This is a genomic window from Paenibacillus sp. 2RAB27, assembly GCF_052115445.1.
Taxonomy (GTDB): Bacteria; Bacillota; Bacilli; order Paenibacillales; family NBRC-103111; genus Paenibacillus_E.
On record NZ_JBFRGR010000001.1, the window covers coordinates 519,043 to 576,713 of the forward strand.

At 44.6% G+C, this 57,671-nt stretch carries 40 protein-coding genes and 2 pseudogenes (2 of these 42 only partly in view); 2 read left to right on the plus strand and 40 right to left on the minus strand.

Annotation, left to right across the window (positions count from 1 at the left end):
* The 3 genes from AB4114_RS02510 to AB4114_RS02520 all read right to left on the minus strand — a co-directional run.
* Positions 1 to 732, minus strand: partial view of a hypothetical protein gene (locus AB4114_RS02510; RefSeq protein ID WP_441986960.1) — the 5' portion only. 621 nt of this gene lie to the left of the window's left edge; the window shows 732 of its 1,353 coding nt (coding positions 1–732); it begins with the start codon at positions 730 to 732; the stop codon falls past the left edge of the window.
* 657 nt (positions 733 to 1,389) lie between these two features.
* Complete coding sequence (rbsK, locus tag AB4114_RS02515; protein ID WP_441986961.1) at positions 1,390 to 2,289, minus strand: ribokinase; 900 nt, start codon at positions 2,287 to 2,289, stop codon at positions 1,390 to 1,392.
* 131 nt (positions 2,290 to 2,420) lie between these two features.
* Complete coding sequence (locus AB4114_RS02520) at positions 2,421 to 3,338, minus strand: nucleoside hydrolase (RefSeq protein WP_441986962.1); 918 nt, start codon at positions 3,336 to 3,338, stop codon at positions 2,421 to 2,423.
* 169 nt (positions 3,339 to 3,507) lie between these two features.
* Between AB4114_RS02520 and AB4114_RS02525 the strand changes: the two genes are divergently transcribed.
* Both AB4114_RS02525 and AB4114_RS02530 read left to right on the plus strand, forming a co-directional pair.
* Positions 3,508 to 4,254 carry an AraC family transcriptional regulator gene (locus AB4114_RS02525; RefSeq protein WP_441986963.1) on the plus strand — a complete coding sequence of 249 codons (747 nt, stop codon included), beginning with the start codon at positions 3,508 to 3,510 and terminating at the stop codon, positions 4,252 to 4,254.
* 25 nt (positions 4,255 to 4,279) lie between these two features.
* Positions 4,280 to 4,528: a helix-turn-helix domain-containing protein gene (locus tag AB4114_RS02530; protein ID WP_441986964.1), complete on the plus strand. Its 249-nt coding sequence runs from the start codon at positions 4,280 to 4,282 to the stop codon at positions 4,526 to 4,528.
* Positions 4,529 to 5,034: 506 nt separating this feature from the next.
* On the opposite strand, the gene AB4114_RS02535 is transcribed toward AB4114_RS02530, so the two are convergent.
* The 37 genes and pseudogenes from AB4114_RS02535 to AB4114_RS02715 form a co-directional block, all read right to left on the minus strand.
* Positions 5,035 to 5,943 carry a fumarylacetoacetate hydrolase family protein gene (locus tag AB4114_RS02535; RefSeq protein WP_441986965.1) on the minus strand — a complete coding sequence of 303 codons (909 nt, stop codon included), beginning with the start codon at positions 5,941 to 5,943 and terminating at the stop codon, positions 5,035 to 5,037.
* A gap of 45 nt (positions 5,944 to 5,988) precedes the next feature.
* A complete protein-coding gene (locus AB4114_RS02540; protein ID WP_171629571.1) occupies positions 5,989 to 6,762 on the minus strand; it encodes an SDR family NAD(P)-dependent oxidoreductase in 774 nt (257 codons plus the stop codon).
* 156 nt (positions 6,763 to 6,918) lie between these two features.
* Entirely contained in the window at positions 6,919 to 7,674 is a 756-nt protein-coding gene (locus AB4114_RS02545) for an IclR family transcriptional regulator (RefSeq protein WP_441986966.1), read from the minus strand.
* A 53-nt stretch (positions 7,675 to 7,727) separates the two neighbouring features.
* A complete protein-coding gene (locus AB4114_RS02550; RefSeq protein ID WP_441986967.1) occupies positions 7,728 to 8,492 on the minus strand; it encodes an MOSC domain-containing protein in 765 nt (254 codons plus the stop codon).
* A gap of 136 nt (positions 8,493 to 8,628) precedes the next feature.
* A complete protein-coding gene (locus AB4114_RS02555) occupies positions 8,629 to 8,943 on the minus strand; it encodes a VOC family protein (protein WP_441986968.1) in 315 nt (104 codons plus the stop codon).
* A gap of 206 nt (positions 8,944 to 9,149) precedes the next feature.
* Complete coding sequence (locus tag AB4114_RS02560) at positions 9,150 to 10,919, minus strand: MerR family transcriptional regulator (RefSeq protein WP_441986969.1); 1,770 nt, start codon at positions 10,917 to 10,919, stop codon at positions 9,150 to 9,152.
* A 160-nt stretch (positions 10,920 to 11,079) separates the two neighbouring features.
* Positions 11,080 to 12,294 (minus strand): formaldehyde dehydrogenase, glutathione-independent, encoded by a 1,215-nt coding sequence (gene fdhA / locus AB4114_RS02565; protein ID WP_171629576.1) that lies wholly within the window; start codon positions 12,292 to 12,294, stop codon positions 11,080 to 11,082.
* 224 nt (positions 12,295 to 12,518) lie between these two features.
* Positions 12,519 to 14,807, minus strand: a complete 2,289-nt coding sequence (locus AB4114_RS02570; RefSeq protein ID WP_441986970.1) for a chondroitinase-B domain-containing protein — start codon at positions 14,805 to 14,807, stop codon at positions 12,519 to 12,521.
* A 260-nt stretch (positions 14,808 to 15,067) separates the two neighbouring features.
* Positions 15,068 to 16,128, minus strand: a pseudogene (gene bglB, locus AB4114_RS02575) (beta-galactosidase BglB).
* A 15-nt stretch (positions 16,129 to 16,143) separates the two neighbouring features.
* Entirely contained in the window at positions 16,144 to 18,744 is a 2,601-nt protein-coding gene (locus tag AB4114_RS02580; RefSeq protein ID WP_441986971.1) for a discoidin domain-containing protein, read from the minus strand.
* Between the two features lie 27 nt (positions 18,745 to 18,771).
* The gene (locus AB4114_RS02585; RefSeq protein ID WP_441986972.1) at positions 18,772 to 19,782 is read right to left on the minus strand and encodes a glycoside hydrolase family protein; all 1,011 of its coding nucleotides are present in this window, start codon (positions 19,780 to 19,782) and stop codon (positions 18,772 to 18,774) included.
* Positions 19,783 to 19,812: 30 nt separating this feature from the next.
* Positions 19,813 to 21,612, minus strand: coding sequence for an alpha-L-fucosidase (locus AB4114_RS02590; protein ID WP_441986973.1), 1,800 nt, complete (start codon positions 21,610 to 21,612; stop codon positions 19,813 to 19,815).
* Between the two features lie 24 nt (positions 21,613 to 21,636).
* Complete coding sequence (locus AB4114_RS02595; RefSeq protein WP_441986974.1) at positions 21,637 to 22,587, minus strand: aldo/keto reductase family protein; 951 nt, start codon at positions 22,585 to 22,587, stop codon at positions 21,637 to 21,639.
* 199 nt (positions 22,588 to 22,786) lie between these two features.
* The gene (locus tag AB4114_RS02600) at positions 22,787 to 25,915 is read right to left on the minus strand and encodes an OmpL47-type beta-barrel domain-containing protein (RefSeq protein WP_441986975.1); all 3,129 of its coding nucleotides are present in this window, start codon (positions 25,913 to 25,915) and stop codon (positions 22,787 to 22,789) included.
* Between the two features lie 189 nt (positions 25,916 to 26,104).
* Positions 26,105 to 27,430 (minus strand): discoidin domain-containing protein, encoded by a 1,326-nt coding sequence (locus tag AB4114_RS02605; RefSeq protein ID WP_441987053.1) that lies wholly within the window; start codon positions 27,428 to 27,430, stop codon positions 26,105 to 26,107.
* A gap of 45 nt (positions 27,431 to 27,475) precedes the next feature.
* Positions 27,476 to 28,633, minus strand: a pseudogene (locus AB4114_RS02610) (glycosyl hydrolase family 8); the annotation flags it as partial.
* A gap of 177 nt (positions 28,634 to 28,810) precedes the next feature.
* Positions 28,811 to 32,134 (minus strand): discoidin domain-containing protein, encoded by a 3,324-nt coding sequence (locus tag AB4114_RS02615; RefSeq protein WP_441986976.1) that lies wholly within the window; start codon positions 32,132 to 32,134, stop codon positions 28,811 to 28,813.
* A gap of 314 nt (positions 32,135 to 32,448) precedes the next feature.
* The gene (locus AB4114_RS02620; RefSeq protein ID WP_441986977.1) at positions 32,449 to 33,825 is read right to left on the minus strand and encodes a sensor histidine kinase; all 1,377 of its coding nucleotides are present in this window, start codon (positions 33,823 to 33,825) and stop codon (positions 32,449 to 32,451) included.
* Positions 33,822 to 34,520 (minus strand): response regulator transcription factor, encoded by a 699-nt coding sequence (locus AB4114_RS02625; RefSeq protein ID WP_441986978.1) that lies wholly within the window; start codon positions 34,518 to 34,520, stop codon positions 33,822 to 33,824. The genes AB4114_RS02620 and AB4114_RS02625 overlap by 4 nt, the downstream gene beginning before the upstream one ends.
* A gap of 86 nt (positions 34,521 to 34,606) precedes the next feature.
* The gene (locus AB4114_RS02630; RefSeq protein ID WP_441986979.1) at positions 34,607 to 35,575 is read right to left on the minus strand and encodes a carbohydrate ABC transporter permease; all 969 of its coding nucleotides are present in this window, start codon (positions 35,573 to 35,575) and stop codon (positions 34,607 to 34,609) included.
* Positions 35,576 to 35,589: 14 nt separating this feature from the next.
* Positions 35,590 to 36,459, minus strand: a complete 870-nt coding sequence (locus tag AB4114_RS02635) for a carbohydrate ABC transporter permease (protein WP_441986980.1) — start codon at positions 36,457 to 36,459, stop codon at positions 35,590 to 35,592.
* Positions 36,456 to 38,723, minus strand: coding sequence for a DUF5696 domain-containing protein (locus AB4114_RS02640; protein ID WP_441986981.1), 2,268 nt, complete (start codon positions 38,721 to 38,723; stop codon positions 36,456 to 36,458). Before AB4114_RS02640 ends, AB4114_RS02635 begins: the two co-directional genes overlap by 4 nt.
* Complete coding sequence (locus AB4114_RS02645; protein WP_441986982.1) at positions 38,720 to 40,888, minus strand: YIP1 family protein; 2,169 nt, start codon at positions 40,886 to 40,888, stop codon at positions 38,720 to 38,722. Before AB4114_RS02645 ends, AB4114_RS02640 begins: the two co-directional genes overlap by 4 nt.
* Positions 40,889 to 40,913: 25 nt before the next feature.
* Complete coding sequence (locus AB4114_RS02650; RefSeq protein ID WP_441986983.1) at positions 40,914 to 41,819, minus strand: carbohydrate ABC transporter permease; 906 nt, start codon at positions 41,817 to 41,819, stop codon at positions 40,914 to 40,916.
* Positions 41,816 to 42,793, minus strand: a complete 978-nt coding sequence (locus AB4114_RS02655) for a carbohydrate ABC transporter permease (protein WP_441986984.1) — start codon at positions 42,791 to 42,793, stop codon at positions 41,816 to 41,818. Before AB4114_RS02655 ends, AB4114_RS02650 begins: the two co-directional genes overlap by 4 nt.
* Positions 42,780 to 45,755, minus strand: a complete 2,976-nt coding sequence (locus tag AB4114_RS02660) for an extracellular solute-binding protein (RefSeq protein WP_441986985.1) — start codon at positions 45,753 to 45,755, stop codon at positions 42,780 to 42,782. Before AB4114_RS02660 ends, AB4114_RS02655 begins: the two co-directional genes overlap by 14 nt.
* A 20-nt stretch (positions 45,756 to 45,775) precedes the next feature.
* Positions 45,776 to 46,894: an ABC transporter ATP-binding protein gene (locus tag AB4114_RS02665; protein ID WP_441986986.1), complete on the minus strand. Its 1,119-nt coding sequence runs from the start codon at positions 46,892 to 46,894 to the stop codon at positions 45,776 to 45,778.
* Positions 46,895 to 47,105: 211 nt separating this feature from the next.
* A complete protein-coding gene (locus tag AB4114_RS02670; protein ID WP_441986987.1) occupies positions 47,106 to 48,443 on the minus strand; it encodes an ABC transporter substrate-binding protein in 1,338 nt (445 codons plus the stop codon).
* A 350-nt stretch (positions 48,444 to 48,793) separates the two neighbouring features.
* On the minus strand, positions 48,794 to 49,267 hold the full coding sequence (locus AB4114_RS02675; protein WP_441986988.1) for a helix-turn-helix domain-containing protein: 474 nt from the start codon (positions 49,265 to 49,267) through the stop codon (positions 48,794 to 48,796).
* Positions 49,268 to 49,274: 7 nt separating this feature from the next.
* On the minus strand, positions 49,275 to 49,625 hold the full coding sequence (locus AB4114_RS02680; protein WP_441986989.1) for a hypothetical protein: 351 nt from the start codon (positions 49,623 to 49,625) through the stop codon (positions 49,275 to 49,277).
* A gap of 123 nt (positions 49,626 to 49,748) precedes the next feature.
* Positions 49,749 to 51,398, minus strand: a complete 1,650-nt coding sequence (locus AB4114_RS02685; RefSeq protein WP_441986990.1) for an ABC transporter substrate-binding protein — start codon at positions 51,396 to 51,398, stop codon at positions 49,749 to 49,751.
* Positions 51,399 to 51,432: 34 nt separating this feature from the next.
* A complete protein-coding gene (locus AB4114_RS02690; protein WP_441987054.1) occupies positions 51,433 to 52,329 on the minus strand; it encodes a carbohydrate ABC transporter permease in 897 nt (298 codons plus the stop codon).
* A 20-nt stretch (positions 52,330 to 52,349) separates the two neighbouring features.
* Positions 52,350 to 53,315 carry an ABC transporter permease gene (locus AB4114_RS02695; RefSeq protein WP_441986991.1) on the minus strand — a complete coding sequence of 322 codons (966 nt, stop codon included), beginning with the start codon at positions 53,313 to 53,315 and terminating at the stop codon, positions 52,350 to 52,352.
* Between the two features lie 184 nt (positions 53,316 to 53,499).
* Positions 53,500 to 55,308, minus strand: coding sequence for a cache domain-containing sensor histidine kinase (locus tag AB4114_RS02700; RefSeq protein WP_441986992.1), 1,809 nt, complete (start codon positions 55,306 to 55,308; stop codon positions 53,500 to 53,502).
* Entirely contained in the window at positions 55,308 to 56,333 is a 1,026-nt protein-coding gene (locus AB4114_RS02705) for a response regulator transcription factor (RefSeq protein WP_441986993.1), read from the minus strand. The genes AB4114_RS02700 and AB4114_RS02705 overlap by 1 nt, the downstream gene beginning before the upstream one ends.
* A 174-nt stretch (positions 56,334 to 56,507) precedes the next feature.
* Positions 56,508 to 57,335, minus strand: a complete 828-nt coding sequence (locus AB4114_RS02710; RefSeq protein WP_441987055.1) for a carbohydrate ABC transporter permease — start codon at positions 57,333 to 57,335, stop codon at positions 56,508 to 56,510.
* 67 nt (positions 57,336 to 57,402) lie between these two features.
* Positions 57,403 to 57,671, minus strand: partial view of an ABC transporter permease gene (locus tag AB4114_RS02715; RefSeq protein ID WP_441986994.1) — the end only. 688 nt of this gene lie beyond the right edge of the window; only the last 269 of its 957 coding nucleotides appear in the window; its start codon lies off the right edge, out of view; the stop codon is at positions 57,403 to 57,405.

The window sequence follows — 57,671 nt, forward strand, 5'->3', positions numbered from 1 at the left end:
TCTGTGCACTTCCAGCTTGAAGCGCTGAATATCATGCTCTGTACTTTGCTGCTGCAGCTTTTTGCCGAATTCATCCACATTGATCATGCCAACTAGGATCTGTGCTTCTTTGCTGCGCCGTGTTTCCGTCGAGAGGAGTGCACGTTCCAATGCCACTATAATGTTCTGATCGGTCGGTGTAATCCACTCACACGGAATCCCCTGCTTGTTCAGCGCGTCAGCGACCTGAATATCTGTGGTTAGCGCCGCTTTCGTTGCTCCCCTGAAGAAGGCCTCCTCATGAAATTGCGTCATTATCTCCACTTGCGGGTACGGTACGCCATCATAGATTAGAAAGCTAGCAGGTGTTTCACCGATTTCTTTGACATGCCTACTTAGCATTGAGGATGTAAAAGAATCAATACTAAAAATCGCATCCACCTCATGAAGCTGCGACTTACTGCGTAGCCGATACAACGCACTAAATAGCCCGGTGTCCGTCAACGGGATCATATGTACAGGCAAATGCGTAAGTACATTCTCTTTTACTCGTCGATAGAGTGTCGGACCTGTAACTATCAGCACTTCAACTTCTAACAGCAGCTGCTCGGCCATCTCTGATGCCGTTTCAGCCGAACATGCGCGAGGGATAGGCTCGAAGGATGGGAACGACGTCGCGATCACACTCAGTACTTTATTCACCAGAGCCTCTGGCCCTAATATCCCAATGGCAATTCGATTCGGAATATCCATCTGTGACGGCTCCTTTGCATCATCAATATGATCAAGTATACCCCTGTTCATGAATAAAAGACAAATCGTTATTGTGTCTTTAAATCCAAATCATGACATATGCAAGACGATTTCAGTGCGGAATACTCCCCCCGCAGCCATTAGTCCGAAATTACCGAACTAAACTCTCAGTCCGCATCATGAAATCAACTTTAGTCCTAAATAACCCAACTAATTCGCTACGAAAACCCCTTTCACATGGAAAAAAGAGAAATAGTTCGGCAGAATCGGACTATTACTCCTTTTGGGAGAGGAATCCTCCGAATAATTCGGAGAAATCGGACTAAAGTGGCGTTTAGTGCGCATTAGTGGCGCGTGACGGCGTGAGAGGTGTAAAGAAGCAAGTGAAGCAACCTATGCCCGTACTAGGAGCGGGATATCTCTGCATCGCGCCAAAGTTATGGAACTTGGTTCCACTATTGGGTCGATTATAACCTTATTTCACTTAAAACCAAGAGATTAGTGGAACCACGTTCCGTTAGCTAATCCGATTACCTTTATATCGTGAAATATCGGAATGACGTTCCCTTTCGCAGCACCTATGCCCCCTTCTGATACGTTCACCTTACTAAAACAAAAAGCCCGGCCGTGAGAATCACGTGCCGAGCCTCCTATTGTCTAGCTTAATTCCGCAAGCAGCGGCATCCCAGCCTGTGCACCAAAGCGCGTCACCGACAACGAAGCCGCCTTAACAGCAATCGTCGCTGCTTCAAGCACCTCTTTGCCTTGAGCAAGAGCGACGGTGAAAGCTGCGTTACACGCATCCCCTGCACCCGTCGTATCCACAACTTGGACGCGTGGTGCTGGAATCGTGGTCAGGTTCCCCGCTACCAGCATAGCTACGCCTTTCTCACCTCGTGTGAGCAACAACCGAGGTCCCGTCGTTTCCCATTGCTGCATGCCAGCCAGCAGCTCAAGTTCGTTCGCATAAGCAGCTCCGCTGAGCAGCTCAAATTCTGTTTCATTCGGTGTGATGAAATCAACGAGCTGCAGCAACTCAGCTGGCAGTTCAACCGCTGGCGCAGGATTGAGTACGGTGCGAACGCCGGCTCCTCGCGCAATCTCAAGCGCCGACTGCACGGCAGGCAGCGGAATCTCGAGCTGCACCAGCAAAGCATCCGCTTCTTGAATGAGCTTGGCATGTTGGTGCACTTGCTCGGGAGTCACTTTGCCGTTCGCTCCTGACACAATGACGATGCAATTGTCATCCATGGTATGTAAGATGGTTGCCGTACCCGTGGAACAATCATATCTGCGAACAATGGCCTCTGTGTGAATGCCATGAGCGGTCATTTGGGCTAGCAACGCATCCCCAAAACCGTCTTGGCCCACCGCCCCGATCATGGCAACTTGTGCACCGAGCTTCGCACAACCTACGGCTTGATTAGCTCCTTTGCCTCCAGGGATCGTATGCAGCTCATCCCCTTGCAAAGTTTCACCAATCTTAGGCATTCGGCTCATGGATACGACTAAATCCATATTCAAGCTGCCTACAACAACAATGCGTACTGTCTTCATGCAGTTAGACACCTTCTTCTATTAAAATGTATATGAATGGTGATTACAAAGTTTCCTTACAGATTCGATCAACAAGGCAAGAATTCCTTCTTTTGCCGAGAATCAAGCCAGTCGGGATGTGCCATCAAAAACTAGTTTGAGCCACTCAGCTTCTGGAAAAAATCTCGAAATACGTGATTACGATCTATATAATGAACATAGCGAATGAGATGCCGTGATTGATCTTGGCTCCATCTAGCCTCATCGGATACGATCGGACTGGATAGAAGTACACTCGGTGTGCTTCGTTCATTCACAAGATAGGCAATCGTTGAAATATCCCAAATGACACGAAAGTAAGCGAAATGATCAGGATGAACTTGTCGGAAAGTCTCATATAAATACTCACCAATCACACCAGTTTCCTTCACATAATCTTTCATCTCGGATAACGTTGTTTGTAGATGCGAGGCAACGCCCATACATGGAATTAATACGAGTGGCACACCACTATTCAAAATAATGCGTACTGCAGGAATATCTTGCTCCAAATTAAATTCCCGCGTATGTTGCCAGTGGAGCGCATGCCCTCCTAACCAAACGACAACGATGTTCTCGATAATACGCGGTTCCATAAGAATGGCGGAAGCCACGTTCGTTATGGCGCCAATAGCGACAACGTACAAGGGATCCTCCGGCGAGGAAGCCATTGCACGTTCCACCAAATTGCGGGCTGCATCGCTCTCCACCGGAGTTTCCGGATCTGGTAGATACGCCTCAGACCCTTTGTAAATTGGAATGTCTGTGCGCTGCATCAGATTTAGAATTTTGTGCAGCTCGTGGTAGCTCTTCTCCATGCCATCCTTCGGCCCAGTCGACAGCTCGTTAAAGAAAGGTGCTGCGTAGAAAGCTTCCACTTGAAGTCTTTCTGGCGATTTCAAAGCATACACAACAGCGAACTGGTCATCAATTTCATTGAAGGTATCCGTATCGAGCACCATTCTTATCTTGCCGGTTCGTGAATTCAATCGTTTCATTCGTTGTTCTTCCGTTATTAGTGGATATTGCATAGGACAACTCCTCACCTTTTATATCATGAATTGGCTTACATATTTACTCAACAATTGAGAATATAGAGATATTCTACCTAAATTCATGGTATATTTTTATCATAGATCGGCTTATTTTTTATACGATTCGGCTATCTATGGTATATTTCATGTGGAAGGATCAGCTGCGATGAATGGACATTTGGATTTTCTTTTTGGAACAACAAGGCCTCAGAATGGGATGATTCATTCTCATAAACACCAGTGCTATGAATTGGTTTATTACATACAAGGAAGTGGCTCAACTCGAGTTGGAGAGCACACTCACCTCTTTCACAATGACACCTTCACGTTAATTAAGCCGCATACGCTGCATGACGAGAAACATGCGACGGACAGTGAAGTTCTATTTGTCGGATTTCAAGCGKAGCTAGGGAAATATCCCCTTCGAGAAGGTTTATATGTCGACCAATCAGAAGGAGCGATTCTTGCCTTGCTGCAAAAAATGATCATTGAAATGCAGAATAAACGCTCTTTCTATACGGCTAAGCTGAATCATCTAGTTGGCGAATTAATTATTGAACTCCTCCGTTATGATGAATTCACTACCTCCGAGCCATCTGTTGATAAGGTCATTTATGCCAAAAACTACATCGATGAGAATGTCAGTCAGAAGATCAGTGTTGACCTATTAGCAGATTTGGTTGGCTACAGCTATGATCGATTCCGTCATCTATTTAAAGAAGAATATGGTCTTTCACCTATGCAATACGTGATGTCCAAGCGCTTCGAACTGGCCAAACGACTGTTGAAACAAACGGATCTCTCCATATCGGCCGTTTCTAATGAGAGTGGTTTCTCCAACGATACGCAGTTCTGCTCGCTTTTTAAGAAAGCGACAGGGCTCTCTCCCCGCCGATATCGCTTGCAACAATAAACATGAAGGAGCTGCATGAAGCCTTATGTCTCTACAGCCTTATTTTGAGCAAAATAAAAACCAAAGTGGTTTAACCGATATCGACAGACCCTTCTATGTGGGTTGCCAAACCACGCTTCATGAGGGCTACCAGATTGCTTCGCAAATCACCTTGGAAACGGGCTTTAATCATACCAGCTATTTCATTAAACAATTCAAGCGTATCAAAGGTGTTTCTCCTAAACGCTATTGTAGAGAACGATTGCAGGTTACATATGAACATCTTGAAGGATAAGCTATGTTATTCCTACTTCATCTCTGCGCCTCTTTGCGTTAAAATGCAGGAGGTTATCAAATCAGCTACATAGATGGAAATAATACAGTTAAATCTGCCATAATTCACCTTTAAAATAGAATAGATGGAAAATATGTAGTTATATTTACATGTTATCAGCTAAAGTAGGCGATACACGAAAATTAACTACCTTTTTTCTATGTATTTGTAAATTCCAGTCGTAAATCATGAAAATAGCTGTACATTTTCCAGTTAAACGAGGCACGCAGCCTTTTCAGCATCTTCACTGGACGTCAGAAAAATCTCCATCGGTTTCTTACTAAATTATTCCAATCCGGATGAATCCAGCCTTCTTGTGGTAACGTCTTCCCCATATCTCGAGTATATGGAAAATACCCCGTGTGCAAACGGATCTAATTCATACTGTTTTCTCCTTTCCTGAAACAAAAAAGACAACCCGCAGGCTGCCTTTTCCTCTCACTAAGCGGTATTCTTTTATTAAACTGCTATACCTGCTCATCCACCATACGATTCGTTAGTGCACCTAATTTCTCGATTTCAATCGTTACCACATCGCCATGCTTCAAGTAAACACGCTGATCTATCGGCTTACCAAGCACAACACCCTCAGGCGTTCCTGTCAAAATAATATCACCAGGCGACAACGTCATATGCTGGGAAATATAGCTGACGATTTCATCACAGTGGAAAATCATATCCGATGTATGCGAACTCTGTCTCGTCTCGCCATTCACCGTGCAAGAAATCGTTAACTGATTCGGATCACCAACTTCATCAGCCGTTACCAAATACGGACCCAGTGGACTGAATTTATCACAGGATTTCCCCAGCAGCCATTGTTGTGTACGCATTTGCAAATCACGCGCCGATAAATCATTCACATTGCAATATCCAAACACATGGCTTAATGCCTGCTCCTTGGACACATATTTCGCCTGTTTCCCGATGACGATAACAAGCTCAGCTTCATAATCAACCTGACTCGTGACACGATTCGGAAGTGGAATATCATCGCCAGGTGCGGCAATCGTATTATTGAACTTGTTAAACAAAATCGGATACTGAGKAATGGCCGCATTCGTTTCTTCGGCGTGCTTACGATAGTTCAAGCCAACGCAGATAATTTTACCCGGATTGGTGACACAGGGACCGTAGCTTACTTGAGATTCATCTAACAGGTAGGCACTTTCCGCCGTTGCCCCTTCAAGAACTCTTGCTATATAACGTTCAATCCCAGGAATCACCGCTTCAGAGTTCGCAATGACCGACATGATGTCAGTTGGAATTCCGTCCTCAGGGAACGCTTTCAATGCTGCTGTTATATCGAATACCTTGTTGTCTAACTTCACACCAAGATGTCTACTACCGGAATGGTCAATCGTAACTAGTTTCAAAATGAACATCCTCTCTCTTCAAATAATTGTTAACACTGAGCTTACTTACGCATTCTTACCGAATACCGCGCCACCATCAATGTATAAAGGTGAGCCCATCATGAATTTGGAATCATCTGATGCTAGGAATAAGGCAGCTTGAGCTACATCCTCTGGCGTTCCGAGCTCATCGCTAAGTTGTCTACTTTTCAGTGAGGCGATAGCTGCCTCAGGATCATCATAAGAGGTTTTCAAATAATTCTCAACAAATGGTGTTAAAATCGTACCAGGTAACAGCGCATTTACCCGAATTTGGTAGGGAGCATAATCGACCTGCATGGATTTCGTCAATGCCAATACGGCTCCTTTGGTAGCTGCATAGGATGCGCGTCTGGCTAACCCAATCTCGGCAACGCAAGAGGACATATTGATAATGGATCCGCTGCGCTTTTCCATCATATGGGGAATAACATATTTGGACGGCAAGAATACGCCGCGAATATTCACACGAATGACACGATCCCATTGGTCCGGCTCTAACTCGTGTAGAGCGCCAACACCGCTAATTCCTGCATTATTAAAAAGCACATCAATTCGTCCATACGCTTCGATTGCTCGGTCTACCATCGTCTTGACGGAATCTGGATCCGTCACATCGGCTTGTAGGAAGAGCGCGTCCCCACCATTAGCTTGAATTTCGGATGCCGTTTCCTCACCTTTGACCGCATCCAAATCATTGACGATCACATGTGCTCCTTCTTTTCCAAAAAGCAGTGCTGTGCTTCGCCCGATGCCTGATCCTGCACCTGTAATTAGAATTACTTTCTGATGTAATCTCATCTGGTTCCACCTCTTAGTTTATTATAATAAACTTAGTTTATAAAATATTATAGACTAAGTCTATCATCCGACGTCAATCGCGTCAACGCCAAATAAACCAGATACAACCCGTTGCCCCGGATCTAAACTGGTTTACCTGTAACTTCGTCTTGGTGGCTACAGTGGCACGGTTGCCGATAACGCTTGTGCGAGAATCTGAATCTCTTCCCTCGCTAGATCTTGTTTCTGCGTCCATTGATGTATAGGCATCGAGCAACTAACAGCCGCTATCCAATTACCGTTCCGATCAGCAATCGGCATGGCGAAGCAGTAAAAGCCGAGCACGATTTCTTCTTGATCCATCGCATATCCTTGTTTTCTTACCATTCGAAGCTGTTCCAACAGTTCTTCTCCGCTTCGAACAGTATTCGGAGTAAACGCTTGATAACTTCCTTCTTCGTACAAGGCGAGCACTTGTGCATCCTCCAAAGCAGACAGTAATACCTTACCCATCGCCGTCGCGTAGGCAAGCATACGCATGCCAGGCTCAGAGATGAGACGAACTGGCGTTGGCGCCTCTTTTTTGGCTAAATACACGAGCTCGCCTTTCTCCAATCTAGCCAACTGAAAGGTTTCACCAAGTCGCTCCACGGAGCGAGCAGCTTTCTCCTCAAATAACTTCACTAGCGACATACCAGAGAAATATGCGTTGCCAATCACACCGAAAAAGGAGCCGAGCACATAGGTATCCCCTTTTTCTCGGATGACCCAATTCAATGTCTCCATCGTATGTAAAAGCGAAAACATCGTGCTCTTATTAATCCCCGTTGCACCGCTCAAGTCCATTAACCTAAGTTTAGAAGGCTGCTCCGCAATTAATTGGAGAACATCTTGTGCTCTTTCAAGTGCTGGGACCCAATATTTTCTTTCCATGCGCATACCTCACTTAAACTTGACTATCCATAACCGTTTCAATTAATGCTGTATTACAATAATTTGACCGTATCACCGAGTCGAATTTGACCTGTTTGAACGACAGAAGCATAGACACCAAACTGCAGGTCAAAGCTTTCGTTTACTTTTTTGAGTACAGAAGGATCTTTATCCAGTGAATCTGGATCTATCGTAATCATCATACATCGCTCACAGTAGCTGTCTACCTGCAATTGTACTTCGCCTATTGCAATCTGTCGACCTATCCATTCTCCTTCGGAGCAGGCATCGTCATCTAACGCGACTACGAAATTGCCACGGAAGCGACGTTGATCCAAATCCTTACCGTGCAGACGCTCGAGTTTCCTTAAGCTTGCATCTGTGATAAGAAGTATGCTGGCACCATCAACGGAAAGCAGATGTGGATGTTCTGGATGCTGCTCTTTTAATCGCGACATGGTAAGGGGAGTCTTCGTTTGACTTTGAATTTCTTTCAATAGTGCCTCATTCCAGCCGAATATTCGCCCATCAGCAGCTTTTATTTGGATATCTCCGTTGAGATAACTCGCTTGATAGGTTAACATGTTAGGCATATTTCGTGCCGTAACATATCGCCACCAGCCCGATTTGGCTTCATCATAAAAGGCTCCAAACCGATCCCCTAGCATCCCATAGGTTTCAATCTGACATGATGTCAATCGCTCACCAGCGAATGACTTTATGGGATACCGATTAATTTCACTTATTTTACCGATGGTCACTTGCAAAGTTCGTTCCTCCATCAATCTCATATTCCACACACGCAACCATTTTACCATGTCGGATACCTCAGAGCTAGGTGATGCGACTCGCCGCGCTTGCTAATGGATGAAAAAAACCACCTGATTTGGCGGCTAATTTTTATCTATATTTTGATGTTAATGTTTTACTCCAGGAGATTTGTTGTATACCCCCTCAACATTTGCATATCATCAACAAGTTGCCATCTGGATCTTTAAAATTAAACCAATGTCCATGCTCGATTCCCGTGACAATTTCAACATTGCTATCTTTCATGAATTGGTAAGCCTTCTGTATATCGTCCGTGTTAAAATGGAACGCAGGATTTCTATATGTAGCATCCATATGATATATTTTGCTGTCCAATATAAGATTTGACCCATTATTATCCAATGGTATGCAACAAAGATGGTCGGCGATAATTTCAAACGCAGGCTCCAGTCCAAGAATACCGCAATACCATTCTCTTGCGTCTCTAATGTTACTCACTGGAATAAAAATGCCTCCGACTCTACTTAGAATAATGCTCACATTTTTCACACTCCCTAATTCTACTTTTTAAGATCTATTGTATCATATTAATTGGTAAAATAAGGGGGATTCTCTCTCTGGAGCTTGATATCTCTTCACAACGCTGAAGTTTACACGTGAAAAAAGCCACACAGTACGTGTGGCTTTCTATATGACTTCCTTACTTAAATGCCTAAAAATTTGGCAAGTTTATCAAGCAAACGTTGTTGGGAAGACAACTGTATCGCTATCGTGTCAAACCGATTGTTCAGTACTTCTTCATTTGAATCGACTTGATTGCTAACTGCTTCATCGATTAGCTCATTTAATTTCTGAGTATTGATAGCGTAATTATTACGCATTTCTTGCTCTAATTCTGTGATACTTTCCTTATGTTGCTTGCGCAATTCATAAGTCACTGCATGCATCTCATTCCTAAGATTTTGCTCCAAAACTTCTGTGATCTTGGGTTGAATGGTACTGAGTTCTTGTTCCATCTTCGAGATGCTTTCTTGAAGTTGATTCTTTAACTCACCTGTCGTTGCCTGCATGTCACTCCTGAGGTTTTGCTCCAGAGCTTCTGTCAACTTGGGCTGAATCGTAGTGACTTCTTGGAGCTCTTGTTCCAATCTGGCGACAATTTCTTGAAGTTGATTCTCTATCTCACTTGTTGTTGCCTGCATGTCACTCCTGAGGTTTTGCTCCAGAGCTTCTGTCAACTTGGACTGAACAGTCGAGAGCTCTTGGAGTTCTTGCTCCAACCGCGAGACACTCTCTTGTTGCTGCTTCTGTAACTCACTTGCCGATGCCTGCATTTCACCTCTGAGATTTTGCTCTAGCAATTCTCTCAGCTTTGGCTGAACCGTATAGAACTCATGGAGTTCTTGCTCCAATGACGAGACACTTTCATGAAACTGCTTCTGTAACTCATTGGATGATGCAATTATTTCTCCTCTGAGACTTTGCTCCAGAGCTTCTGTCATCTTGAGCTGAACGGTATTGAGCTCTTGGAGCTCATCTTCTAACTTCGCGAAGCTTTCATTTTGCTGATCTTGCAGTTTCGTTGTTCCTGCGAGGATTTCACCCTTGAGATCGTGCTCAAGTGTTTCTATCAGCTTCGGCTGAACGGTATAGAGGACATGCTGCAGTTCATTAACCTGCTCTGAAACATTCTTATATTGTATGTTGAGTACATCAATGTGAGCGGCAACTTCGTTGCTGTCGTCTTGTTCAATGACCTCAGCTACCTTACAAGTAAAAATCTTGATGATATTACGCAGCTCTGCAACTTCTTCAGAAATGCTATTAAATTGAAAATTTAAGGATTCAGCTATTTTTGTAATCCGTTCATCCTGATTAGCGTCCTTCGTGACTTCGATCATCTTTTCCATAAATGTAAGAACAATATTCCGAAGTTCTGCGACTTCATTCGTAAGCTCATCGAACAGAACGTTGACGTCATTTTTAGTTGGCGCGACTTGTCTAGCACTTGTAATAGAAGATATACCAACCGATTGACTATCATCTACTACTTCGTTTATACGCCTTGGTGTTTTAATTGCTTCTATTTTTTGCGTTAATAACTGTACCAGGTTACGTAATTCCAAAATTTCATTACTTACAAGTGGGTTAACTTTGTTTTCTACAAGTGGTACATTCAATTCTGGAACACTCACAGCTGAAGAAGTGACAGGGATCTCACCACTACTAGGTGTACGAATACCCTTCTGGGACATTTCCTGTAAATGTTCGCTAATCATCTTAAGTGATTTATTGGCATCTTTCATTTTTGCAATCACTCGAAATATTTCGACTGATTCTTCTGTATATCTTAAGCCTCCTCCAACAGTGGTGGACGGAAGAAAATCAGCAAATTGTTTGGACCATTCCACGACTGTTCCTTGCGTTCTTTTGATTAAACGTGCAATCTCATTGACCTTATATGTCCTTTTCATTTGTTAACGATCATATCCTTTCTTCTTATATCCCGTAGGCTTAGGCATCTATAACATGTTATTCAGGGCCATATACAAATGACAATGAATAAGTGAAATAGTTAGCATCGCAAAGAGGCTGCCCCATATGTAGGACAGCCTCGAAATATAAAATATGAAATTATTTTACAAGTCCATGTGGATCAATGACGAACTTGCGAGAAACACCACGATCAAATTCTTGATACGCTTGAGGCGCCTCGGCCAAAGAAATGAGGGTCGCGTTGACCGCTTTGGCAATCTGTGCTTTGCCACTAAGAATCGCCATCATCAGATCTCGGTTATATTTCATGACAGGTGTTTGTCCGGTAACAAATGTATGTGACTTGGCCCAGCCCAACCCAAAGCGAATTTTCAACGTCCCGATCTTAGAATCTTCATCCACTGCACCAGGGTCCCCTGTGACATATAATCCCGGAATCCCCAAGCTGCCTCCTGCACGCGTAACTTCCATAATGGAATTGAGCACGGTTGCTGGTGCTTCACCATGCGCTTTGCCATGACCATGTGCTTCAAAGCCTACGCAATCAATCGCGGAGTCCACTTCAGGTGAGCCCAGAATCTGATCGATTTGCCCGGCTAGGTCCGCATTCTCACGCAGATTAACGGTTTCGCAGCCAAAGCTTTTCGCTTGTGCTAAGCGCTCTGCATTCAGATCCCCAACAATGACAACCGCAGCCCCTAACAACTGTGCAGAATGCGCAGCAGCAAGACCAACTGGACCCGCTCCAGCTACGTATACGGTCGAGCCTGGACGAACGCCTGCACTAACAGCGCCATGATAACCTGTTGGGAAAATATCAGAAAGCATCGTCAAATCTAGAATTTTCTCCATCGCTTTCTCTTTGTCCGGGAATTTCAGCAGTTGAAAATCGGCATAGGGAACCATCACATATTCGGATTGTCCGCCAACCCATCCACCCATATCCACATAACCATAAGCAGAACCTGGACGATCTGGATTTACATTCAAACAAACATTGGTATTCCGCTCTCTACAACTACGGCATCGACCACAGGCAATATTAAAAGGTACGGAAACGAGGTCTCCCTTTTTGATAAACTCGACATCACGACCTACTTCAATGACTTCCCCCGTAATTTCATGACCTAGAATAAGTCCTGAGGGTGCGGTTGTACGACCCCTTACCATATGCTGATCACTGCCGCAAATGTTGGTCGTTACGACTTTAAGAATAACACCATGCTCACATTTTCTACCGACATTCAAAGGATTAACGCCAGGTCCATCTTTTAATACTAATTCCGGATAATCGGTGTCACGAATTTCAACACTTCCTGGTTTGCTGTAAACAACTGCTTTATTTCCTGCCATCTTCTCTTCTTCCCCTCACACAGTAGTTATGCTGAGTTAGTCCCATTCATAAACAGTGTCTAAGATCGCAAAAGCTCGGAAGTAACGCAAACACAAGAATACTATTCTCCCTTCTCACCTATTATCCTGCCTAGTTGTCATTAAAATGATAACGATTACAAAATAAATCAAGAACGCACAGTCAAGCTGTTGCGCTCTTGATGGATAACCCTCTTTAATCGAACCTATGGTGCACTAGGTCCAACCTCTGAAGCTGCCAGTGGATGTTTCCCAAAAGATGTGCTTGTAGAGCGTTCGTCTGCTCCAATGTCATTGGAGGAACGTGTTTCTCCATCCATATCCTCTGTCACATAGGAGTATGTTCCAACCGCAGCGTTAATTGCAGGAGAGGTCGATGACAATTTTTGCAAGCCGTTTACCGTCGTGAATAACGGGTTTGTTGCCCATATTTGAGCCGTAGTCCTTGAACCATTGTTGCTTACTGTGCTGCCGTTCCCTATGTTCCCCTCAAATACCGTGTTGGTGGTGCCAACTTCATAATACAGAGTCCCTGTGGAATTTTTCACGATATTATTTGCCACTCTGCTGTCTTGAGGAGCATATGTCTTCGTAGAACCAACAATGATTCCCGTCGTGCTGTTCACAATCGTATTGTTGACAACTTGCGCTCGGTATATTTTCCATTGTGCTGTCAAGTCCTCCGCCGATGGATTCGAAGGATATCCCCCCGTACCTCCATCGTAGTTACCGTTATCCAGAATAATCGCGTTAGCCGTCAGATTCTCCATGTAATTATTGTAGATCTTATGATCGTTGCCATAAATGCGGATTCCTGCTTGTTCCGATTCTACACCATCACCGAGGAAATAATTGCCGTAAAAGGAGTTGCTATGTCCATGTCTTGAGGTGAGTCCACCCTTGGACGTCTTGAAGGTATTATAGCGAACCGTATTATTACTGCTTTTTACAGAAACGATTTCGGGTTCACCATCGCAGTTTTCAAACAGATTGTACTGGATCGTATTAAACCCATTGGATAAGGATATCCCTGATAAGCCAAGTCGTATCGTTTCCTTGCCATTCGCAACCCATGGTCCTACATCATGAAAATAATTATATTCAATAACGTCATACTGAGAGATGTTTCCGTTTCCATCACCTTGATACGCAATAAGCGGATCCGTGTCGCTCTTCGGACCAAAATCATTATGGTCAATGCGATTATGATGACTATTAACACCACTAACCTGCAGCCATATGAGGGTTCCTCCTGTTGCTTGAAGGGCGAATCGATTTCGAGTCACACGAATGTTATTAGAACCGTCTAGCAGCAGTGCTGTGTTTCCTAAATTTGTGAACTTTAATCCCTCGATAACGACATTCGACGAATTTTGAATTTGCAGAGAAGCACCGCCAGCAATGATCGCCTGACCTGCATTCGCAGCCTTGATCGTGATCGGGCTGCTCGCTGTACCATTTTTACCACTTAAGACAAATGGTCCTGTTTGCGAGTAAGTCCCATTGGCTAGCACGATCGTCGTACCTGCGCTTGCATTGCTTAAGGCGGTTGTTAATTGAGCGGAAGTGGAAACAGAAACACCAGGAATCACCGGGGCATCACCATAAATTTCCACCTCGGAATAACTGTTCCATAAGTTAAGGGAATTGCCGTGGCCAACAATTCGCACATAGCGAGCTGACGCTACATCCGCGAAGTCGAACGTTTGTAAGCTTGTATTTAAACTGCTCGTCACATTGGACTGAACCGTCGTGAAGTTTACATTATCCGTGGACGTTTGAATGTCGAAAGTGGAGGTTCTCGTATCTCCGCTTATAAAAGCGATTTTGATATAGGCAACCCTGACGTTGGAGCCTAAATCATACTTGATCCATTGACCATTGCCGCTAGCTGACCAGCGCGTGGTTAAGTTGCCGTCCACTGTGTTAGCAGGCACATTGCCATCATCCGCGCTTGCCGTTACGGAAGTCCCTGCGATAGAGAATTTAGTATCTACGGAAGCGCTTGCAGAAGTGTCGCCGTAAATTTCCACCTCGGTATAACTATTCCATAAGTTCGCAGAGTTGCCGTGTCCGACAATCCGCACATAACGAGCTGGATCTACATCAGGAAAATCAAAGGTCTGCAAGCTTGTATTTAAGCTGCTCGTCACATTGGCCTGAACCGTCGTAAACGTAATATTGTCTGTAGATGTTTGAATATCAAAATTCGAGGTTCTCGTATCTCCACTTATAAAAGCGATTTTAATGAAAGATACTTTTTTCACAGCGCCCAGATCATATTTAATCCACTGCCCCTCTCCGCTTGCTGACCAACGAGTCGTTAAGTTCCCATCCACCGTATTGGCAGGCACATTCCCATCATCCGCGCTCGCTGTTACCCCAGATGCCGCGACCGTCAGTTTCGCGTCTGCCGCATAACCAGCAAAAGGAATCATGGTAAGAAACAAACTAATTAATAGCATAACAATACCTACTTTTTTACCTTTTCGCATAAATACATCCTCCCTTGATTTTCATTTGAAACCATGTATCCAATCTAATCATTGAACTCCTTTCATTCATATTGAGTGCGTGCACTCTCCACCAATTTAATACAAATTACGGAAAATAAGCATCATCATAATCGTGAATGCATCTTCAAAATCGAAACTGATTACCCTCATTACCTAAACTCGCTATTCAAATATGGATGTCAGGCATAGGAAGAGGCCCATGCTCAGTTGCATGGACCACCGACGATCATTCCTATGATTTATTTACATGCTTCCACCATAAGCATCAATGCCATGGACTGCCCATACGGCATCGGACATTGTTTGATGTTGCGGTAATAGTCAAGGTTATCCTTTAAGCCTGTACCGTAAGAAACACCATGGACAATTCCTTCATCATCAATTTTGCTTATGACACCTTCCAGTGCTTTCAGTCCCACAGCGCGATAACGCTCATCAATAAAACCTTTTCGTACTGCCTTCAAGATGCCATAGGCGAACGCAGAAGACGCTGATGTTTCCAAATACGAATCAGGCTGATCCAACAGTGTATGCCATAGGCCGCTTTCATGCTGAAGTGTGGCCAGTGTTCTCACCTGTCGTTCGAGTGACGAGATCAGGAACTGGCTTACACCCGTTGGTAGAGGAGCGATATCCAGATAATCTACCAGTCCTGCTGTATACCAAGAATTGCCACGAGCCCATAAGGCTTGCGCATAATGATGGTGCCCGATAAATGTCCAACCGTGAAAGAACAACCCTGTCTTCACATCGGTTAAATATTTGAGATGGACTAAGAACTGTCGGATACTCTCTTGGAAATAAGCATCATCTTGCAAAAGGACACCCATGCGTGCTACGAACAAAACGGTCATAACAAGGTATCATCCCATAATTGGCCTTCGTTCAAATTCCGTGTAACACAATGCTGAAGGCCGCCTTCATCCGTTCTCGGCATTTCTTCCATCACATAAGTAACCCATTCTTTACAAAGCGCCACATACGCCTTATTCCCTGTTTCCTCAGCCAAATAACTTAACGTCAACATGGGACACATCGTATTTACATTTTTGTCCGGTAAGCCTTCAGCAATCCGCTTGTCAAACCATTGTATGAGCTCATCTCTGATCGCCAAATTGCCAGTCTCCTTGTAATAGGAGTACAAAGCAAACAATCCAACGCCCTGCGGCCATTCCCAATTATCCATCGAAACAATGCCAATCGCGACACTTTCTTGAAATGCTGGTTTTAAAGCTTTCATTTGATGAATCAGCTTTGAAATGATGTGTTCATACTTTTCAAACGTAGCAGCATTTGTCATAACTCATTTCACTCCTTAAGTGAGAATAGGCTGTATGAGACGGTCCTGTAGCTGTTGTGTATAAAGACTGCGAGGATTTACATGGCTCCCGAAACTTTCCCAATAGGCATCCTTGCGTTGCCTTTGATCATAGGGACTTGGGAGAAGTGGCTTGCCTTGACTTCCAACATGTCCGATCGCATAGTTTTGAGCGGTTGGTGGCTGTTGAGAGACCAGCTCATTGGACGTATTCCAAGTAACATAGTTCGCCCCTGACCAACCATGACCGCTCCCTAACCAGGCCCGATCCTGAATATGGATACGTCCCTCTACATTGTCATAGAGGCATCCCACTGACCACCGATGATGCGGTTCACTCGTGTTGTAATCCTTTTGCGACTCGCAATCGAGGAATACATTCGGCCCCGCAACCCGTGCATCCACTGCAAAAGCATGTCTCGCGGTTTCCGAGTAAGATCGCTGCACGAGCGTTAATTCACCCATCAGATGATACGAATAGCGGCGGCCTCCCGTGATCACGCTGATAAAGGCATAGGCTGCACAATCCTGGATCGTGATCCATTTCGCAGAGCGTCCTACCTGCACCAGTGCATGTTGGAAATGGAAACCAACGATATTGCGTATCCAAGCGTTTTTGACATGATCCAGATAAATAAAATTAATCGCATGCTGCTCGTCGGCCAGGTATGGTTCTCCGCCCTCATTACCGTCAATTCGCGATTCCATGATACTTGGATCATACGAAACTACCACCCTCAAGGACTCGATACCGATCTGTTCGATCCGGCCTCCATCCTCATACTTAATAAGTGCCCCGCCTCCCCAGCGGCTTTCAATCGCATTCGCGATTGGAGCGTCCAGCGTGATGCATTTGCCATCCATATGGGTGATTACTCTGTCGAACTCCAACTGGAAGGGAAGCCAATGAGTCGTCCCGCCTGCAACGGGCCTCATGCGAATGGCATCCATGCCAATGGCATGAATCCAGCGTTCATTACCGTAGCGAAGCACCTTGACAGTGTCTCCGACCCGATAGAAGGAAGCATCGCTAACATGAATCGTTCGAGCTCCCGATGGCACATAAAGATCGGAAATGGAGGTCTGCGTTTCAGCCAGTAGACAAGGAGCTGATTCTCCCTTGATCTCGATCAAATTCCGCTGTTTTGTACCTGCAGCATACAGTAAGGTTCCACCTTCGTTTTCTCCCTCACCGCGTAAGACAATTCCACTTGCCCTAATCTGCAAGGTACCATCAATAGGGTAGACGCCCTTCTTCAGCAGAACGGTGCCGCGAAAGCCTGACGAAGATGGCGGTAATGCAGCTACCTGATCAATCGCGTCCTGAATATGTGTCGTATTATCTCCCCCTACAGGTTCAAGTGAAATAACAGGTGCAATATCAGGAATCGCTACGCCGCCTCCACCATATCCGCAATTCGAGAAGTCGATGATCTGATTCCCCTTGAAATCAGGCACATAAACCAGTTTCCCATTTTTATCGACATGTACGATTTCACTTTGCCMCGCTTTCGAACTATGAACGGGCTTAACGGTAAAATAAAAAGCATCATAGAAGGCGTTGCCATCTTCTACTTCCATCACAACATTTATCCGGTATTGACCAGGGTCCCTCGCTTCGCCAGGAAATGTGAATGTCGTAGACGTATCCACTCGCAATTTGCACACGGGAAGACTCACAATCAACTGATCCGTGGACATGTTCACCAATGCAACTTGCATGGTCATCGCTTCTGAAGGCCTTACATGCAACTCTGGAAGTGTACGACCAAGTTCCAAGAAAGCTGGCTGTCCAATTTCCATAACCAAGGAAGGATGTACAAGATCAATATCCACCAACCACTCCATGGGATTATACACATCTATATAAAAGCTTGCCTCTTGCATCACGCCATCTAAAGTTACATTAGCCTTAATCTGTGAGATGCCTGACTTGAGACAGGTTATCACCMTATTCTCATTTACAGACGCCACATCCTCATGGCTGCTACGAATTGAAATTTCCCCATACGCTAAGTCAGCATCCGAACCATCTGTCAAAATTCCTTTCAAATCCAACTCCGCTCGGTTGTTCACTTGCACCGATAATGTATCATCTTGATCGTAATCGCGGCCTCCTACCGTGCAAACTACACGATCCAACAAGGGACCCGCAGGAATCGCTAACCGATCATAAATACCGAAATCAATGAGCTGAAAATCACGTTCCGGATCAAATAGCTCCACTTTCAACTTGACATATCGTCCTTTAACTCTTGGAAACAAAACACTTTCGTCAGTACGAATTCCGCCTCTTGACGTTTCTCGACTAAAGGATTCATGCCAAATGACTCCGTTGGAAGAATGAAGAATACGGTATTTAGAGATGAAACCGGATGCCAGCTTCAACAGGACACGATTGAACGAGTAGCAATCACCCAGATCAACCGTGATCCATACGTGGTTATCATCCTTTTGATCGGAACTTGTTGGTTGCCAATAGGTAGTAAGGAAACCATCTACCGCGTGACGGCCAGTCCCCTTCGTACGTTCTGAGCTGCAGGTTACTTCGCAATTTTGAGCGAGATTAATTTCCGTTATTGCTTCTGTTTTAGACATTCAAACGTCCCTCCATCCTGATGCTGCTCATTCATGAGCTAGTGGAATCACCATATTCCAAGTTTGTGTAGCGTCATGAAATCCCTTGGTACCATCTGATGTAGCTGCAAATAAATGAGTAGGTTTACCATTTTGAAACAGTAGAAAAGGCCTTTCTAAATTACCCATTGTTTGGGTAGTTCCATTATCCCATGTGACTTTTCGAGAATACGCAAGCGATGGATGAATTCCCCAATTCATGCCATCCTTCGAGAAGGCGTATACACCACCGTACTTTTCACCGGATAGATCGCCATCCATATCCTTCGCGATCATGGCATAACCGTCATCTGTACGCCACACGAAAGGGTCTTCCAAATGTGCGTCGGGCGGGAAAAGCGGGTTTTCACTCATAACACGGTAAGGTCCCTCGTAATGATCTGCTCGCGCAACCCCAAACGTCATTTTCCCATGCCCATTGCCTTCATATTGTCTTGCTTTATAGATCAACAGCACGGAACCATCTTCCGCTATGCACGGGGCAGGATTAGACGTTAAGAAACTGTCAAACTTCCCTGGCCTTGTTGATACAATAGGTTCATCACGCCGCTGCCAAGGTCCGAACACACTATGCGACACCGCCAATCCAATACGCTTGTTCGCTCGAGCAACGATACATCGCGGATCTTGGAGCCCATATCCATCTCCCTCCATCGGATCCGGAAACGGATGTGTTGACCCCATATAAAACAGCAAATACTTGTCTTTGTGCTTAACGATATGTGGATTATGCGTGCTCCGCCCATCCCAATATTCGGCTCCTCTCGCAGGCAGTACGACCTCCTGGAACGTATAGGGTCCTTCTGGCTGATCTGAAACAGCTCGAACGATCTCAGAGGAGACCAACCAACCTGGATGCATCGGAAGTGATTTAGGCCACCTAGAGGCAAATAAGTGGAATTTGCCATCATCACCTTGAACGGCAGATCCGCACCACACCCAATAATCCTCCATTTGGAATCCACCGTTTCGTGGAGCTGGCAAGAAATTGTGAAGCATAGCAACATTCTCCTTCCTACTTGCTTTCATTCATATGAATTCATGACTCGTTAGCGTAATTTCTTTCAGGTTCATCAAGACGTTTCCACAGATCGTGTTTGGCTGAACCGTTATCACATATTCTCCAGGAGCATGAAAGTGAAAGAGTCCGATCTCGGAGGATTGGAATTGGTATTCGCCGCCCGTATTCGTTACAGCAGCAACTAACTTATCTTGACCAACTGCAATCTCGAAGGAGCCTCCCGCAGATGCTTCATCTGCACCGTACACAGCAGTTACCTTGTACGCCCCAGCGTCCATCACTCGAAACTTCCATTGCATGTAATCTTGCCTAGAGGACCAGTTTTTCACGTTGTCTCTTCCCTTTTTCCCCGTATCATAACGTAACGCCTCCCCATACAGCTCTCCGTCAAATACGCCAAAAACATTCGTAACACCGCCAGCAAACAACACTTGTCTAGGATTGACATCTAGTTCGCCATCGAATTCAACTGCAACAACGATACACATGGAATCAGGTGCTTCAGTCTGCAGCTCGATGAGGTGATCACCGCAATCGTTCAGTAACCGATGCGATAATGTGGTTTTCGCTGTATCTGCCAATAGATAACAATCCTGGATCGAATTACGAATGCCAGGCAGTAAGAGTTCACCGTGAGCAGGCCAATCCCAGACATGCAAATATAAGGTACTGCCTTTGCGTGTACAGCGCCCCCAAGGGGTCCTACCGATCGGACTGCCCTGTGAGGCATAGATGCTTTCACCATTCAGCTCCAGCCAATTCCCGATCACGCCAAGTAATTCCAACGATTTCGCATCGAAATTACCATCTCCTGTTGGCCCCACATTGATGACATAATTTCCACCCATACTGACGACATGAATCATGTCATGGAGGACTTCTTCGGGACTTCTCCAAGCATGATCCGTTTGGTTATATCCCCACGAATGATTTAGCGTTGCGATCGATTCCCAATCTCGCTTTTGTGCGCTAATATGGCGCTGGTTATCACCTGTATTCTCATAATCGCCGAATCCCTCACGACGAACTCGACGGTTGACTAGACAGTTTGGTTGCGTTTCATGGACCAAATCCACAAATTGCTTTCCTTGTTCATCCGTAATTTTGTGTCCACAATCAAACCAAAGGATGCCAATAGGGCCATATTGCGTTAGGAGCTCTTTCACTTGAGGAAAAGCTTTTTCTTGTAAATATTGCTCATAGCGAGTACGTTTGTTGTCATCCTCTACCCATGCGTGGAGCGGATCATAGGCACTAATATTTGCCGGGAAATCCAAGGTGTTTCCTTGGGAATCCGGATGATGCCAATCCATTGCATGCGAGTAGTACAAGCAAAGCACCATATTTTCGCGCTTACAAGCATCAGCTAATTCCGCCACGGGATCTCTGCCAAAAGGGGTTGCTTTAACAATTGTGTAGTCACTTACTTGCGAATCGTACATCGCAAAGCCTTCATGATGCTTAGCCGTGAAGATCATGTATTTCAAACCAGCATCCTTCGCAGCACGAACCCATGCACTCGCATCAAATTGATGAGCATGGAATTGATCGGCGATGCGTTCATATTCATGAATTGGAATTTGAGCCCTTAACTGCAGATGCTCCGCGTAAGCAGCATTGACGGGATCTCCTTTCCATACACCACCGGGCAGCGAATATAACCCCCAGTGAATAAATAAACCTACTTTGGCCTCGCGCCACCACTTGATTCGCTGCTCATGCGCTTCATCGGCCAACAACTCTGGGAGCTGACTCCCTCGTTGACTGTCCGCTTCTGCGTTATCCATTAAATGATCTTTTGTCGACATTGATCTTCCCCCTATTTTAAAGACCTATCCCTGTAATATTTCTTCGATTTCCAATAGATCTATGTCAGAAAGTTTGACGCCAGAAGCCCTAACATTCTCCTCCACTTGTTGGGGGCGGGATGCACCTATAATGCAGCTTGCGACATTATCCAGACGAAGCACCCATGCCAACGCCAGTTGGGCAACGCTTAGTTCATTGCGCTCTGCAATCGTTCTCAATTTATCTACCTTGTCAAGCAGCTCTTCCTTCATAAAATGTATAATCGCGCCATTTTGCTCTGGATCCGCTGCCCTGGAGTCGCTCGGATAGGGTGTGCCTGCTTTATACTTGCCTGTCAGAATCCCTTGAGCCAGCGGCGAAAACACAACTTGCCCGATCCCTTCCCTCGTACATAAAGGCACAATTTCCTTTTCAATGCCGCGTCGAAACATATGATATTGCGGCTGATTCGAGATAATTGGGTGTAAATTCAGCCTCTTCGCCATATGTGCGGCGTCGAGCAGTTGCTCTGTTTTCCACATGCTAACGCCCGTGTAAAGGACTTTACCTTGCGTGACCAGATCATCCAAAGCGCGTAGCGTTTCTTCAAGCGGAGTATCCGTGTCATATCTATGGCATTGATACAGGTCAATGTAATCCACACCGAGTCTTTGCAAGCTGGCATCGCATTGCTCCCTAATATGTTTGCGGGACAATCCGCGGTCATTGGGTCCGTCCCCCATGGGCACACATACCTTGGTTGCCAACACGTAGGATTCCCTGGGATATTTGGACAACGCCCGGCCCACCACTCGCTCTGCATCTCCTTTATGATAGACGTTCGCTGTATCGAACAGATTTATGCCCAACTCGTAGGCTTTATCAATAATCGATTCCGATTGTTTGTCATCGATCGCTCCACCATAGGTTAGCCAACTGCCTAAACTGAGTTCACTTACTTTTAAGCCACTGTTGCCTAATCGTCTGTACTGCATGTTAGAACCTCCCCATCCTACATTGCTATTACTAAAATGAGAATAAAACGACCTCCGACTCGATGTTACTATCCTTGTTCCCCTTTGTCATTGTTCATACTTATACCCCTATGTCTTTTTTTATGATGGAGCACGGATTATGACAAAAAGAACCACCTAGGTCGTACACCTAGTTGGTTCTTGTTCGTGATCTTCACTATTAATTCTGTAAAGCTTTTAACCAATCCAGCAATTGTACTGCCGTCGATTCCTCGATGAATTTGCCTTTTTGCGCTTGAACAAGTGCTTGTAGTGCATACAGCTTAGGGTTAAGGTCTAGTTTCGATGCCTTCTGAATGAGGTTAACCAAGGTCATTAATCCTCTGTAGATGCCTTCATTTTTGATCCAACCTTTTTGTTTCGCAATCGTAATAACTTCGTCCAAGTGGTCTAAGTCCATTTGAACTTGCAGGTTAAATTGCTGCGTTGTTGAATTGCCAGCCCGATCTGTCGCAGTAACAGAAATTACGTGGTTCCCCCATGTAAGTGACATCGGTTCAATGACATAGGGTGGATCAACTGGCTTGCCATCGAGTAGGATTACTTGATTAGCAATGCCGCTCAGCGCATCCGTGATCCCAAAGTCCAAGTCAATGGCATCTGTCAAGTAAACCGACATGGAGACAGTTGAGATCATGCTCGGAGCGCTTCGATCCAATTGAAGCGTGACGGACTTCGGAGATTCTTCGTTCCCTGCTCCATCAACGCTATAATACCTGAGCTCCGTCGTACCTTCGCTATCAATCTGAATGGTAGTTCCTTCTGTGAAGGTACTACCGTTCACACTGTAATACGTATGTGCAACATCACTGCCTCCATCTGTTGCGGAGAGATGAATCGTTTGGGTATCTTTATGCCATCCAGCTTGCACATCATCCGAGGTGATCGGTGCAGTCACATCTGCATCTCCGCCTACGTAGATTTCATTAATATTGTTCCACGTATCCTTGGAGTTGCCCTTACCGTTGTATTTAACATATCGCGCGTTTTCTTTCCCAAACTGAAAAATCTCTAATCCTGCAGTTTTGCCACTGCTTTTCCCACTAAACACAGTCTTCCAGCTGACGCCATCTTCCGATACCTGCAAATCAAAGTTATACTTGTCGACATCCCCTTTCAGGAATGCAATAAGCACAGAACGTACAGGTTTCACTACACCTAGATCAAATTGGATCCAGTGTGTAATTCCCTTGGCCGCATAGCGGGTTGTCAAATCGCCATCGATTGCACTCGCAGGAGGAAAACTTGCATGATAACCTGCGCTTGCTGAAACATTTTGAATAGGATAACTAATGAAACGATCCGGCACCTCACCGTAAATAGGGAAACCCGTCAGCAGCACCTCATATTTAGCTTGCAAATACGGATCCTGGCGGTCCTTCACCGTAATAATTGCCGTTCCAAACACTTGCTGAGGTTGCGCAATCTCCACAATATGACTGCTAGCTGCACTTATCGTTGGAATGACCTTCGTACCCAGCGGCACTGCAACTGAGTAGGCATACGTAGAAGGTGAGAAATTGGTGATAGATACACCATTGATTTGAATATCCGTTAATTTTGGCAATAAGGATTCAATTGGTGGTGTATGACTTTTGGACAATACAAGCTTATCTAACTGTGCAGCGTTTCCTTGCGACTTTATCGTCAACTGATGGAAGCCATCTGTCAGCATAAAAGGCAGATCGGCCGTCGACCAGCCCCAACCTAACGCGTCTGTAGACAAATTGACCTCTGTCCCGCCGTCCAAAGATACCTTGAGGTTTCCTACACCTGCTCCACTTGCAGAGCCCAACATATGTAGATACACACTGCCGCCATGCGTGACGTTCAAATCAAACGTTAATGAGGCTGCTTCCTCTTCTGAAGATTGCATGAAAGCGCCTTTGGAACATGTGTCACAAGCCCCTCTTGTAAAATCCCCTTCCCTGCTTGAGTAACTTTCTGCTTCCCACGTTGGTGATAAATCTGCATCCACCTGCTGTGTCCAGCTTGTGTGATCTTTGGCCCACATGATCCGGGCAAAATAGATGGGACTGGTTAGTACAGTGCTCATATAATAGGGATTCGTTAGCAATTTATAGACAGTTGGATCTGGAGCATAAGGAGAAATATGCAGATATTCGCTCCAGAGATTCGTCAATGTACAGCTCGTTGGAAGGCCGTCCACTTTACAGTAGAAGTTACCTGTGCCAGTTGAGATTACATATCGAATCGTATTTGCAAGCTTAATTAATGTATCTTGTGTAACGCCATATTTCCCGCGATCATATGCCCTAGTCATGCCCATGATATCATTCGCAGCATGAACGCCATCGGCGTCCTCGACTTTGCCGAAATAGTCAGCAACATACCACCATTTATATACATCATGACCTTGCACTTGATAAGGTTCCAGTGAAGCGGTGAACCAATCGATCGAGGCTTTGACGATTCGGTCATAGAGGTCTACTCTAGCCAGATCATCGGCTAACAGCTCGTGACATTCCGCCAAACGCATAAAACCGTTATTGATCATCATCTGCTGGTTCCAAGGTATCGCTGAGTTAGGTGCTCCACTRCCTGTTGTGCTCCAGCGTGTATCATTCGGCCAATACTGGCGTAATGTATCTGGCTTTACGAAATTCGGGATCATATACGTATCCATGGATTTATCTAACTCGATAATGTATGATTTCGCTCGCTGCAAATACGTCTCGCCATAGAGTGAACCATTTCCAATGGGTACCGTTTTGTTCCACAAGGACTTGTTTTGAAGAATCAGTTTCGCACTGTATGCAATGTGTCCGATTACATCGCCGTTCTCGCTGCCTGAATACCCTTCAATGAGCAAGCCATCACTATTGACTTCGCCAACCTTCTTGTTCGGCCATGCCAGCTCCCTATTTCCGTTCCATAGAACACGGCCGGTCACTGGATTATTCCTAGCAGAAAGCATATTTTCGCTAAATGAAATCATCCGATCGAGTATAGCTTGATCTCCACTGATTTCGTACATATAGCCCATTGCTTCTACGTTCTGACCGCTAGGACCATAGACGAAATCATTTCCGATATTACTAACCGGCAGACCGACGGAAGAAGAAAAGATATATTGCTTAAACGAATTAATTTCCTCTTGCGTGACAGGGCCCTCTAGGCTGCTAACCACCATGGGTGCTCCCGTGGCAGCAGAGGCTTTGGGTGCTAAAGGAGACCAAATCCCCGAGCAACTAAGCGTAAGCGCCAAGCATGAGACAAGTAGTTTACGCCAACCTTTCGTCATTTTTGCTGGAATTGCTGATGACATTACGAACCCTCCTTATTATCGCGACCTTCTGAAATCGCTTTCATAAGCAATCATAATTTTTATTACGCCTTCAAGCATACTATTTTTTTAAGCTCTTATTAATCAAAATTATGATTGTTGCCTATTATGGCGGAACGTGACAAGAAAAGAAGCTTAGCGCAATCTTGCCGCTAAGCTCCTCACATTCATTTATTGGTTATACACTTCAATTTCATTAATCGTCGGTACAGCGCTTGCCGCACTAATGTAAAGCCTCAGATATCTGGAAGTTATTGGCGAGAAATTGACCGTTTGATTAGCACCAATCGTCGTCCCCGTTGTTCCGGAAATATCCGAATAGGTTGTGCCATCGTTCGAAAACTGCAGCTTGTAAGAAGTTACCCTCTGGAACGTGACTTCTTTCATCACTACCTGTTTATACGTGGTGGCGACACCAAAATCGACACTGATCCATTGATTATTCAAGGAACCACTCGATGCTGACCAGCGGGATGTATTAGATATGTCTCCGTCAAATGCATTCGCGGCAGAATAAGACGCATTCCATATGGTTGACGCACCGTATGTTTTGCCCAATGCGAGATTGCCCCCTGCAGCTAACGTCGTAGCGCTGCCCGTGTTGCTTGCAGCAGAAACGTTGCCTGCCGAGTCCTTCGCCTTTACCGTATAGCTGTATGCGGTCGAAGCCGAAAGTCCCGTGTCGCTGTAAGAAGTTGTCGCAGAAGATCCGACCAAGGCAGCGCCACGATAAACCTCATACCCCGTTACGCCCACATTGTCTGTCGAAGCGGTCCAGCTCAAATTGATTTGACTGCTTGATGTTGCTGATGCTGTCACATTAGTCGGCGCTGTTGGTGCCGTTGTATCTGATCCGCTAGGACCATATACTTCCATCTCATCAATGTTCGGTATGTTACTGGCTGTGGTTATGTACAGCCTTAAATACCTGGAACTCACACTAGAGAAGCTAATCGTTTTATTGGCCCCAATCGTCGTTCCTGTTGTTCCGGCGATATCGGTATAAGTGGTGCCGTCGGTCGAGGACTGGAGCTTGTAAGCCGTGACCCTTGGGAACGAAATTTCTTTGATCACTACTTGGTTGTACGTCGCTGGTGAGCCAAAATCAACACTAATCCATTGATTGTTAAAGGAACCGCTCGATGCAGACCAGCGAGTCGCAATATCACCATCAAACGCTTTGTCACCTAAGTAAGAGGCACTCCAAGTCGTTGAAGCACTGTAGGTTTTACCAAAAGCGAGATTCCCCGACAAAGATGACGTCGTTGCACTTGCTGTGTTGCTTGCGGCAGATGCGTTTCCAGCTGCATCTTTCGCTTTGATCGTATAGCTATAAGCTGTCGATGCGCTAAGTCCTGTATCACTGTACGAAGTTGTCGTCGAAGTTCCGACCAGAGCAGCTCCTCGATATACATCGTAGCCCGTTACGCCTATATTGTCAGTTGAAGCTGTCCAGTTCAAATCGATTTGACTGCCCGATACTGGCGATGCCGTCAAATTCGTTGGTGCCGTTGGYGACTGCGTATCCGTAGTGCCTCCTGCTACTGGCTTCCACCAGTTACCTGAGATGAAAAGCATGTTTAACAACGTATAGCTATCGTCGTAATAGCCTGTTTTATGGCTTTTCATCCAATCCCATCCCGAATTGACCCATGCTTGATGGCTGCTGTTCGTGACGGCTGCTGAAATAAAAGGAGAGACGAAAACACCTGCCGGACCGCTAGCTGAACCAGTTACGGTTCCATCCAACTTATATCCGTCTTTCACATTGTTTGGAGTACCGCCCGTTTTCGCTTTAATCCATACAGCCATTTTGTCTGCAATTGTTTTACCTCTTACGTCTCCATAGAGCGCGTAATCCATAACGATTCGGAGTGGCACGCGTGCCGCATTATAGTTATACTCGTTCGTTTCAGGAAACTCATCCAAATAATTAGTGGGAGCCGGTTGAGGCGGATTGCCGACAACAAAGTCCGAAATCAGCCCTGTGCTTGGTGAATAGGAAGTGCTGAACGAACTGTAAACACTATACAGATTGTTAATGACATTCAACCAGGTTTGATCACCAGTAACGTCATAATAAGCTCTTAAATGAGAGAGCATCCAATCAGATGGTCGCGTATTCAACACACTTTTACCATCCCAATCACCCAGGTTCAATCGGTTATTGGTCGTTACATTACTGACTTTAATACCATCTGTAATCATCTTTTGGGCTTCCGCTAAGTAATTGATCGTTCCAGCTGAGCCCCATTGATAATGAGCCAGAATTAGGGAGTAAGCAATATCCATATCGCCATCAGTCGCGGAGTCAAAATGTCCCTGTGCGCCTGTGTTATCCGCTACCACCCAACCCATGAGGTTGGCATTTTGTACGCTTTTATAAGCTCTAGCTGTTTTAAATAGTCCGTCATAAATCGTTTTTGCATTCACATCATAGCCTGCCATTAACGCCGTAATAACCATGCCATAGCCTTGACCTTCGGAAGAGCCTAGTGGTACATACCCATCAGCGTCTCCGGTTATCTCCCCTTTCACATAGTATCCGCCGGGCAAAGAGGACAAGTTGTTTTTCAAATAGCTTGATTTCCATGAGGTATAGTACGCTGCGACATCTGCATTCATTTGAGTCTGTGTAAGATGATCCGGTTTGATAATCCCAGGATAGTTGACTTGTTGTGGAAATGGCTTTTGCTCACCTACCGCATGGGCATTTGGTTGTAAAGCCGGCGAAAGAAAGGGTGCCGTAAAAAGGGTAACGCAAATCACCGCAATTGACCATAGTTTAAATTTATCCTTGATGGGTCTTACTTGGATCGCATCCATGCCAATACCTCCGCTTCAAGATTGTTATCCGGTACAAGTGATAGCTGAAAATTACTGATTGTACACTTCCATCTCGTTGATTGTCGGGGTATCGCTTGCCGTACTGATCAAAATCCGCAAATATCTGGATGAAACTGGGGAAAAGTTGATCGTTTTATTCGCACCGACCGCCGTTCCCGATGTGCCKGAAATATCCGAGTAAGTTGTACCATCTGTCGAAGACTGAAGCTTGAATGACGTTATTCTTTGGAATGTGATTTCTTTGATCACTACCTGATTGTACGTGTTGGCAGCACCGAAATCGACGCTGATCCATTGGTTGTTCAGGGAGCCACTCGATGCTGACCAGCGAGACGTATTCGAAGTATCGCCATCGAACGCATTTGCGGCAGGATAAGACGCATTCCATATCGTAGATGCATTATACGTTTTGCCTAAAGCGAGATTCCCATTGTTGTTGTACACCTCTATCTCGTCAATTGTCGGTACGGCGCTGGCAGTGGTTACATATAACCGCAAATATCTGGCGTTCACACCGGTAAAGTTTATCGTCTTGCTTGCGCCGATCGTTGTGCCCGATGTACCTGCAATATCTGTATAGGTTGTGCCGTCGCTCGAGGACTGGAGCTTGAATGCCGTCACCCTCTGGAAGGTAATTTCTTTGATAACAACTTGATTGAACGAAGTGGCGGCACCCAAATCGACGCTGACCCATTGGTTATTCAAGGAACCACTCGATGCTGACCAACGGGTAGCTGAGCTGCCATCAAACGCATTCGCTCCAGGATAAGTAGCACTCCATATCGTAGATGCGTTGTACGTTTTGCCCAACGCGAGATTGCCCCCGCCCGATTGCGTCGTTGCGTTCGCTGTGTTGCTTGCTGCGGACAAGTTTGCTGCAGCATCCTCTGCTCTTACCGTGTAGCTGTATGCGGTCGAAGCACTAAGCCCCGTATCGCTGTAGGATGGCGATGTTGAAGACCCAACTAATGTGCCATCCCGGTATACATTGTATTCCGTTACGCCCACATTATCTGTCGAAGCAGTCCAGCTCAAATTAATTTGACTGTTGGATGCTGCCGTTGCAGTCAAGCCCGTCGGTGTGGTTGGCGCTTGTGTATCTGAAGGCGCTTGCGTCGTTGCACTAGCTGTATTGCTTGCAACCGAAAGGTTAGTTGCCGCATCCTTCGCTTTTACCGTATAGCTGTAGGCAGTTGAAGCAGTAAGTCCTGTATCATTGTAAGAGGTTGTCGTCGAAGTTCCGACCAAAGTGGCACCGCGATAGATATTATAGCCCGTTACCCCCACATTGTCTGTCGAAGCTGACCAACTCAAATTAATTTGACTGCTGGATGCCGCATTTGCTGTCAAATTGGACGGTGCCGAAGGTGCGGTAGAATCCGTTCCGCTTGTGCCGTAAACTTCCATCTCTTCGATATTTGGTATGTTGCTGGCTGACGTGATATACAGTCTTAAATACCTGGAGCTCACATTAGAGAAGCTAATCGATTTATTTGCCCCAATCGTCGTTCCTGTCGTGCCCGAGATATCTGTGTACGTGGTACCGTCGGTCGAGGACTGGAGCTTGTAAGCCGTCACTCTTGGGAACGAAATTTCTTTGATCACTACCTGATTGTAAGCTGTTGGCGTACCGAAATCGACGTTTATCCATTGATTGTTAAAGGAACCGCTCGATGCTGACCAGCGAGTCGCAGCATCTCCGTCAAAAGCTTTATCCCCCAAGTAGGATGTGCTCCATGTAGTGGAGGCACTGTAGGTTTTGCCCAATGCGAGATCCCCTGATGAAACCAATGTGGTTGCACTAGCAGTGTTGCTTGCTGCTGATACATTAGCTGCCGCATCCTTCGCTTTTACCGTATAGCTGTATGCGGTCGAAGCACTGAGTCCCGTGTCGCTGTACGATGTCGTTGTCGAAGTGCCGACGAGTGTGGCGCCACGGTAGACGTTATAACCAGTAACGGCCACATTATCTGTAGAAGCCGTCCAGCTCAAATTCACTTGACTGCTCGATGCTGCGCTTGCGGTCAAATTAGTCGGTGTAGTCGGTGCTTGCGTATCACTGCCTGTGTATCTTTGGTTTTTCACATACATAAGGCGGGCGAATGAAGCCATCGTTGTACTCGTCATATTAGGCATCGTCGCATTGGCCAATGTGTAATAAACATCCGGGCGGAGCGCTGCTAATTGGAGATTGCCGCTTCGAGGATACGTGGTCGGCGCACCATGCCCCGTTCCATCTGTACCGTCAACTCGACCCGCGTAATCCCCTGGTCCCCTCATCATCACGTCGGCATACATATTGGCAAATGGCGTCATCATTGACGCTGTTATGCCATAACGACCGATCAGAAACGCTCGATAAAAGCCCGATACGTCTAGAGCGCCGTGATTAGAATCCTCGCCTCCCAGTAAGGTCGGATTATAGCCCCAGTTATATGCGGTATTTCCTTTACTGTCTGTATAGGTTTGTTTGGCTGAATTATCGCTGAAAAACCAATTGAGATTCGTCTGAACAATCCCGTCGTATTGCGACACCAGAGAAGGATTATCTCCTTTGATCGCATGAGCAGCAGCCAGATTCTGCAAACCGTAAGTGATCATCATCTGCTGGTTCCACGGGAATACGCCTCCGGGCATGTAAGGCGATTGCGTTTGGAAATACAATTTATTCCCTCTCGAAAGATCTAGCAGTTTCGGAAAGAGGAATTGGCTAACCACATAATCAGCCTCTGTAATAAACGTATTTGCACGTTGTAAATAGGTCGCTCCGTGTCCGTAAGCATCGCCGATGGGCACCGTCGTGTTTGAAATTGCCGGGGTCTGGAGGATCAGTCTGCCGCAATAGGCAAGATGACCAATCGAGTCTCCATTGGCTGAATCTGCAGAAGCTGTCCCGGTATTATTCCCTGGCCATACTGGCGCAATCGTGTTGGTCCACACGGTGCGTTGCCCATAAGGAGCAGGAAGGATATCGTTACGCTGGGAAAGGAGCACGTCGCAGAAATAGATCATACGGTCGAGGATTTCCGTATCATTCGTTAACTCATACATGAGACCCATCGCTTTGATGTTCTCACCACTTTTGCCCTGCGCATATTCACTTTGCATAGAGCCGGTATTGGGCCAGACAACAGGCTCCACCGTCTGAATATAGGATTTGAAGGAGTTTATTTCGTTCTGTGTGATGGGTCCATCGAAACTGTCAACCACCATTGGACCGGCAGCTAAGGCTTGATTTCCCTGGAACAATCCAATGACAAAAGCGATAATTACTCCAAATAAGATAAGTTGTTTCTTGGAGAAAGTAAAAACACGATGCTTCCTTTTGAGGTGAGAACTGGTTAACAATGACATTATACAACCCTCTTTACCTATCCCCATCGGCTGGGGTATTTGCTGATCTCATGATTCAATACAATGCAACATTGTTACTTCAGGAGTCTTCCTACCTCCTTCCAAATTCAATCCCCTCTCATTATAAAGCGCTTTCAAAAAAATAGGAATTGATGCTACTAACTACTTTTTTTGTTAAACTAACTTTTTTTAAGGATCTGTTCACTGAACACCTTGCACATATTATAAAGGCTGCCAATAGGCAGCCTTCTCTAGTTTTACTTACGGCATTCAGTATTCCTTTACGCATAGTTAAGTTGCAGTCTTTATAGAGATTAGCTATCCCCGTATGCTAGATATTGATTAGGAATCGTGATCGTAAATTTGGAACCTTTCTCTGTATGGCTATCCGCTTCAATCCTACCATTGTGCGCTTCGACTAACGCCTTCGCGATACTAAGACCAAGTCCGACGCCACCACTGAAACGCGAACGTGATTTATCCACTCGATATAAGCGATTAAATATATAAGGCAAATCATTCGAGTTTATTCCGATACCCGTGTCTTCGCAAGACAAAATCGTTTGGTCTTCCCACCAGTCGACACGAATGGTGATTTGGCCTGGAGCAGATGTGTATTTAATCGCATTGAGGACCACGTTCGTAAGCACTTGCCTTATTTTGTCTGCATCTACCTCTGAATAGCAGGGCACATTAGTTGGCTCGAATTGGAACGTAATCCGCTTCTCTCTAGCCAAAGCTTTATGGTTGTTGTAGATACTGCGAGCGAGCTTGACCATATCTGTACGCTTGACGTTCATTGTAAAACGCGCCGCTTCCGCTTCTGATAGCCGCTCTAGATCATTGACCAACCTGGACAACCGAACCAGCTCATCATAAATTTCTTCCATTCGTTCTGTCTCCGGTTCATATATACCGTCAACGATGGCTTCCACCTGAGAGAGGATTGAGGTTAACGGTGTCCTGAGCTCATGCATGAAATCCTCCATGAGATGGTGACGCCAATCCTCCTGGCGCTTCAGTTCCGCCGTCATTTCAGTTAACGTAATGGCCAGCTTCCGAACTTCCTCTGGTCCTTTTATTGGAATCTTAAGATTACGTTTGCCTTCACTAATCTGGACAGCAATCGTATACACGAGTTTCAAATGCTCAGACAATTTACKGGCAACCACTAATGAAATGATGATTGCCACAAAAACAACGCAGATAAGTAAAATACGAGTCCGCTGCTGAACCGTCTCCGTAAATGCCTGAAAAGCAGGATTCAGTTCATCACGCATCGACATCTGACCAAGACGCAAATTTCCAAGAACAACGCCATTATTTATATAATTTTGGCTGCTGAAGGTTCCTTCATCCACTTTGCGGCGTGCTTTTGCATACGTATTAAGCCAAATCTCTTTATGATCTTTACTTTCATACAGGATGAGTACGCCATAGAGCGCAGCCCTTCTTCGCAACCACTCCTCTTGCTCGGGAGTCAAAGAGTCAGCAATTTGTTCCCGCTTCATATCATCCATGAGAAGATAAGCCGATCTATCCAAATCTTTGCTTTCAAAGCTGCTGAACATTTGATTCCAATTCTGATTATYCATTACAACAATAATAACGACAAAAAAAGCTGAAAATAATAAAAATGATAAAAAAAGGATAACATTCATCTTGCGAAAAAAACGAAAAATAGCACTCATTTTGTATCATCCCACGTGACAGCAAATTTATATCCATGTCCTACTGCGGTAATGATATAAATCGGTGCATTCGGATCCTGTTCAATTTTTTTCCTAAGGTTTTTAATATGCGCGTCAATCGTCCGTCCATCACCCTGATACCGATAGCCCTGCACCTTGTAAGACAAGTCCAAACGGGTAAACACTTTGTTGGGATTGGAGCTTAATATAGAGAGTAACTTAAATTCCGTCGCGGTGAGACTAACCGGACAGCCTACAACCAGCGCCTCCTTCTCCTCACTGCGGATCACTAACCGTCCCTTATTAAACGTACTGTCCTTATCTAACGGTTTCTCCGAGGTAACTCTTCGCCTTACTGCATTGATTCGGGCGACTAATTCTTTGGCACGAAACGGTTTCACGATATAGTCATCCGCACCCAATTCAAGGCCGCGAATGGTATCAGACTCCCTTGCTTTTGAAGTCAACATAATAATCGGTACATTCGATTTCTCACGAATTTGTTGACATACCTCTTCTCCCGGAAGCCCTTCAATCATTAAATCCAAAATAATCAAATCGTGCTGGCAGTAGTCAAATTTACGAACCGCTTCATGCCCATCAGCCGTAAAGTCTGTTTCCCAGCCTTCCTTGGTAAAGTAGGCAATGAGCACATCACGGATTTTGGGTTCATCTTCAACAATTAAGATGTGCAAGGGTATGCCCCTCCTCTAAAAGAGGCAGTCCAAAGCATTATTTCAGCTTCAGAACTGCCTCGATTCGTCATTTACTAGAAACCTTATTATTCAACTAGACCAGTCCGTTCCACACTTTCAACAAACCAACGTTGTGTGAATAAATATAGAAGCAACGGTGGCATGATGATAAGAAACGATCCCGCCATTTTCAACGGTTCGTCAAAAATGGACTGCCCCGACTCAGCGGTCTGCGCACTAAGTTGGGTTGCTATTTGCGCAAGCCCCATTGACAACGGAACGTCTTTTACTCCAATCAGATACATGGTAGGCAAGTAATAATCGTTCCATGTCCAAACAAACGAGAACAGGAACACAACGAGAATGGCAGGCTTCGCGAGCGGAAGCATAACTCGAACAAACACCCGGAATACACCAGCGCCGTCAATTCTTGCTGCTTCTTCCAGTTCCTTGGGCTGGGTAGAGAAAAACTGACGATAGATGACTACAAATAACGCGCCTTTTAAACCATGCCCAAAAAGTGCGGGTAATATAATAGGAATATAAGTCTTAATGAGACCGATCTGACCCGCTAAAATTAAATTTGGCAAAATCAGAACCTGCTGCGGGACAACAAAAGTTAAGAGCAAACACGCAAACAGAATTTTTTTGAATGGAAAATCCAGACGAGCAAACGCATAACCAGCGACCGCACAGGAAAGTGTTTGGAGAATGGACACCGATAAAGCGAGCAGTAAGCTAATGGAAAACCACTTAGGATAATGCAGCTTATTGAAAGCATCACTTAAGGTTCCCGTGAAAATTTGGTGTGGAACCCAAGTGACAGAAGGATCGATCAGATCTGCACTATTTTTTACCATTGTCGTCAACATGTAGATAATCGGATTTAGGTAAATATAGGCTGTATCAATGAGCAGTAGGTAAATAAAGAGCCGGAACAAGAGACCCGTATCCGCTTCTTTACCCAGAATGAAATACCGGGTGCGGGTTAGCCATACACGTATAGTTGACCATTTAAAGGAAGCTTTTCTTGTTTCCGTCACGATTTTGGCCATGTCTTTCGCCTCCTTTATCTTCCCGCCGGTTGGGTCCTGCGGAAAGCCCGGCTGAATAAGAAATAGATGATGCCCAGGAACACAAAAATAATGGTGAAGTAGATCCATGCAAGCGCACTGGATTTACCGTAATCCGTCGTGTTTACCTGTGACAAGATTGGATTGGTCGGAAACGTAAACAGGTCCACGGTTGTGTAAATCAAGTTAAGTAAGACGAAGGGAATCATGGCTGGCAGTGTAATTTTCCAAAACGTCTCCCAAGGATTGGCTCCGTCTATCCGAGCTGCTTCATAAACGGATGGTGATATCGTCTGACGTCCAGCAAGGAATATCAGAATTTGCACACCGGAATACCAGAGCACGAGGACGAACGAGTCCATAACCTTCGTAATTGGACTCGCCCATACTGTAGGAAGGTATGGTGTAATTACGCTCATAAGGTTATATCTGTCCAGAAAGTTCAGATTACCTTCCCCCTGCGTGATAAACTCCTGCACAACCTGACCGGTCGTGAATATCACTGGCAGGAAGAATACAGCACGGAAAAATGTTCTTCCCCAGAATTTCTGGTTCAACATGATGGCCGAGAGTAACGAAAACACCACGATAATAGGAAGCATAAGAAGCGCCTGGCGCATAAATGGAATCAATTGATTATAGAGCAGATCTGGATTCTCAAACAAAATTAACCTGTAATATTCAAGTCCCTTATATTTGACATCGATGCCCGTCGCCAAAACCTTTACTTGATGAAAGCTCATGTAAAAGGAAAAGCAGAGCGGGAACACCATAAAGAGCAGGAAGCCGATCAACCATGGCGCAATAAATAAAGTGCCTTCCAACTTGCGAAGGGTAGTCGATTTCATGTTGCGGGTTGCGCTCATGGTTTCATTCCTCCTTTTACGACTAAATAACTATCTGACGCAATCATCTGACCCTCGTAGGAATAAGGTGCATGACTGTAGTTAATGACGATTTTTTTGCCATTCTCATAAGTTGTTTCTTTAATCTGAGGCGCGATCTCGCGATGACCTGTGATGAACTGATCCTGCACGTCTCCTAGCGCTTCGTTCCATTTTTGATACTCCTGGACAGCCGTCTGTTCCCATTCGGTGTATGCCGGACTATACAAGTACACATTATTCAAGTGTTTTAAATCATCCGACGCTGAATACGTGAACAGATAGGACGGATTCTCACCGTATTCAAGCGCATGGAGGAATCCGATATGAAATTGGTCACGGAGATTAGAAGGCTCCGAGGAGTAAGGCACAAGACCATGCAGCGCGATCTGAGCAAACGGAACACCGGTTTGCGTGAATAAGTCGTACGAATAATCATTGACCATTCGTGCCATCGAATCGACGAAAGGAACGGCAAAGAAATTAGAACGAAAGCCAATGACATGGCCTACTTCGCTGCGAAGTTTGGAAATAATCCCCTGCTGCAGCTTACTATTTTCATCGCGTGAAGAGCCATAAGTCGTATTAAAGTCACTGTTCACAAACCGCCCTATCGCGTTTAGCTCTACCCCATCGATACCTAGCCCTTTATAATACTGAATTTCCTTCGGCAGAATCTTATCGTTGAACCATTTTAAGCTGACAAGTCCAATCTTGTCATTTGCGTTCGTTGTAAACGAGATAGGCGTTCCGCCCAAGTCACGCATTCCTTGTACCTTTGGACTGAAGCCTCCATTTCCCGTCGTATTCTCCGAGTAATCTGTCCGCAGGTATACAGGTATATCAAGCGAATGTGCGAAGTTGATGAATTGCTTCATCCCCTTGTCTCCACCGAGACGCTTATCCACTTGGCTTAAGCCACCTAAAGCGCCATAACCGTCTTCCTGCCAGCCCCAGTAACGAACCGCCATATTATCGATCCCAAGCCCATACAAGCGCTGAACGATTTGCATTGCTTCTGAAGTCGTGGTCGCTTTTACATAACGATCCGATAACCACCCTTTGGTTGTATCAGCTCCAAGCAGCACCATATCCATGGGTACTTTGCTTGATTTCACATTCACTTTTTGAAGATCATACTTCTCTTTTAGATAAGTTCTATAACGTTCAGCCATTCCTACATAATCCGATTTATCCTTTGGCAGCAACATGTACCGTGTAACGCGGTCGCTGTGGAACCGATCGTTTTTGCTATAGGTGATAAAAGAACGCTTCTTCTCACGGTTCGTTATTTGTTTAAAAGAACTGCGATAGTTACTTTGACCGGTGATCCAGTTATAGGTGCTATAAACCCCTGCAGGCGAAGCCAGAATGTCATTAAATTCTGCCCCTTCCTCCAAGACAGCTAGGAAGCTTCGGTTCTCATTTTTGGCACCATAAATCGGCATGGCAGCGTCCCGACGGGGGCTTTCCGAAGAATTGATTTTGAAAGCAATGTCTTCCCCATAAACCGGTTCCCGATAGATTTTATTAACGTTCGTGCTTTTATCATCGTACTTAATTAGTGCCCCTGATCCGTCTGGGATAACCATATAGCCGTCCTGACMCTCAGACCTTTCGGCTCCAAAGAATGAATATAGCCTAACCCAAATTAAGCTCAGCTTGCCTTCCTTGATTCCCGAATCAATGATACGTGTAGTGACGGTATCATTCTCAAGCTTGACCTCAATCGGAATCGTAAAGCCTTTGGAAGGCATATCGAATGTGAGCTTAAAGCCATCTTTGACGTTCTGCACATCCGTGATCTTACCATTTTCTTCGAGCAGATTGGTTTCTTTGGGCTGTGCTTTAGAGTCGTTTAAATCCAAGTATTGCACCATAATCGGCGAACGAAGGTGAGTTCTCCATACATTGGTCGTCTTTTCATTCGCCCATTGTGCCGGGTCGGGATAGGATCTCCAAACGCGACCGTCATTCTTATCTTCCACAATAAAATGAGCGGTTTTCATATCTAGCTTGAGACGAAGCTTATCATTCTCACTGACTGTTTTAAAATCTGCTTCATTGGGCAACTCTGCCGGTCCCTGCGGAATTTTTGGAGCACTGACAACAGGAGCTGCCGTCCGATTTACAAGTGATCGATCAATGTTATCAATTTGAAGGTGGGTCGCGATATAAGCGATAAGTCCCCCAAGAATTACAATAGTTATGATCCATGAAATGGGAATCCGGAATCTTCGCCTCATCGTACCTTCACCTCCTGGAATATTTCATAGATGAATGTTTTCAGATCGGTGCTTAGACCGAAAATAATCATAATGAGAATAATCATCATCATAAAGGTAAACAAGCTATATACAATGTTAATTGCAGTTTCACCAACTGAATAGTTCTGCAGGGATTGAATTTTCCAAAAGAACATAGCCAGCGTCCATATTATTAGAGCGTCCCATATGAAATTATAAATAGTCAGCTCAGAAGTTGTCATGATGTTGGAGACAGCAGCTAAGGGTATGCCTACGAATATAAGCGGTATGAGTGCGTAGCTGCTGGCAATGAATACATCACGGAAACGGCCTTCCCCGTGGTAAATCGAGCTCACCATATAATTGGAAACCACCCAGCCAATCCATAGCAGAGCACATTTCCCAAATAAAAGCAGCAAGTTTAGCTGATAAGGGTTTACCTTATTAAAGGTAAATCCGGTATATACCTGTGAAATGACAATGGACGTAAATATCATGGCAAGAATGATCAATGCACTACCATAACTCCCCTTATTCTCATAACGGAGTGCGCTGAAACCATCGATTGGATGCCGCATAATGGTGAACATATACTTCAACTGTACAATGAGCGGAATCGTTGACCTCTTCCTGTTTCGCAGTGCCTTTCGCCAATTGGTCTGTCGCGTAAACCTATTAAGGGCCATGAACATGATCACCGAAACCACTAGAATCGTAGCAAACGTATCAAAATGCTGCTGAAACCAGGAGAGCCGAATTTGCCAGAATGCATTGGAATAATCCGTCCGGTTGCCGCCTTGATAGAAATATTGTTGGGCAAGTTGGTAGTCCCCTCGCTTATATGCAGCCTTTCCAAGACCAATCAGAGCGGGAATAAAATAAGTGTTGTACTTCAACACCTCTTTCCACAGCAACTCGCTTTCCTCATACTTTCCTTGCAGCGTGAGTGTATTGGCTTTATTGACAAGGGTTCCAAATTCAGAGGTTCGGAAAACTTGGATCGTCCCTTCCTGTCCATCGAGAACTAGCAATTCACCTTTGGAATTGGATTCGATAGCGACAGCACTTTTGATTACGCCAAGCTGTGTAGTCTGAGAGGACACAAACCCTCCCCAGAAAAATAGCAGATTCCCAGTAGCGTCGTACTGATTGAACATCTTATAAGAACTGTCAATGGCTGTAATATTCCCGTTGATATCGACCGTTAAATCGACAAGTTGTGGTTTCACCGGCTGACCGTTTAATGTCTTCTGTTCGATTGGCCTTACTTCACCAAATACTAGCGATTCCTTTTTACCTGTCAACTTGTCATAAGCCTTATCGAGCATATTCAGACCGCGGATGTTCAGTTTCTTGATCTGGTTCTTCGTCACATTTCCGGCCGTCGTTGTATAAATGAAACCATCCTTATCCACCGTGACGGAACTGATTGCACCTGGCAGCTTTCTTGTTTCGTTTGCGTACATTTCTTTGGTATACAAAGACTTTTTCAATTTATCAAGAGCAGACAACTCTGTATTATTAGCGCCATAGAAACTCTGGAACTGTCCTTCTGGATCTAACTGCAATAGTCCCTCGTAACCGCCAAGCATCGCAATGTACAAAAATCCGCGTTTATCGACCACGAGCTTAATTGGCTCGTATTTGTACGATTCTGGTAAATATCGGGATTCTGGACGCTTATACTCTTTGGTGAATTTGCCATCTGGCGTCAACAGAACAATTCGTTTATTGCCTGTATCCGCGATATAAATGTCGCCCTTCTCTGTAACAAATATACCCTCCGGCTTATTGAGCGGGTTTTCGGCTACGGTCAGGTATCGCTGCCATACACCATTCGGATCAAATTCAACAATCCGATTGTTGCCTGTATCAACAACAAAGATATGATCGTTTTTATCTACGAAAACGTCCTTCGGGTTTGTCATCGGAGATAATCTCTGCAATTTAGGGTTATCTTTGTCCGTTACTGTAAGCCCCGAACCGATAACACTGACCGGATAGTAGGCGGGCTGTGTCCAAATCAAATCGCCGTTTGCGTCTTTCGAGTTGGTCGCAAATTGCACTTCAGCAGATATCGTCAGCGGCCAAAGAGAAAACAGCATCGTCCCGATGCCTATCGTTAACCATTTGCGTAATTTTCTTAAACGCTTATTGCTTATCATCCTGCGAGGCACCTCCTTCCGTTTGTCATTTTATACCGGAATGCGCCATAGTCGCGATTACTTTCCGTTGGAAAATCAGGAAAATGATTAAATTCGGTAAAAATAGAATTAAGGCTGCAGCAGCATTTGCTCCTTGTCTGGCTACAGAGTTGGCCGTAGTGTTGACCAAGGTAGACAGGAAGAACGGAAATGTCTTCATCGCTTCATCCTGCATATACAGCGCTGACGTATTCACATTAGACCATGTGCTTTGAAAAGCAAGAATGGCCACAGTGGCGACGGCAGGCATACAGATCGGCATGACCACTTTCATGAAAACAGTCCATTCCCGTGCACCATCGATCTTACTCGCTTCCAGAAGCTCATCCGGTACCTGATCAATGAATTGCTTCATTAAGAAAACACTGACAGGTGCTGCAATATGAGGCAAGATATGTCCCCAGTACGTGTTCATGATATGAAGACGGGTAATGACCAAATACTGCGGGATATGAACAGTTTCCGGAGCAAACATGAGTGAGAGAAGTATGATGGCAAAGAACACTTTGTGCCCAGGGAACTTATGCTTAGAAATCGGATACGCGCATAGCGCACTGACTACTACGACTCCAATAACCGTAAGAGCAGCAACCACAACACTGTTAAATAAATATCTAGTCACCGGAACTACGGAGGCACTTGTCACTGCAAAAAGCTCAATAAAATTTTGCAGTGTAGGCTGTCTCACGAAAATCGGCGGAGGATAAATGAACAATTCACTTAACGGCTTAAGGGAATTCATAAAGATGAAAGCGATTGGCATTAGCATAAAGAGGGAAAGCAACGTTAACAGTACGTATAGCATTCTCTGGAAACCGTCTGTACCGCCTACTCCTTGCAACTCACCGAAAGTGGTTACACGATGCCATATTCGTTTAATTGCAGCCATCATTCATCCCCCTTAGAGCCGAACAGACGAATGCCGAGCCTGTTAGACATATACATCATAACCAGCAGGAATACGGAAATTGCGGACGCGTATCCCATTTCGAAACGAATTTCCCCATAATCGGTAATATGACTGATTAGCACCGTACCGGAATACTGAGGGGTTGGAAATACCCCGGATAGCTCGTTTCCGATCGCACCGGCTTTGAACGTACCAACTATCGCCATGACTGCACTAAATAGCATCTGTGGTTTCATTGAAGGAATCGTAATATACCATATTTCCTGCAATCGGCTCTTAATACCGTCCAGACGCCCTGCCTCATACAGCTCTCGGTTTACTCCGAGCAAGCCTGCCAGCATGGCTAGAAATCCAACGCCCATACTAGCCCAAAGCGTTACAGCAATCATTGAGCCCATTAAGTAGGCTTTATCGGTTACCCATAGCATCGGACTATTGATGAATCCGAATTTGAGCAGGAACGAGTTCAAATAACCGATTCGGTCGCCGTTTAGAAGCGGCAGCCAGAAAATACTCATCGCAATTCCCGCAGTCAGCGATGGTGTATACATAGCAAGTGCATACCAGGTACGTGCATAGCCTGGGAGCTGGGAGATAATCCAGGCCAGCATGAAAGCAGCTATATAGCCACCAGGCCCAACGATTAGTGCAAATTTGATCGTATTTGGCAAAGCATATTTGAGAAACACGATATCTTGGGAAAGCAAATATTGAAAATTGCTCCAGCCGATAAACCGAGGCGGCTCGATCGCATTAAAGTAAGTAAAGCTGAGCAGAACCGCAAGTACGACGGGGACGAAAATAAATGCGATGAAACATAATGCAAAAGGTGCTATAAACACGTAGGAGAGCCGGTATGACCAAACGAGCTTAATGAAGCGCTTCGTCCGAACTCCAAGCGTTTCGCTTGTTCGGGTCGTTCCTACATTCATCAATCTTGGTTCACTTTGTGACATACGGGTTCACCCCTTCCCACGGTTTTGTTATCTGAGGCAGATCCAATGTGTGAAGCACCTTCCCATTCCCATCGACGAAGCCGAATTCCTGCTCTTTGCGCACCATCTCACGGTCGATATTCAGGATGGCTTCTTCCAATGATTCCCGGGCGTTCATGCCATCAACAACGGTTCGGTTCCATGCGTTGTTTAATTCACGGGTTAGCATATAAGAACCTGGAAGGTTGGCCTGCTCCCGATACCACTTCCACTGCTCCAGAATGACATTCATGTCTTCCTTCGGCCATGGCAAATGCGTAAACGCCTTGATATTAGCTGTGTTCCAACGGAACGAAATCCCGTTGAACGATTCCAAGTCAGAGCCATATCGCTCCTGAACCTCTGCGGAGAGCAGCCACTTCAGATACTTCCATGATTCTTCTTTATGCTTCGAGCTTTTGTAAATAAAGCCGGTCGTTTGGCCGCCTGCCGCCCAACGGCTTACGATGCCGTCTGACTGCTTAACACCAGGAACCGGAGCGATGCCCCACCAACCGGTAAGCTCTGGAGCTGCAGCTGCTAATGTAATATAAGTGTTGTAATCCGCAATTCCGATTGGCATATCGCCTTGGCGGAAGTGCTGGAAGAAGCTAGGTACTGATTTTTCAAAATCGTAAATATTGAATAAATCCGTCCACTGCTTAAAGCCCTTAATCGCTTCTGGTGTACTCAAAGCTGTCTTCATACCATCCTTCGTATAGAAGTCCGCATTGTTCTGATAGAAGAAAGGAAGATAATCGGTTGGAGTCAGGTAGAAGTTATACCCATTCTGCTGAAGCGTTGGCAGCATATCATACACATCGTTCCAAGTATCTGGCACCTTCACATTTAGCCTATTCAAAATATCCTTGCGATAAAAAAGAACCTTGTACGACTGTGTTTCCGGTAAAGCATAATACCCTTTGTTATAATAGAAAGGAAGAAGTGCTCCAGGCGCGAAGTCCTTTGCAACCTTGTCGAAGTCAGGAAACGAACTTAGATCAAGCAGTGCGTTACGCATGGCAAAATCAATTGATTTATCCTGCGGTTGACCTAGCGCGATATCGGGTGATAACCCTGCTGCGTTCGCATAAATGAGCAAATTCTCACTCGGAAGCAAATTCACCTTCACTTTAATTCCGGTTTCTGGTGTAAACATCTCATCCGTCAGTTCCTGAAGCAGGTTGACATAGTCCCGCCCACGATTTACCCACACATTCAGAGTGCCATCATCTACTTGATTGATATCATCCTTTTTGATAAACGAATAAAAAAAGTTATGAATCATTCCGTTCATCTTCTGCCACAAGTTCGCTTCCATTTTGGGTAGAGGAGATCCCGATGGCACAATGTAGAGTTGATCCAGTTGCAGTGGCGACTTGATCAAAGTTTCACGAATCGCGCTAACCCGATCGATCAGACTAGAAATATCGGCCATATGGTAGGTAATCTCATCGGGATATTTTAAATAGTCTGTCAAATCGATTGCTGCTGTTTCAATGGTTTGGAGCGAATTGTCCCTACGGCCATTAGCAGCAAGCATGGCTTCGGCCATTTTGTTAAGCTGCTCCTTGGCATCTTCCACTTGCTTAAGAATTTCCGGAAAATCTTGTTCGATTTTCCACGTCCGATCCTTATCTATATTCCCGCCGGTAAGGGCCCGAATTTCTTCATCCACTTGCCTTAGTTTATTAATAGCTTGCTCACCTAGAAGAATGACCGGTTGAAATGGTGCAATCGTCGCAGTCATTGTTAACGTATGCTTCCCTTTTTCCAAGTAAAAATCGTAAGGCTTGCCTTTTGAGTCACCCAAAACAGTACCCTTCCAATAGGTGGAAAAAGGGAATGCGTAGTTCTGCATCTCTTTAAAAGGAACTTTACCGTCGATCGTAATGCTACGAAAAACGGACATATTGGAGCTGAATCCTTGGTAAGTCCGTCCTGCGATTTGATAGCGGCCGCTTTCCGGCACTTCAATCGTCCATCCGATTGTTTGTCCGCCATTCTGCCATTTCGTACCGCCAATGGAGTTGAAGATAATGTCACCATTGGCTTTAGGCGTCATAAACGGTTCTTGAACGGAATCGATTCCAATGGCAACATCGTCTTTCCAAGCAGCTTCTTCCGCTTGGATGACCTGCAGGTTCCCTTTGGTCTCACCTTGCGGATATTTCGCTGATACTTGTGCATAATCCAATAGGGCTGTCTGCGGCTTAATGGCAATGGATTCTATGGCAACAGGTTCGGAGCCTGAAAGCCGTAGGGTATGCTTACCTTTGCCTAAGTACCATTGGAACGGATCAGCGTAAGCGCTTGAAGTATCTTCGAAAGATTCTGTCATCCACTCATTCAGCTCGATCGGACGTGGACGGATATTGTCACCGTTTACATCCTTCTTCAGCGGGAATTCATCTTTGAACTTACGGTGAAACGCTATGGATCGGGCTTCGCGAAATGGAAAACTTCCATCCAATTGAACGGATAATACGATCGCTCGTTTGCTGGTAATTTCACCTTCCTGAGCTTTCAACGGATGATACGACATGGACATTTCATATAAGCCATCCTCTGGCACATCAACTTGATATTCGATCCAATTGTCCTTATCGCTTCTCCAAACCAATACGTTTGGCTTTCCTTCGTACGCGCCTGCTTGTGCCAGCTTGTTGTCGGATTGAGCCTTAATATCCGCGCCCTGCACCGTAATCTGCTGCGTTCCGTCTTTATAACCTTTTGCTCGCCAGCCGTCCAACACTTCCTGATAGTACGCCCCTAGATCATTCACAATAAGGCTCGAATTGCTATCGGACTTTGATGTCGGCTTCGACTGTCCTTCCGCCGCAAATACCTGTCCGTTCCAGGACGGAACATCGGTAGAAACGAGAAGAACCGACGCCAGCATGAGAACTGCCGCACTTCGGCGCACATTTAGTTTCCTGCTCATCTGTTCATCCCCCTTCGCGGTCAATCAATTAATCGAATCCCTGAATCCCTATCAAAAAACAGGATCTTGTTCATATCGACTGATACCTCAATTTTCATATCTTCATCGTACATGTTTCGCGGATTAACCCGAACAATCAGGTTTGATTTCCCTCCGATATCCAGGTATAGAAACCGATCCGCACCCATGAGCTCGCTGAGCAGGTGTATGCCTGGAATAATCGCTTTCGGAAAAGCTGCCGACATAATCGGATCCACACTTGCATTTTCCGGTCGAATTCCGAGTAAAACCACTTTGTTGACTAAATATCTCTCACGCAGCGCAGCTGCCTTACCCTCCGGTATTTCAAGAGCAAATCGGTTCGTATGGAATTCGAGACGTCCTTCGTGTTCTTCCAGTCGACCTTCGATAAAGTTCATTGGCGGAGATCCGATAAATCCCGCTACGAACGTATTGGCCGGGCTGTTATAAATTCGTTCGGGTGTATCCACTTGTTGAATAAGGCCATCCTTCATCACAACGATCCGATTGCCCATGGTCATCGCTTCAGTCTGATCATGGGTGACATAAATGGTTGTTACACCAAGTTGCTTATGCAGCTTAATGATTTCCGTCCGCATCTGTACGCGGAGCTTTGCATCAAGATTGGACAACGGCTCATCCATTAGGAACACCTGTGGCTCCCGCACAATCGCCCGACCGAGTGCAACCCGTTGGCGTTGGCCTCCGGAAAGCATTTTCGGCTTGCGATCTAAGAACGGTTCGATTTCCAGAACACGCGATGCTTTTTTGACGCTTAGGTCAATTTCGTGCTTTGGCATTTTTCGCAATCGAAGACCGAAGGCAATATTTTCATACACCGACATATTCGGATAAAGGGCATAGTTCTGGAACACCATCGCAATATCGCGGTCCTTCGGCGGCAGATCGTTTATCAACCGATCGTCGATGTAAATTTCACCCTTGCTGATGTCCTCAAGGCCCGCTACCATTCGCAATGTTGTCGATTTCCCACAACCTGACGGACCAACAAAAACCATAAACTCAGAGTCATGAATCTCCAAGTTAAAATCATTAACTACCGGAAACCGATCTTTTCCGTATCTCTTAAAAACGTGATTAAATAAAATGCGCGCCATCGGTACTTCCCTTCCTTTCGGAAATGACAATTTTCATCTGTTTACTTATATTGTAAAGGAAGCTGTGTGAATTTCGTGTGAAGGTTTCGAATCCAACTCACGTGTTCACAAACAAAAAACCGCCCGTCAGCTAGCCGAATTGCTAGATTAGGACGATCTTTTTCAACAGGTTCTACTTGACTGCTTGAGGGGGTAGCTCATCCATTTTTTATTATTTCGGCTGACTGGTTTCGATAAGTTTATTTAGAGCATCATCAGCTTCACGCAAAGCTGTATTGATATCTTTCTCTTTATTAATAATAGCTTGGAAAGCAGTATTTGTAATTTTATCGATATTCGCTTCATTCATATACTTAAAAGGCGCAATAACAGCCAATTTGTTCTTGTTAATGGCAGCCATATTTTTAGTCTTTAACTCCGCAATTCCTGTTCCATAAGCTTCTCTAACTTTTGAATCTTTGAGAACAGGCGTTACAAGGCTCTTCGACATATCCATCTGTACCTCATCCGACAGAACTGTTTCTAGCACGAGGAAAGCAGCGTCTTTGTTTTTACTCGTGGAGGTAATATTAAGCACAGGACCGTCCACGCGTTGGCTAATTCCTGGCGCCTTCGGATTCGTCGGATATGTTACGATATCCCAGTTGACTCCAGGCGTTTTGATCAACGAGTTAGCAAAACCACTATCTGCAGCAATCATACCCAATTCACCTGAAGTAAAAGACTTCTGGTTGGCAGCAGCAACGACTGTTTTATAATTGCCTTCCATTAACCCTGGCGTACTATACAAATTGGCCCAGTATTGGAATAGCTGCTTCCACGGATCGGAACTTAACAAGGATTTTTTGGTGTTAAAATCAACAGCTGGCAATCCAATCTGTCTAGCTCCTCTGTACAAGTAATCAGCATATAATCCACGGTATTGAACACCACTATCCATGCGGGTTAATTTGACACTCAATTCGTTGACTTGATCCCATGTCATACCATCTTTCGGGTAGGATACGCCGAATTTGTCAAACAAGTCTTTGTTATAATATAAGGCAAACGAAGTATTGTAAGAAGGAAGTCCGACAAGATAGGTTTGATTGCTAGCAACTTTTACGGTATCAATAACTTCCGTAGCAACGCGGTTTATATCAAAATTATATTTTTTTATCAAATCTTCGATGTTCGTGGCTAACTGAAGCTCATTAAGAGTACCCATACTCCCTGGATAATATCCAACGATATCCGGTGTAACACCGGCGGCTAGCAATTCTGTTACGCTATTACCTTTGTCAGATGTGTTGATTCGTTCCACAGTAATGAATGGATACTTCTTTTTAACCGGTTCTGAGATAAACCTTTTAAAATTTTCTTCGGAGAACATAACATTGGAAGTCGCAATTTTCACAGTGACAGGATCTTTTTTAATTTCTACTGGCGCAGTAGTTGCGACAGTTGAAGCTGCTGGAGTAGTTGCTGCAGGTGTTGCAGTTTTACTACATCCTGCAGCAACGAATAGAACTGTGCTCAAGGTAAGAATGGTACGAACCGTTTTTTTCAAAAGAAATCACTCTCTCTCCAAGTATGATAGTTTTAGTTGATCTCCCAACACGCGGATTTCGATTAGACAGTTATTCACTGGCGTATTGCCAACACTGCCCCTCAGCCTGCCTATCTTACGAACTCCCCTTTTGTAAGCTTCCAATTTTGTAACGCTTTCATGAATGGCAATATAAATGAGGTGAGCCTATGTCTGACCCATGGAACAATTCCACCTTCATTATTGCATTCCTTAACCTCCCCTCCCTTCAAAAGAAGGAGCAAATGATCTTTATGTCCCAATAATACTATCGCGAGATCCATTCTTCATTATTCACACTTATACAACTATGTCTTTTTTTAAGGTAGCAGCTATCTGCCATTATTAACCTGACGAAAATCGGAGGGTGACATGCCCATATGTTTTTTAAAGGATGTTGAGAAATAAGAGCCATCTTGAAAGCCTGTCATATTCGCCACTTCGGTAACCGAATAGGAGGAGTACACGAGTAATTCTTTGGCCTTCTCCATCCTTCGATCATAGATGTACCGCATAGGTGGTACTCCAAAATGTGTTTTAAAAAATCGAATGAAATAATTGGGATGAAAATGCACCGTTTGCGACAATTCATGAATGGTCATTTCTTTGTCTAAGTTCTCATCAATGTATTTGATTGTGTCAACCAATTTGTTCACAGATGAAAACTTCGTATTCACATTTGTTCCTCTCAATCCTTGGTCGATATACATTGCTATCATTTCAAGCAAAGCTGCCTGGATTTTAATGGAGGATGTCAGCCCATCATGACTTCGGTTGACGATCAACTCCTCAAAATAACCCAACAAGCGAGAACTATTCTCCACAGTGATAATATTCGGGATACCAATCGATCGGAAGAGTTGATTGAAATTGATATTGGAAGTGAAATGGCACCAGTACATGGTAAACGGGGGGGGCGTTAGTTACGGAGAATGATTGTAAGACACCTGCTGGAGCAAAGAACAATTGCCCCGATTTCGGCTGATACCGCTTGTCGTCTAATTGGATCCATCCATCGCCTTCGCAAATATAGTAAAATTTATTGAAAGCGGGAATAAAACTGACATGCTTCCAGCCCTGCGTACATTCGGAAAGCTTCGCATATAGCAATTTCACCCTTAAATCGGAAAGCTTATGATTCAACAAATAGTTTGTTATTTGCACAGCTTCCACTTCCTTTATCGCATAGGATTGCGCTCCGAGATGTATGAATGAAGAAAGCCCCACCTGACACAAGGCAGGCGGAGCATCTTCCCCTTCAATTCCCCCAAAGGTTCATGTTATTTCTTATTTCTTCTTTGCATCGTACGCTTGTTGAAAGATTTCCAGGTATCTCGGCAATTTCATATTTTCCAAATTTTTCAAATATTCATCCCATTTTTTATCAATATCCAAATCACCGATAATCATTCTCGCTGTCGACTCTTTGCGATAGTCATCAATTGTTTTGCTGATATTGGCAATCTCATCGGTCTGTTCGTTTGTGAAGCTTAAGGTTGGAATCATTTTTTTAGGGTCCGGTTTATAGGGCTCGTATTTGTTCAACGTTTCTTTATACAGAATATCTTCCAGCGGATTTTTCGGATCGGCTGTCTGTGCTAAACGCCATTCATTCGTACGCAAGGAAGGACCCACTTGACCCCAGGTCGTATTCTTCGCTCCTGGAGCAGTATTGCCAATTAACGTATACTTGGCAGGCTTACCATTGATACCGATCTCATTCGGGCTAGCCACTTTCCATTCGATGTCCGGTCTGCCAAGTATGGCGCGATTGGTGGCTTCCTCGGTATATAGGAAATCAGCCAAACGCATCGCAACTTCCGGATTCTTGGCTTTATTCGTAATTACATAAGATCCCCATGTGATACTTTGAGGAATGTATTTGGATGCTTGGACGCCATTTGGTCCTTTTAATGGTGGAATCGCAACGTAATCCTTCCAACGCGTTCCTTCTAATACGTTGAAAACTGTCGGATGTTGTGCTGCAACTACACCCAAGATAACATTACCTGGATTTTCACCCAGTTTCCTTAATTGATTCCGATCCTGAGTTAACGATTGTGGATCAACCAAACCTTCTTTAAACAACTTGTTGATATATTTAAGCCCTTCCTTGTATTCCGGCTGCGTAAAAGCCGCGTTAATTTTACCGTCTTTCATGAACTGCATGTTGCGGTCGCTGTCAATAAATGCTTGCAAGAGGAACGTATCAATGTATGAGTTAGCAATGTTGGCTCCGATAAACGGGATTTCATCCGCTTTATTGTTGCCATTCGGGTCTTTTTCCTTAAACGCTTTCAATACTTGATAAAACTCCTCTGTCGTTGTTGGTATCTTCATGCCAACCGCATCGAGCCACTTCTGATTAATCCATAATTTGGTAGGTTGCGTGCAGTGAAAGCACTCGTTTACAGACGGTAAACCGTAAATGTAGCCATCTGGTGAAGTAGAGAGTTCTTTCGTAAATGGGAATGAAGTAAACATTTTTTTGGATTCAACGCCATATTTATCGATTAGATTGTTAAGTGGGATAAACACACCGTCTTTACCGTAAAGCGCCAATTGAATTTGATCGATGTTGAATCCAAGATAAACATCCGGATAGTCTCCGCTTGCTAAGGAGATATTCAGCTTCTGCTTTGGATCGCTTGCAACTTCCCATTCGATATGAACATTTGTTTTCTCTTCCAGCCATTTGGTAAACGCGTTAGTTGCAAAGTTCTCTACAGCCGGATTCGTTCGCGTCATCACTTTGAGCGTTGTTTTCTCTTTGGTTATTGGAAAAACACCCGGCGGATTTAACACTACGTTCTGTATATCTGTAGGTTGCTTGGATGCCTCCGAAGTATTTTCACCTATTTTACTACAGCCACTTAATACGACAGTTGCACTTAAGAATAAGCATAAAGCGGAACCCCACAATCTCTTTCCTGGCATTTGTAATTCCCCCATTTTAAATATGAATGTATGGTTATCCCTTTAAGGAGCCAATCATCATGCCTTTTACAAAATGTCGTTGGATAAATGGATACACAAGTAGAACTGGAATTGTAGAAATGACAATTAATGAATACTTCAGAAGTTCTCTCATTCCTTCTCGCTGTGCTGTACCAACGACATCCGTAATGACTTCCTCATCGAATGTATTTTTCACTAAAACATCACGCAAGATGATTTGAAGCGGAAACAGATCCGGTGATTTCAAATAAAGGAGAGCTGCAAAATACGTATTCCAATGCCCTACCGCGTAAAACAAGGAAAGTACAGCGATAATAGGACCAGATAATGGCACGACGATTTTTATTAAAAATTGAGTATCACTGCATCCGTCCAAAAGCGCCGCTTCTAACAACTCGTCTGGAATCGTCGTTTGAAAATACGTTCTTGCGATAATGACACTCATGACACTCATGACACCTGGGATAATCAGCGCCCATCGGGTATCTATCAAGCCTAACTCCTTAATCAGGAGGTAATTAGGAATTAGTCCCCCGCTAAACAACATGGTGAAAACGAATAGTGCCATCACCGCTTTTCGAATATAAAAATCTTTACGGGACAACGGATAAGCCGCAATAAGCGTCATAATCACATTGAAGATCGTTCCGACTACCGCATAGTACATCGAATTGGCAAACCCCACCCAGATCCGATTGTCCTTGAATACCGCTTCATAACCCAGGAATGAAATATCAACAGGCCACAGCCATACCTTCCCTGAAATGACAGCAGTTGTTGAACTTAAGGAAGCACTAAGCACATAGATAAGCGGGTATAAGACTGAAAGTGTAAAAAGACAAAGCATCGTATAATTAAAGATATTAAATACTTGATCGCCTCTTGGTTCTTGAATTCGGGTCGACTTCATCCTATTCTTTGCGTCTCTCACTACCATAGGCTCGTTTTCCCTAATGTTTTGGCTGCTTTGTTAACCATAAACAGTAGTATCAGATTAATGACGGAGGTGAATAATCCGATCGCTGAAGCGTAGGAATACTTGATTCCAGTTGAGAGAAGTCCGACCTTATACACATAAGTATCAATCACTTCGGATGTGCTCAAATTGAGCGGGTTTTGCATTAATAAAACCTTTTCAAAGCCAACATCCATCAAGTTCCCCACACTTAGGATCATCATTACTATTGCAACCGGTAAAATCCCGGGAATATCCACATGCCACATTCTTTGGACTTTACTTGCCCCGTCCATCACAGCCGCCTCATGCAGCGATGGATCGATAGCAGCTAAAGCTGATAAATATATGATACAGCCAAAGCCTGCATGCTGCCAAATGCCAGACCACACATAAAGTGACTTAAAGTTGTCTGGATTTCCAAAGAAGTCCACCTTTTCAAATCCTATTTGTGCAATAATCATATTGACAATGCCTGTTTTGGGATCAAGAAGTTGAATGATAATGCCCATCATCACGACCATCGAAATGAAATGCGGGGCGTAAGTAATCATCTGCACAGTCTTTCTAACAGAAGAACGGCTAACATAGTTTAAACAAAGTGCCAAGAAGATAGGAAACGGAAATCCTGCCAATACACTATAAAAACTAAGCCCCAGCGTATTCTTAATGACATTCCAGAATTCATAGGAGTCAAAAAAGTTCTTAAAATGCTTTAACCCTACCCAATTGCTCCCGAAAAATCCTTTATGAGGCACATAATCCTGAAAGGCAATCACTGCACCGTACATCGGAATGTATTTAAATATTAGAATGTAAACAATGGGCAGCACAGCTAATAAGTACAACTGTGGCACTTTTTTTATGTTGAGGAAAAGCTTACTCGCGACATTAGATCTCTTCTTCCTACGTATGCTTGAAATTTCCCTGACGATTTCCAATTCAAACCCCCTCCTCTCTATTGCTATTTTAATGATAGTTTTTAGATGAAGGGGCAGCATACTAGTTTTTTAAGAACTTATTCAACTTATTTATGGTATTAGCCTTCTTTCATATGCAAAAAAAGAAATAATGATCGTGCTGCAGAGTGCAACCGTACCATTATTTCTCTTAAGCGCTATAAACTCAGGATGTTAAGGTCATTTCGCCGTTCCGACTCGGCATTCGAAGTGTAATCTTTGCACCAGTGCCACCCGCATTGCTCGAGATCGAGAGTCCATGCTTATCTCCGAATACGATTTGAATTCGACTGTGTACGTTCACCAAGCCGATCCCCCCATCCCGTTCTCCGCGTTCTGGCAATGTTTGCCGCTCCTGTCCAGTTAGCTTTGTTTGTAGCTCAATTAGCCTCTCAGTCGTTATACCCTCACCATTGTCAGTTACGGTCACGACGAAATCATCGTTTTCAATGAAGGCATCGATGCTTATCTTATGATGACTCTCGATCCCATCTGGAAAAGCGTGCTTAAACACATTCTCGACCAACGGCTGCAGAGTAAGGCGCACCATTTTTTTCAACAATAGCTCTGGCGGGACTAAGACTTCAACTTCAAACGTTTGACCTAATCGATAATTCATAATGTTCATAAAATGCAGAACGTGCTTTAGTTCATTGGCTACCGTAATTTCCTCCAAGTCAGCTCTTATCGAGTAACGAAGCATGTAAGAAAGCGATCGAACTATTTCCTTGATCTCTTGAGAATCTTGAACGACGGCATAACAGACAATCGTTTCCAACGTATTGTATAGAAAGTGGGGGTTGATCTGCAGCTGTAAGGCTTGGAATTCAGCAACCTGCCTTTTAAGCAGATATTCCTTATTCTTCAGCTCCTCTGCATAAACTTGCTCCATCAGCTCCTGCAATCTAGTAACCATCATATTGTAGCTAACCGTCAGGCGGTCCATCTCATCTGTCCTACCGCTGATCGGGACATGCGTCCAGTCGCCCTTTTCCGTCCTGCGCATCCCACTTTCCAGCATTTTAATAGGTCGGATGATTGAATGTCCGAAACGATACGCAAGAAATAGGGCAATCATTAGTGCAATGACACAAGTAATGAGCGTGGTATTTCTAATATTTAAAACAGGAGCTCTGAGTTCATCTACAGGCAAAGAAGCGACTAGTGTCAGACCTGAATAATCAGATCTACGGTTGAAATGTACGCGTTCTACCTCGTCCTTATAATCAAAAATGCGATTTTGGTTTTCTTTTAACTTCGTCAACAGCTTATCATCCAGGTGCGTCCCGATCATTTCGGTTTTTGGGTGGTACACAATTTTACCGTTGTCGTTAACAATGTAAAAGTAGCCCGTCTCCCCCAAGCGTATACCCTTCCATAACGTTGTAAGTTCTTCGATATTTAACTCAATACCAAGGATTCCCTTGAATACTTTCGATGTCTGACGATCGGATATTTTGCGGGTTACGGCGAGTCTGCCATTCAGAAAACTCCAGTCCATTATCGTCAATTTACCGTCTGGGTTCGTAGACTCCTTCAATAATTCCAGATTATCCAAAAGCACGGACTCCGTAAAGTCGGTCGTTCCCGAGTTATGGTCATAAATGCTCAGTCCATTATATCCGAGCAAATAAACCATACTGATTTCAGGATTATTAATGAAAAGGGGCTGTATGACCTTCTCTTTAATGGGTCTGATCGACAAAAAATACGAAATAAAGTTATCGTTGTTCAGGTTCAAAAAATCCTTCACGTTCGTCGAAGTCAGCATCGACAATGTGGCACGATCATACTTCATTAAATACATATCCGTATGATTCATCGCGTTATCCACAATTTGCGTTAATAGCTCATTGGTTTGCTTATCTACCTCTTTGGAAGACTGCATGTAGAGTACGAAGCCGACGATGGATGAAGAAATGACGATGACAATCACGAAATAAGCGAACATTCTAACAGCCAAACTGGATCTCATTATTTAATCCCCAGCTTATTTCGGTATTCGCTCGGCGTACAGCCGGTCATCTTTTTAAATATTTTGGTGAAATACGGATAGTTTTGATAACCAATGGTCACACCCACGTCCACGACTTTATAATGAGGTATTTCAAGAAGTTTTTTGGCCATTTCGATTCTTTTCTTCATACGATACTGGACAAACGTTTCATTCGTCATTTTTTTAAAGATATAGCTGAAGTACGTTGGTGCAAGTCCCATTTTCTCAGCAACTTCTTCCAAACTGAGTTCCTCGGAAATGTTATTGTCAATGTATGTTTTCGCTTCCTCGAACAGGCTTTTCTGATTACCGCCTCGCCAGTGGAATAGTTGATTATATAAATGGACTAATTCCGTTTGCAAGTAAGCAATAGCCTCTGGAATGGTATTCAGCTGAGCTGGCGATGAATGGGTCGTAAAAGTGACCAAACCGTGAGCATTTAGCTTTTTAATTAATATCTTTAACCCGTCCGCAATAATCTGCTCCAATTGTTGGGCTTGAATCCCATGGATGATATCCCCATGTTTCCAATCATCCATGAGACCATTCAGCGCATCCAAATCCGCAGACCAGATCGTTGACTCCACACGTTCCAGCCACTCCTCCACTTTGAGAAAGGAGATCGGGACAGAATGATCCTGCTGCAATAAGAGTTTGTTCAGAACGGGATATAATTCATGTTCTGTAAGCGGTTTCAACAAGTACTCTTTGACCCCGTAGGTAAGACACTTTTGGGCATAGGAAAAATCATCATAACCTGATATGACTACAATAGGAACAGTCAAATTCATCTCCAGAACCTGTTTGCACAATTCCAGACCGTCCATCTTTGGCATCCGTATATCCGTTAGCATCATATCCGGACGTTGCTTGTTGATTTGCTCGAGAGCCTCTACCCCATTCGCTGCGACGACCGTGCGAAATAAAGGGCTGCACTGCCTGACAAGCTGGGCCAGCCCCATCCGAACCATCGGTTCGTCATCTACAATGAGGATATGTTTCATTTCGCAAGCACTCCCTTTTTGAGCTGGGTTAAAAAAATCCTTGTGAACATTTTACCACAGTGCTAATTCATAAGAGTAACTTTTTTCTACACTATACGCCTCATAGTCATACTCATGTATTATGTTATTTTACGATCCTATTTGTTTTTTTACTATATGCCTTCCTCAACCCACCTACGATTTAATGGACCCAACCATCATGCCCTTCATAAAATGCTTTTGCAAGAACGGATACACCAACATGATCGGTATTGTAGCAACGACGATAACGGCCATTTTCAGCCCTTCGGGTGAGACCAAGAGCATCAAGTCTGAGGTTGTATCCGATGATCCCATATTATCCGTAATAACAATCTCCCGTAACCGTACTTGCAGCGTAATCAGCGAGCGCTTGTCAATATAATAGAGGGCTTGTGAATACATATTCCAATTCGATACCGCATACATAATCCCCATTGTTGCCATGACCGGTTTCGACAGTGGCAGTACGACTTTCCAGATCATGCGAAGCTCACCACATCCATCAATACGGGCTGAATCCAACAGCTCAATGGGAAGATGGATAAAAAAAGAACGCATAACGAACAGGTTAAAAGCGCTAATCGCGGATGGAATCATTAATACCCAAAGTGAATTAAGCATATGCAGATTTTTCAAAAGCAAATAATTCGGAATCAATGGTGCATGGAAAATCATCGTTATCAACACAAAAACCAATGCAGGTTTCCGAAATACGTATTCCGAACGGGATAACGGATACGCTAAACTTGCTGTTGCCGCTAGATTAATGAACGTTCCGAGAACGGTAATCGTTACACTATTGCGAAATGCCATCCAGATGGTAGAATCCTTCAGAATCATATGATAATTCTCAAGCGTGAATCCTACCGGCCATAGGCTGACCTTTCTACTATTGATTGCGACAGCGTCGCTGAAGGATTGAGCAATCACATGCAGAAGTGGAAGAAGCATGGTAAGCCCGATCATTAACAGCAAAATCATGTTAATTACCTGAAATGCTCGCTGGCTGGTTGTAGAAATCACATCGGTTACCTCCTTTTGACTAGCGTTAGTATAGACTCTCTCCTGTTGTTCTTTTACTCAGCGTATTGCCAACAATAATCAATGCTAAACCAACAAATGATTTAAATAGTCCAATCGCGGTGGTGAAGCTATATTGACGATCGACCAACCCTGCTCGATACACATAGGTATCCAGAATTTCTCCATTTTCGCTGTTCAGAGGATTCAGGAATAAATACACACGTTCAAAACCGAAGTCCATAAAATGCCCGATTTGCAGCAGTAGCAATATAGTAATCGTCGGGAAAATAGATG

Bases quoted from the DNA above. Each gene is read 5' to 3' on its own strand.
- AB4114_RS02655 (WP_441986984.1), bottom strand. From the start codon at position 42,793: ATGTCACAAAGTGAACCAAGATTGATGAATGTAGGAACGACCCGAACA.
- AB4114_RS02630 (WP_441986979.1), bottom strand. From the start codon at position 35,575: ATGGCCAAAATCGTGACGGAAACAAGAAAAGCTTCCTTTAAATGGTCA.
- AB4114_RS02650 (WP_441986983.1), bottom strand. From the start codon at position 41,819: ATGATGGCTGCAATTAAACGAATATGGCATCGTGTAACCACTTTCGGT.
- AB4114_RS02590 (WP_441986973.1), bottom strand. From the start codon at position 21,612: ATGTCGACAAAAGATCATTTAATGGATAACGCAGAAGCGGACAGTCAA.
- AB4114_RS02530 (WP_441986964.1), top strand. From the start codon at position 4,280: ATGTCTCTACAGCCTTATTTTGAGCAAAATAAAAACCAAAGTGGTTTA.
- AB4114_RS02685 (WP_441986990.1), bottom strand. From the start codon at position 51,398: ATGCCAGGAAAGAGATTGTGGGGTTCCGCTTTATGCTTATTCTTAAGT.
- AB4114_RS02645 (WP_441986982.1), bottom strand. From the start codon at position 40,888: ATGATAAGCAATAAGCGTTTAAGAAAATTACGCAAATGGTTAACGATA.
- AB4114_RS02585 (WP_441986972.1), bottom strand. From the start codon at position 19,782: ATGCTTCACAATTTCTTGCCAGCTCCACGAAACGGTGGATTCCAAATG.
- AB4114_RS02665 (WP_441986986.1), bottom strand. From the start codon at position 46,894: ATGGCGCGCATTTTATTTAATCACGTTTTTAAGAGATACGGAAAAGAT.
- AB4114_RS02710 (WP_441987055.1), bottom strand. From the start codon at position 57,335: ATGATTTTGCTGTTAATGATCGGGCTTACCATGCTTCTTCCACTTCTG.
- AB4114_RS02700 (WP_441986992.1), bottom strand. From the start codon at position 55,308: ATGAGATCCAGTTTGGCTGTTAGAATGTTCGCTTATTTCGTGATTGTC.
- AB4114_RS02660 (WP_441986985.1), bottom strand. From the start codon at position 45,755: ATGAGCAGGAAACTAAATGTGCGCCGAAGTGCGGCAGTTCTCATGCTG.
- AB4114_RS02705 (WP_441986993.1), bottom strand. From the start codon at position 56,333: ATGAAACATATCCTCATTGTAGATGACGAACCGATGGTTCGGATGGGG.
- rbsK (WP_441986961.1), bottom strand. From the start codon at position 2,289: ATGAAGACAGTACGCATTGTTGTTGTAGGCAGCTTGAATATGGATTTA.
- AB4114_RS02550 (WP_441986967.1), bottom strand. From the start codon at position 8,492: ATGGTAAAATGGTTGCGTGTGTGGAATATGAGATTGATGGAGGAACGA.
- AB4114_RS02595 (WP_441986974.1), bottom strand. From the start codon at position 22,587: ATGCAGTACAGACGATTAGGCAACAGTGGCTTAAAAGTAAGTGAACTC.
- fdhA (WP_171629576.1), bottom strand. From the start codon at position 12,294: ATGGCAGGAAATAAAGCAGTTGTTTACAGCAAACCAGGAAGTGTTGAA.
- AB4114_RS02520 (WP_441986962.1), bottom strand. From the start codon at position 3,338: ATGCAATATCCACTAATAACGGAAGAACAACGAATGAAACGATTGAAT.
- AB4114_RS02570 (WP_441986970.1), bottom strand. From the start codon at position 14,807: ATGCGAAAAGGTAAAAAAGTAGGTATTGTTATGCTATTAATTAGTTTG.
- AB4114_RS02540 (WP_171629571.1), bottom strand. From the start codon at position 6,762: ATGAGATTACATCAGAAAGTAATTCTAATTACAGGTGCAGGATCAGGC.
- AB4114_RS02690 (WP_441987054.1), bottom strand. From the start codon at position 52,329: ATGAAGTCGACCCGAATTCAAGAACCAAGAGGCGATCAAGTATTTAAT.
- AB4114_RS02560 (WP_441986969.1), bottom strand. From the start codon at position 10,919: ATGAAAAGGACATATAAGGTCAATGAGATTGCACGTTTAATCAAAAGA.
- AB4114_RS02635 (WP_441986980.1), bottom strand. From the start codon at position 36,459: ATGAGCGCAACCCGCAACATGAAATCGACTACCCTTCGCAAGTTGGAA.
- AB4114_RS02545 (WP_441986966.1), bottom strand. From the start codon at position 7,674: ATGGAAAGAAAATATTGGGTCCCAGCACTTGAAAGAGCACAAGATGTT.